The organism is Paenibacillus tarimensis, from assembly GCF_021532315.1.
Lineage (GTDB): Bacteria > Bacillota > Bacilli > Paenibacillales > Paenibacillaceae > Paenibacillus_I > Paenibacillus_I tarimensis.
Window position 1 is genome coordinate 115,344 of record NZ_JAKGAO010000005.1, and the last position, 43,917, is coordinate 159,260.

General features: G+C 52.7%; 45 protein-coding genes, 1 pseudogene and 1 riboswitch (1 of these 47 cut by a window edge). Of the genes and pseudogenes, 36 read left to right on the forward strand and 10 right to left on the reverse strand.

Translation table 11 applies throughout. The features are described 5' to 3' along the window. Positions 1–893 carry the 5' portion of a CotH kinase family protein gene (locus tag L1N82_RS04870; RefSeq protein ID WP_235286255.1) on the reverse strand. The gene continues 178 nt to the left of window position 1, outside the view, so only the first 893 of its 1,071 coding nucleotides appear in the window; its start codon is at positions 891–893; its stop codon lies off the left edge, out of view. 91 nt (positions 894–984) lie between these two features. Then, complete coding sequence (locus tag L1N82_RS04875) at positions 985–1,287, reverse strand: hypothetical protein (RefSeq protein ID WP_235286256.1); 303 nt, start codon at positions 1,285–1,287, stop codon at positions 985–987. A 167-nt stretch (positions 1,288–1,454) separates the two neighbouring features. On the opposite strand from L1N82_RS04875, the gene L1N82_RS04880 reads away from it, so the two are divergent. The 14 genes from L1N82_RS04880 to rpmG all read left to right on the forward strand — a co-directional run bounded on the left by L1N82_RS04880 (position 1,455) and on the right by rpmG (position 12,894). Continuing rightward, positions 1,455–2,162: a hypothetical protein gene (locus L1N82_RS04880; RefSeq protein WP_235286257.1), complete on the forward strand. Its 708-nt coding sequence runs from the start codon at positions 1,455–1,457 to the stop codon at positions 2,160–2,162. Positions 2,163–2,279: 117 nt separating this feature from the next. Then, positions 2,280–2,501, forward strand: a complete 222-nt coding sequence (locus tag L1N82_RS04885; RefSeq protein WP_235286258.1) for a hypothetical protein — start codon at positions 2,280–2,282, stop codon at positions 2,499–2,501. Positions 2,502–2,533: 32 nt separating this feature from the next. Then, positions 2,534–3,223: a spore coat protein gene (locus L1N82_RS23400; RefSeq protein WP_235286259.1), complete on the forward strand. Its 690-nt coding sequence runs from the start codon at positions 2,534–2,536 to the stop codon at positions 3,221–3,223. A 295-nt stretch (positions 3,224–3,518) separates the two neighbouring features. Next, positions 3,519–4,010, forward strand: a complete 492-nt coding sequence (locus tag L1N82_RS04895; RefSeq protein ID WP_235286260.1) for an Lrp/AsnC family transcriptional regulator — start codon at positions 3,519–3,521, stop codon at positions 4,008–4,010. A gap of 15 nt (positions 4,011–4,025) precedes the next feature. Further along, positions 4,026–5,234 (forward strand): aminotransferase class I/II-fold pyridoxal phosphate-dependent enzyme, encoded by a 1,209-nt coding sequence (locus L1N82_RS04900; protein ID WP_407946692.1) that lies wholly within the window; start codon positions 4,026–4,028, stop codon positions 5,232–5,234. Between the two features lie 100 nt (positions 5,235–5,334). Next, entirely contained in the window at positions 5,335–5,571 is a 237-nt protein-coding gene (locus tag L1N82_RS04905; RefSeq protein ID WP_235286261.1) for an aspartyl-phosphate phosphatase Spo0E family protein, read from the forward strand. 133 nt (positions 5,572–5,704) lie between these two features. Continuing rightward, positions 5,705–6,280, forward strand: a complete 576-nt coding sequence (locus tag L1N82_RS04910) for a cob(I)yrinic acid a,c-diamide adenosyltransferase (RefSeq protein WP_235286262.1) — start codon at positions 5,705–5,707, stop codon at positions 6,278–6,280. Then, positions 6,277–7,230, forward strand: a complete 954-nt coding sequence (locus L1N82_RS04915) for an RluA family pseudouridine synthase (RefSeq protein ID WP_235286263.1) — start codon at positions 6,277–6,279, stop codon at positions 7,228–7,230. The genes L1N82_RS04910 and L1N82_RS04915 overlap by 4 nt, the downstream gene beginning before the upstream one ends. 44 nt (positions 7,231–7,274) lie before the next feature. Continuing rightward, positions 7,275–7,640, forward strand: a complete 366-nt coding sequence (locus tag L1N82_RS04920) for a Spx/MgsR family RNA polymerase-binding regulatory protein (protein ID WP_235286264.1) — start codon at positions 7,275–7,277, stop codon at positions 7,638–7,640. A gap of 192 nt (positions 7,641–7,832) precedes the next feature. Further along, positions 7,833–8,582 carry a methylenetetrahydrofolate reductase gene (locus tag L1N82_RS04925; RefSeq protein WP_235286265.1) on the forward strand — a complete coding sequence of 250 codons (750 nt, stop codon included), beginning with the start codon at positions 7,833–7,835 and terminating at the stop codon, positions 8,580–8,582. A gap of 229 nt (positions 8,583–8,811) precedes the next feature. Next, on the forward strand, positions 8,812–10,290 hold the full coding sequence (locus L1N82_RS04930; protein WP_235286266.1) for a methyl-accepting chemotaxis protein: 1,479 nt from the start codon (positions 8,812–8,814) through the stop codon (positions 10,288–10,290). A 48-nt stretch (positions 10,291–10,338) separates the two neighbouring features. Then, positions 10,339–11,220 (forward strand): 5'-3' exonuclease, encoded by an 882-nt coding sequence (locus L1N82_RS04935; protein WP_235286267.1) that lies wholly within the window; start codon positions 10,339–10,341, stop codon positions 11,218–11,220. Positions 11,221–11,489: 269 nt separating this feature from the next. Then, entirely contained in the window at positions 11,490–12,725 is a 1,236-nt protein-coding gene (locus tag L1N82_RS04940) for a GTP-binding protein (RefSeq protein WP_235286268.1), read from the forward strand. Between the two features lie 19 nt (positions 12,726–12,744). Then, positions 12,745–12,894 carry a 50S ribosomal protein L33 gene (gene rpmG / locus L1N82_RS04945; protein WP_235286269.1) on the forward strand — a complete coding sequence of 50 codons (150 nt, stop codon included), beginning with the start codon at positions 12,745–12,747 and terminating at the stop codon, positions 12,892–12,894. 107 nt (positions 12,895–13,001) lie between these two features. On the opposite strand, the gene L1N82_RS04950 is transcribed toward rpmG, so the two are convergent. Then, positions 13,002–13,283 (reverse strand): hypothetical protein, encoded by a 282-nt coding sequence (locus tag L1N82_RS04950; protein ID WP_235286270.1) that lies wholly within the window; start codon positions 13,281–13,283, stop codon positions 13,002–13,004. A gap of 44 nt (positions 13,284–13,327) precedes the next feature. Beyond that, positions 13,328–13,621, reverse strand: a complete 294-nt coding sequence (locus tag L1N82_RS04955) for a DUF3055 domain-containing protein (protein ID WP_235286271.1) — start codon at positions 13,619–13,621, stop codon at positions 13,328–13,330. A 255-nt stretch (positions 13,622–13,876) separates the two neighbouring features. Here L1N82_RS04955 and L1N82_RS04960 point away from each other — a divergent pair, with 255 nt between their 5' ends. The 7 genes from L1N82_RS04960 to L1N82_RS04990 all read left to right on the forward strand — a co-directional run bounded on the left by L1N82_RS04960 (position 13,877) and on the right by L1N82_RS04990 (position 21,043). After that, positions 13,877–14,863 carry an HRDC domain-containing protein gene (locus L1N82_RS04960; protein ID WP_235286272.1) on the forward strand — a complete coding sequence of 329 codons (987 nt, stop codon included), beginning with the start codon at positions 13,877–13,879 and terminating at the stop codon, positions 14,861–14,863. Positions 14,864–14,996: 133 nt separating this feature from the next. Continuing rightward, a complete protein-coding gene (locus L1N82_RS04965; protein ID WP_235286273.1) occupies positions 14,997–15,455 on the forward strand; it encodes a chemotaxis protein CheX in 459 nt (152 codons plus the stop codon). A gap of 78 nt (positions 15,456–15,533) precedes the next feature. Beyond that, a complete protein-coding gene (locus L1N82_RS04970; protein WP_235286274.1) occupies positions 15,534–16,307 on the forward strand; it encodes an SDR family NAD(P)-dependent oxidoreductase in 774 nt (257 codons plus the stop codon). 34 nt (positions 16,308–16,341) lie between these two features. Then, positions 16,342–17,802: a DEAD/DEAH box helicase gene (locus tag L1N82_RS04975; protein WP_235286275.1), complete on the forward strand. Its 1,461-nt coding sequence runs from the start codon at positions 16,342–16,344 to the stop codon at positions 17,800–17,802. Positions 17,803–17,940: 138 nt separating this feature from the next. After that, positions 17,941–18,723, forward strand: a complete 783-nt coding sequence (locus L1N82_RS04980; protein ID WP_235286276.1) for an ABC transporter ATP-binding protein — start codon at positions 17,941–17,943, stop codon at positions 18,721–18,723. After that, positions 18,707–19,951, forward strand: coding sequence for an ABC transporter permease (locus L1N82_RS04985; RefSeq protein WP_235286277.1), 1,245 nt, complete (start codon positions 18,707–18,709; stop codon positions 19,949–19,951). Before L1N82_RS04980 ends, L1N82_RS04985 begins: the two co-directional genes overlap by 17 nt. 24 nt (positions 19,952–19,975) lie before the next feature. After that, positions 19,976–21,043 (forward strand): aminopeptidase, encoded by a 1,068-nt coding sequence (locus L1N82_RS04990; RefSeq protein ID WP_235286278.1) that lies wholly within the window; start codon positions 19,976–19,978, stop codon positions 21,041–21,043. Positions 21,044–21,067: 24 nt separating this feature from the next. Here the strand turns inward: L1N82_RS04990 and L1N82_RS04995 are convergent, their stop codons facing one another. From L1N82_RS04995 to L1N82_RS05005, 3 genes are all read right to left on the reverse strand, one after another. Then, entirely contained in the window at positions 21,068–21,520 is a 453-nt protein-coding gene (locus L1N82_RS04995; RefSeq protein ID WP_235286279.1) for a hypothetical protein, read from the reverse strand. 5 nt (positions 21,521–21,525) lie between these two features. Beyond that, on the reverse strand, positions 21,526–21,882 hold the full coding sequence (locus tag L1N82_RS05000) for a (2Fe-2S) ferredoxin domain-containing protein (protein ID WP_235286280.1): 357 nt from the start codon (positions 21,880–21,882) through the stop codon (positions 21,526–21,528). Positions 21,883–22,075: 193 nt separating this feature from the next. After that, entirely contained in the window at positions 22,076–23,386 is a 1,311-nt protein-coding gene (locus tag L1N82_RS05005; protein WP_235286281.1) for an aminotransferase class I/II-fold pyridoxal phosphate-dependent enzyme, read from the reverse strand. Positions 23,387–23,612: 226 nt separating this feature from the next. Between L1N82_RS05005 and L1N82_RS05010 the strand changes: the two genes are divergently transcribed. The 6 genes from L1N82_RS05010 to L1N82_RS05035 all read left to right on the forward strand — a co-directional run bounded on the left by L1N82_RS05010 (position 23,613) and on the right by L1N82_RS05035 (position 27,772). Further along, positions 23,613–24,272 carry a TetR/AcrR family transcriptional regulator gene (locus L1N82_RS05010; protein ID WP_235286282.1) on the forward strand — a complete coding sequence of 220 codons (660 nt, stop codon included), beginning with the start codon at positions 23,613–23,615 and terminating at the stop codon, positions 24,270–24,272. Then, complete coding sequence (locus L1N82_RS05015) at positions 24,265–24,999, forward strand: ABC transporter ATP-binding protein (protein WP_235286283.1); 735 nt, start codon at positions 24,265–24,267, stop codon at positions 24,997–24,999. Before L1N82_RS05010 ends, L1N82_RS05015 begins: the two co-directional genes overlap by 8 nt. Before the next feature lie 4 nt (positions 25,000–25,003). Next, positions 25,004–25,690, forward strand: a complete 687-nt coding sequence (locus tag L1N82_RS05020; protein WP_235286284.1) for an ABC transporter permease — start codon at positions 25,004–25,006, stop codon at positions 25,688–25,690. Between the two features lie 40 nt (positions 25,691–25,730). Continuing rightward, the gene (locus L1N82_RS05025) at positions 25,731–26,513 is read left to right on the forward strand and encodes a DUF4097 family beta strand repeat-containing protein (RefSeq protein ID WP_235286285.1); all 783 of its coding nucleotides are present in this window, start codon (positions 25,731–25,733) and stop codon (positions 26,511–26,513) included. An 84-nt stretch (positions 26,514–26,597) separates the two neighbouring features. Then, entirely contained in the window at positions 26,598–26,768 is a 171-nt protein-coding gene (locus L1N82_RS05030) for a DUF308 domain-containing protein (protein ID WP_235286286.1), read from the forward strand. Between the two features lie 218 nt (positions 26,769–26,986). After that, entirely contained in the window at positions 26,987–27,772 is a 786-nt protein-coding gene (locus L1N82_RS05035) for a helix-turn-helix domain-containing protein (RefSeq protein ID WP_235286287.1), read from the forward strand. A 196-nt stretch (positions 27,773–27,968) separates the two neighbouring features. Here L1N82_RS05035 and asd read toward each other — a convergent pair whose 3' ends face one another. Next, positions 27,969–28,757, reverse strand: coding sequence for an archaetidylserine decarboxylase (gene asd / locus L1N82_RS05040; protein WP_235286288.1), 789 nt, complete (start codon positions 28,755–28,757; stop codon positions 27,969–27,971). A 727-nt stretch (positions 28,758–29,484) separates the two neighbouring features. Here asd and L1N82_RS05045 point away from each other — a divergent pair. After that, entirely contained in the window at positions 29,485–30,612 is a 1,128-nt protein-coding gene (locus tag L1N82_RS05045; protein ID WP_235286304.1) for an MFS transporter, read from the forward strand. 111 nt (positions 30,613–30,723) lie between these two features. On the opposite strand, the gene L1N82_RS05050 is transcribed toward L1N82_RS05045, so the two are convergent. Next, the gene (locus L1N82_RS05050) at positions 30,724–31,167 is read right to left on the reverse strand and encodes an Lrp/AsnC family transcriptional regulator (RefSeq protein WP_235286289.1); all 444 of its coding nucleotides are present in this window, start codon (positions 31,165–31,167) and stop codon (positions 30,724–30,726) included. 467 nt (positions 31,168–31,634) lie between these two features. Between L1N82_RS05050 and L1N82_RS05055 the strand changes: the two genes are divergently transcribed. After that, on the forward strand, positions 31,635–32,831 hold the full coding sequence (locus L1N82_RS05055) for a glycosyltransferase family 4 protein (protein WP_235286290.1): 1,197 nt from the start codon (positions 31,635–31,637) through the stop codon (positions 32,829–32,831). A 43-nt stretch (positions 32,832–32,874) separates the two neighbouring features. Then, positions 32,875–32,980, forward strand: a riboswitch (TPP riboswitch). 88 nt (positions 32,981–33,068) lie between these two features. Here L1N82_RS05055 and L1N82_RS05060 read toward each other — a convergent pair. Then, positions 33,069–33,242 carry a hypothetical protein gene (locus L1N82_RS05060; RefSeq protein ID WP_235286291.1) on the reverse strand — a complete coding sequence of 58 codons (174 nt, stop codon included), beginning with the start codon at positions 33,240–33,242 and terminating at the stop codon, positions 33,069–33,071. A gap of 70 nt (positions 33,243–33,312) precedes the next feature. Between L1N82_RS05060 and thiC the strand changes: the two genes are divergently transcribed. From thiC to L1N82_RS05100, 7 genes and pseudogenes are all read left to right on the forward strand, one after another. Beyond that, positions 33,313–35,073: a phosphomethylpyrimidine synthase ThiC gene (gene thiC, locus L1N82_RS05065; RefSeq protein ID WP_235286292.1), complete on the forward strand. Its 1,761-nt coding sequence runs from the start codon at positions 33,313–33,315 to the stop codon at positions 35,071–35,073. Beyond that, entirely contained in the window at positions 35,066–36,205 is a 1,140-nt protein-coding gene (locus L1N82_RS05070; RefSeq protein ID WP_235286293.1) for a ThiF family adenylyltransferase, read from the forward strand. The genes thiC and L1N82_RS05070 overlap by 8 nt, the downstream gene beginning before the upstream one ends. Then, positions 36,198–37,034 carry a thiamine phosphate synthase gene (thiE, locus tag L1N82_RS05075; RefSeq protein ID WP_328284428.1) on the forward strand — a complete coding sequence of 279 codons (837 nt, stop codon included), beginning with the start codon at positions 36,198–36,200 and terminating at the stop codon, positions 37,032–37,034. The genes L1N82_RS05070 and thiE overlap by 8 nt, the downstream gene beginning before the upstream one ends. A 4-nt stretch (positions 37,035–37,038) precedes the next feature. Next, a complete protein-coding gene (locus L1N82_RS05085; RefSeq protein WP_328284429.1) occupies positions 37,039–37,956 on the forward strand; it encodes a thiazole synthase in 918 nt (305 codons plus the stop codon). A gap of 4 nt (positions 37,957–37,960) precedes the next feature. Continuing rightward, positions 37,961–39,100, forward strand: coding sequence for a glycine oxidase ThiO (gene thiO, locus L1N82_RS05090; protein WP_235286294.1), 1,140 nt, complete (start codon positions 37,961–37,963; stop codon positions 39,098–39,100). Beyond that, positions 39,100–39,948 carry a bifunctional hydroxymethylpyrimidine kinase/phosphomethylpyrimidine kinase gene (gene thiD, locus L1N82_RS05095; RefSeq protein WP_407946695.1) on the forward strand — a complete coding sequence of 283 codons (849 nt, stop codon included), beginning with the start codon at positions 39,100–39,102 and terminating at the stop codon, positions 39,946–39,948. The genes thiO and thiD overlap by 1 nt, the downstream gene beginning before the upstream one ends. Before the next feature lie 819 nt (positions 39,949–40,767). Next, a pseudogene (locus tag L1N82_RS05100) lies at positions 40,768–43,917 on the forward strand (hypothetical protein); the annotation flags it as partial.

The window sequence follows — 43,917 nt, forward strand, 5'->3', positions numbered from 1 at the left end:
TTGAAAGGATGCCGCAGCAGTCTCCGCAGCAGCTTGCGGTATGCGGCTCTGTAAGCCGGAATGGAGAGCACCTTCCTTGTCAGCTTGTTGTAGCCCCTAATGCTGACCAGACCGCTGCCGCAGGGCTTGCCAAAGCAATTGCGCCCCCAAGTCCCCTCGTAATCCCATGGCACTATCCGGTATTTGCCGGAGCGTGCTTCCTCGTATAGAGCATAATTCTGCTCGAAGCCGTCGTAGTTTCCAGTGAGAACCGCACCGGCCAGCCAAGTTAAATAATTCCCGATATCCAGTTTCTTCCGGAGCATATTGTGCAGCGTAGGTCCTTGAAGACGATTGATCGAGCGGATAAAATGATCTAATCTGCGAACTGCCGCAGGTCCGCCTGCCACAAGCTCGTAACCGGGAAGGTGAGAACGAGCGCGGCCGCGGCTTGCCCGATAGGAAAAATCAGCTTGGTCAGTGACCGCATACAATATGGCACGGCACGGTATGTGGCGCGAGGCGAAGAAAGTAGGTGAGACAGCTTCGATCTCAAGATAAACGCCAAGCGGCTGGCCATTGACGGCTAGCTGGCAGTGGCGCGTTTTGGGAGCAGGCACGCCAATCTGGTTAAAGAAGTGGAAGGAGAGGGCGTTACGGATCATGGAAGGATCTTCGTATTCCGCATTCCAATGGAAGGTATGGCCGTCCTTTATCCGCAGCTCATAGGATTTCTTGGGACAGCTCCTGGTATGCCCGCCCCGGATCATCAGGGAGGCGTGGTAGCTACGTCTTCCGCTCGTAATGATGACTGGTATCCGGATGGATTCCGAAGCGCTCCGGTGGATAAGCGCCCACTGAGACGGCGGGGCGGTAATGTGCCGGATGGGAAGCGGTAAACGGGTGGAAGTCATGAGGTCCCCTCCTGGGTTGGTCGAAATGTTTACATACAAAAGCCTATCGTCACCTGACGATAGGCTTATTTTAATAAACAGCATATTCTGGTTACTGCTCGCTTGTTCCGCTCTCATCGGTAATATACCAGTGCGAAGGCCAGTTGGAATTCTGATAGGGCCATGCCCCGCTCTGCCCGGCAGAACGTCCAGACGAGGGGCTGCCGGTGCCGGCAGGCATTTGCTGCACAGGGACGCCCCAGATGCTGTCAGCCGGCTGGTCAGCTCCTATAGAGGAGCTTGGAGCCTGTCCCTTGCTTGCTGAGCCCCTGCTCCTCTTAAGAACCGGTGGTCTAACCTTTTTCTTAACGGTACGTTTGCCAGCTGTTTTTTTTGGTTTTCTCTTCATAACCATTACAATGAGCCCTCCTTCCTTGTCCTCTATAAACTATGAACGGGCTGCGGGCGGGTAAACGGGCTGTTCGCATATTTTTTGAGAAACAGGCAGCTTCCCGGACCGATCAAGCTTGACCCTCATATCGTTGTAGTAGAAAAGGCGGAACGGAGGAGGGCTCGCAGGATATGGTTATCACCTGGAAGGGATGGCTTCAGTGTCAGATTGAAGTGCAGCTGGCAGGTACGGAAAGGACGCTTCGGGGAACACTGGCTGAGCTGGGCACTGATTTGGCGGTTGTGCAAAGCAGCGGAAAGCCTTATTATATTCCTCTTCATCAGATCTGCAGAATGCGGCTTAAGGAGCAGGCTGCGGATTACTGCTCTCCGGTTGAGGATACGGGTGCTGGGCCTCTGTTTCCGGATCTGCTCGGCAAAGCCCGGTCTGAAGCAAATGCGGTGTCGTACCGGAAAATGCTGCTTCATGCAAAAGGAATGTTCACAGAAGCTGTGCTGGACGGATCTGAGGAGATTTTGTGCGGCTATATGTCAAGCATCATGAATGACTACTTGGTCTTTTATTCACCGGTATGGCACACCGTTATGGTCCGGCTTGACCGGATCTGCTATATCTCTCCCTTTAGCGAGGGAGCGGCACCATTTGATCTGCCGCCGGAACAGCTGCCGCTTCGGCCATCCCCCTTGACACTTGCCCGTACTTTTGAGCAGCAGCTGCACAAGATGACGGGACGGCTGGTAGCCTTCAATCTGGATACAGGGCGGGGAGCAACGGGCATGCTTATTCGTGCTGAGGAAAAGATGATTTGCCTTTGCACGGTTACGGGACGGATGGAGTGGCTGCATGCCAGCAGTGTGAGCAGTGTGCACATGCCATAAACCAACGGCCGAACAGGCAATGGAGTTACTGCGTCTAAAGGGCGCATACATATTCCGGAAGCAGGCGGGAATCCTACTGGTGCAGGGTTATTTTGGATGCGGAAGGGGGAAGGAAGCATGATGCAGATGACGGTTAAAGAACTGGAGTATATCGCAGATTCGTTGTCGAATGAGGATTTGCTTATCAAGCAGTGTGCAGTTGCGGCAGCGGCAGCGGGTAACCCTGCGATCCGCCAGATCTGCTCGCAGATGATTGAGGTACACAGACAGCACTATGCATCGCTTCTGGGCATGCTGGAGCAGCATCAACAGACGGCGCCTGGCCATCACGCAGGATAAGACAAGCTCTGAATAACGGAAGGAAGATGAACGTGGAACATACAAGATCCCAGAACAATTTGCAGCAGTACCAGCAGAATATGATGCGCCAGCTTCATAACCAGACATTAGAGAATCCCGGGCAGGGCAGGCAGCAATCAGGAGATAACCAGCCGATACCTTATGCCTCGTCGGTCGTTCAGCATTATAATCAGGCGGATAGCGGTCGCGGCCAGCAACAGGGCATGCAGCATAATACGGGCCAGCATGCTGCGCAGCAAGGCATGCAGCATAACAGCAGCCAGCATTACACCAGCCATGTTCATCCAGCGGAAGGCCAGCATCGCCAGGCCTTGATGTCGGATGAGGACATGGCTGGAACGATTCTTGCAGATTTGAAGAGGGTATCCCGTGAATACGCGACAGCTGTCACGGAGGCCGCTTGCCCGGACATCAGAAGAGGATTTAATGACCTGTTGGCAAGCACGCTTCAGCTGCAGGGTAAGCTGTACGAATTGATGCGTGATCAGCATATGTACAGCACGCCTTCACCAGCGGTCAGACATGAAATTGCAAACAAGCTGCAGAATCATCGTAATAACGCGGGCCAAACGGAGCACTATCTCCGCCAGCTTGGGCTTCTGGGCGGTGTTTCGCACGCCATTCAGCCATTTGCGGTCACGGAAGCAAATGACGGACGGCGCCCGGGCGCAGAGGGAAGCTATCAGCCCGTTTACATGTAAGCAAGGAACGGCCGGCCGGCTGCTTCTCCAGAGAATGCGCCCGGCCGGTTTTACTCACATATAGCCTATAGTCATGGATTCTCTCCTCCTAAGAACTTGATGAAGGCAGAAGCGAAAAAGTTCGACATAATACGACCGGAATCATCTTTTATACCGTCTATAGTCTTTATTTACAAAATGCTTAAGCAGGCCGTTCGAAGCAACTTTCCCGGAGGGTTTTTTTATTTTGCAGAAAACGTGCTATCGTTGTAATATAGGAATAACAATTGCAGACGGTAGCAGGAGGGTGCAGAAAGTGGATGAATTGAAACGTAAGGTTCTTGAGCTGTTGAAGGAAGACGCCAGAAGAGATACGGCTCTAATCGCCACAATGCTGGGCGTGCCGGAGGATCAGGTAGCGAAGGCAGTTAAGGAAATGGAAGACGACCACGTCATCGTCAAGTATACTGCGGTTGTGAACGGCAGCAAGGTGGACAATGACAAGGTAACGGCATTGATTGAAGTTCAGATTACACCGGAACGCGGCCGCGGATTCGACTACCTTGCTGAACGCATCTACTTGTACCCGGAAGTGAAATCCGTTTATCTGATGTCGGGCGCCTATGATCTGCTCATCGAGGTAGAGGGAAAAAACCTGAAGGAAGTGGCTTCCTTCGTGTCGAACAAATTGTCTCCGCTGGAATCGATATTATCAACCAAGACTTTCTTCATTCTCAAAAAATACAAACAGGACGGCATAATTTTCGAAGAGACCGAAGGCGACCATCGTCTGGTCATATCGCCGTAAAGGGTGGTTCCCATGATGAACGAGACAGTACAGCAGCCCCTGCAGCAGCGGGGCTCCATGTCCGATTATTTAAATAAAGAGGCGCGTGCGATTAAGCCCTCGGGAATCCGTAAATTTTTTGACCTTGTCAGCGGACGCAAGGACATCATTACCCTCGGGGTTGGCGAGCCGGATTTTATTACTCCGTGGCATGTGCGTGAAGCCTGCGTATACTCGCTTGAGAGAGGCAAGACTCAATACACATCCAATGCCGGTATGCCCGAGCTTCGGGAAGCAATCGGCCAATATTTGAATGACCGTTTTGCGGTGACCTATGATCCGGCGAAGGAGATTCTCGTTACGGTTGGAGGCAGTGAGGCGATTGATCTTGCGCTGCGGGCGCTCGTGGCGCCAGGCGATGAAATACTTATTCCCGAGCCTTGTTACATTTCGTATTCGCCGATAACGGCGCTTGGCGGCGGCGTGCCGGTTGGAGTGGAAACCTTCGCCAAGGATAACTTTAAGCTGCGTGCTGACCAGCTGGAAGCGGCGATTACTCCGCGTTCGAAGGTTCTGATCTTGTGCTACCCAAGCAATCCGACCGGCGGAACAATGACACGCGAGGATTGGCTGCCGATCGCTGAGCTGGTAGAGAAGCATGATCTGATTGTTATCTCCGATGAAATCTATGCAGAGCTTACTTATGATGCCAACCATGTCAGCTTTTCCTCGCTGCCGGGTATGAAGGACCGCACCATACTGGTCAGCGGATTCTCAAAGGCGTTTGCGATGACAGGCTGGCGGATGGGATACGCATGCGGTCATCCGGATTTGATCGGTGCGATGCTGAAGATTCATCAGTACACGGTTATGTGTGCCCCTGTTATGGGCCAGGTTGCTGCACTTGAAGCGCTCACTAACGGGCTGGAAGAGAAGGACAGGATGGTGGAATCCTATAATCAGCGGCGGCGGCTCATCGTTAAAGGCTTCCGCGAGATTGGGCTGGAGTGCCATGAACCGCAAGGTGCCTTCTATGCGTTTCCTTCCGTGCAATCCACGGGTCTGGATTCGGAGACATTCGCAGAGCGGCTGCTGTTGGAAGCGAAGGTTGCTGCTGTTCCCGGCAATGTATTCGGGCTAGGGGGAGAAGGACATTTGCGCTGCTCCTATGCGACTTCCGTTGCTCAGCTGACAGAAGCACTAGAGAAAATCGGGGACTTTGTCGAAAAAGTCAAGAAATCTTGAAAATATTAATAGGCAATTCGGTCTCTAACCTGATATAATTTAACAAGTTATGAAGAAACATGATGTCGTTTGCGCAGCAGGAGCCAGGGAGGGAGAGACAATGCCACATACCGGGAAGAACCAGCCTTCGACAGGCCGGAACGGACGGACAGCCAGAACGTTGTCTTCACCCATTCATTCACTGGAGGATGAAATCTACGTGCTGCGAAGAAAGATGGAGATGACTTATCTGGAGGAGGCTTCCTTCAGCTCAGATAGGGTCATTGAGCTCAGCCGGAAACTGGATATTAAGATTAATGAATATATGCGGTACAAACAGCTGTGCTCAAGCGGTTAAACAGCTGAGCCGTCATTGGAAGCTCCCGCCGGGAGCTTCTTTTGTATGGGCAGGAGAATGAAGCGGGACGGTTATGCTATAGTGGTACGTATAGGCATCAGAAGCATACATACTGAGAGGAGAGGTAATACCTATGAAATTATATACACGGACAGGTGATAAGGGACAAACCTCGATCAAAGGGGGACGGGTCAGCAAGGATGACGTCCGGATTGAAGCGTACGGCACGATTGATGAGCTGAACGCTTTTGTTGGACAGACGGCGGCGGTATTGGGACGTTCCGGCAAGCTTGATGACCTGGCTTCCGAACTTGTGCAGATTCAGCAGGAGCTGTTTGATTGTGGTTCAGATTTAGCTTTTGCCAAGGAGCCTTCTGTTTATAAGGTTGGGCCGGAGCCGGTTGCCAGGCTGGAAGAGCGGATTGATGTTCTGATTACGGAGGCGCCGGAGATTACGAGGTTCATTCTGCCCGGGGGGTCAGAAGAGGCATCGCTGCTGCATGTTTGCCGTACCGTGTGCCGGCGGGCTGAACGAAGGGTGGTTACCCTTGCCGCAGAGCACGAAATTAATGGTGAGGCAGCTAAATATATTAACCGTCTGTCGGATTACTTCTTTGCAGCAGCCCGTGCTGCCAATGCCCGTTTAGACGTACCGGATGTCGAGTATGTCCGCAGTGCGGAAGTATTTCGCAAGCCGAGATCAAAATGACGGATAAGTATTACAGTCCGATAACCTGGACGGTAGGTCCCGAGGATTCAGGCAAGCAGGTGCGGACCGTGCTGGAGCGCAGGCTTGGCGTATCCCGCAAGCTGTTGTCCCGCCTGAAGCTTACGGAGGAAGGGCTTACGCTGAACGGCATTCGGGTATACACCACCGCAGTAGTGAAGGAAGGAGATGTGCTGGCGCTGCGAATGGAGCGTGAGCAGTCAGACGACATTTTACCGCAGGAAATGCCGCTTGATATCGTCTATGAGGATGAATACATTCTGCTGGTCAACAAGGAGGCAGGTATAATTGTTCATCCTACGCACGGCCATTATACAGGCACGCTGGCTAACGGTATAGTTCATTATTGGCAGCAGAAGGGGGAGACGGTCCGGTTCCGACCGATTCACCGGCTTGATCAAGAGACATCAGGACTGGTGGCGATCGCCAAGAACCCCTATATCCACCAGCAGCTGTCTGAGCAAATGCAGCGGGGGGAGATCGGCAAGTCGTACATTGCCTATGTGCTTGGCAAGCCCGAGCCTCCAACCGCAACTATTGATGCGCCAATTGACCGGGATCCGGATGACCCGCATTACCGTATCGTTACACCGTCAGGCTACCCGTCGGTCACTCATTATCAGACGCTTGCTGTGTATAGAAATCAGCAAGCCTCAAAAGTTGCGCTGCAGCTTGAAACCGGCCGCACCCATCAGATACGCGTCCATATGCAGCATATCGGCTGCGCTCTGCTTGGTGATAAGATGTATCACCCGGCAGATGAATGTCATGCTGAGCTAAGAGTAAGGGCAGAGCAGCTGATCTCGCGACATGCTCTCCATGCGGCAGAGCTGTCCTTCAAGCATCCGATGACAGGGCAGGAGATGGTCTTCCGGGCCCGGCTGCCTGAGGATCTTGAGCGCCTTGAGTTGGAGCTTGGCAAGCTGGAATAACCGTACCGTAAACAATAAATTTTGAAGGGAAGTCATCAGAGAATATGAGTAAACAGCTTAAAGTCTACTATTATCCCAAATGCGGCACCTGCCGCAATGCGTTGAAATGGCTGGAGGCCAGAGGTTATGAGCTGGAGCTGCAGAATCTGTTCGAGCAGGCGCCAACCGAAGGTGAAATTATGGAATGGATTGAGCTGAGCGGGCTGGATGTGAAGAAGTTCTTCAACACATCCGGTGAGGTTTACAAGGAACAGCAGCTCAAGGACAAGCTTCCGGGTATGACGCTGGAAGAGAAGGTTTCCGCTCTGGCAGCCAACGGAAGACTGGTTAAGCGCCCGGTTGTGACAGACGGCAGCCGGTTAACGGTTGGCTTCAAGGAAGCGGAGTTTGAGCAGCTGTGGGCGGAATAGTTTCTGCCCAGCTCTATTGGCCAGCTTGGGAGCTGCACACCGGACAGCTCATCGGGCAGCCTTTATACGGTCAATATTTCCGGGGAAATGATGATTGAAGCTAGTGCTGCAAGAAAACAGTACTATTTATGACTGTTCGCCGGCTTGGTTTCGGGGGGATAATAGATAGGGGGAACAGGTGGTTGGACTTTTATGCGTATATCGATTGAATTGATTCCCAGGGATCTGCCCAGACTCAGGCAGGAGCTGGATATGGTAGCTGCAAATTACCAACAGATCAATATGGTTAACATTCCGGACTTGATGCGCCTGCCAATCAGAAGCTGGGAGGGAGCGCTGGAAGCGGTTGGAAGTATGCCGAATGCAGTCCCCCACATAAGGGCAATTGATTTTGATCTGCGGCAGCCGTTCGCATTGGGTGAGGAATTGATTCGCAAGGGTATTCGTGAGGTATTGGTTGTTGCCGGAGATCCGCCTGCTGATATGAAGCGTAAGGTCTTTCCTACGACGTCTACAGAACTGATCCGCAAGCTGAGGCAGGAATACCCGGATATAAAGGTCTATGCGGCAATTGACCCGTATCGGGCTGGCCTTCGTGAAGAGCTCGAGTATGCACAGCGCAAGCTTGAAGCAGGGGCGGCGGGCTTTTTTACCCAGCCGTTCTTCGATCTGCGTCATATGGAGATATTTGCGGAGCAGCTGGAAGGTATTGAGCTCTACTGGGGTGTTTCGCCCGTCATGACTGACGGCTCACAAGGCTATTGGGAAACGAAGAATAGAGCGGTGTTTCCCAAGGATTTCAGGCCAACCTTAGAATGGAATGTTGAATTCGCCCGCCGGGCACTGCAATTTGCGAAGGAGTCGGGCGGCCATTTTTATTTTATGCCGATTAGAGTTGATCTGGAGACTTATCTGGATGGAGTTTTTGATGGAATGGAATAACATGGCGGGTCCGGCTGGGACCCGTTTTTTTATGTAAATAATCCCTAAGACCGAGATTTATCGAGTCGCTAGACCTAAAGATTCACCAAATAAACCAGAAGATTATTGACGATTTATGTCGTAACTTTATATAATTTAATTGCTTACTGTATTGGTATTATTATACATGCACCTACTGTCTCCATCAGGAATTGTCATTCGGAGCTGTACGGCATAGTGGGGGGACAGAATGGATAAGCTGGCTGTATTTAATGAACGTAATAGACTGCTTGTGAAATTATCGTGGTTGTCGGTTGTGCTTGGAGTTGCCGCTTCGATATTAGCGAAGAGCAATACGGAGACGGTTCTTGTTGTGGCTGGTGTGGGAGGAAGTATATCGGCTGTCTTTACACTGCTTACCTATAAACAATGGCTCGTTCCGTACATTCAATACATTGCTGCGGTGCTGTTAAGTATTCTCGTATATTCCTTCGCGGCTACTACGCCCAATGTCAACTCGCTGGTTCTTCTCTTTTATGCTTTTGCGATCATTACACTCTACCATAATTACATTTCCATTTTAATAAACGGATTCATTGGACTTATACTTATCAATATATTCTATCAGATTTACCGGACTGAAATATTCGGACAGCTTGGGATCGCAGGCTTTATCTCGCTTAATGTCGTCTTTAGCTTGGTTATGCTGATTACGGCTCTGCAGGCTAGAATCGGCGCCAAGCTTCAGCAGGAGACGGAGAAGAAATCGGCCGAAGCGCTTGCTTCCCGGCAGCATATTCAGGATATGCTGAAGGAGATCAAGCAGACTGTGGGTACCTTGTCATCGGTTCACAATTCTCTTGACAGCCATCTGACTGAATCCGGAGAGGTTACAGCAGAGCTTGCGGCAACGTTCCAGGAAGTATCGGCTGGTGTGGCTTCCCAGGCCTCCAGCGTCAATGGCATCAGGGACTCTATTCAGGGGATCGACGCAAAAGTAACAACTGCTAGTGACAGCTCCCGCATCTTGATTGAAATCTCGCATAAGACAACGGATTTGACCCGGACTGGCAATGAGGAGCTCGGATCGCTAAATGAACGGATGCGCCAGGTATCAGGTACAGTAGACCAGGTTTCTGTGCTGATGAAGGAGCTGCAGGAGCAAAGCCGCAGCATAGCAGAGCTGCTGCTGCAGATCGAGGAAATATCCAATCAGACGAATTTACTCGCGCTCAATGCATCCATTGAAGCAGCACGGGCGGGCGAGCATGGCCGGGGATTCGCCATTGTAGCCGGTGAGGTGAAGAAGCTGGCGGAGTCGACCGGCAGCGCCGCAGAAAAGGTGGAAGCGATGATACGGTCCATGCTGGATAAGACAGCACATGTGGCGGATTTTGTTGAGGAAAGCCGCGTTGAGATGAAGCAGAGCCTTGCAACCACGGAAAAGACCAATCAGGTATTTCATGAGATCCATCAGAACACGGTAAGTGTCCAAGAGCAAACGGATGGCTTGACGCAGCTTCTTGGCGCTCTTAAGAATGATTCGAACATCATTGTGAATGAAGCCGTCTCAATTGCCAATGTCACCGATCAATCCAGCGCTTCGGTCGAGCAGGTACTAGCATCTGTTGAGCAGCAGAACGGGCGTATGAGCACAGTTATGGATGATTTCCGGAAGCTGACGGATATTATTGAACAGCTGGAGAATCTGACCAAGCGGGCTATCTGATCCGAATCTATGATATAATGGCTGAAAAAACATTGGAGCGATAGATAGATGGAACAGGCACAAGAGCGTCAGCCGCGGGCGCTGTTAGTTGATGGAATGGCGCTGTTATTTCGTGGATTCTTCGCCAACTCGTACGGTGGTTACATCCGCAAGACCAACGCGGGGCTGCCTACGAATGCGGTTTATGGATTTGTGAAATACTTGCTGGATGCCTGTAAGGCATTTCAGCCTACCCACGTTGTGTGCTGCTGGGATATGGGCAGTACGACTTTCCGGACGGGGCAGTATGCCGGTTATAAAGCCAATCGTCCTGAAGCGCCGAATGAGCTGATTCCGCAGTTTGAACTGGTCAAGGACGTTGTGGAGAGCTTTGGCATACCGAATGTAGGTGTGGCCGGATTTGAGGCAGATGACTGTCTCGGTACTTTGGCCAAGGTGTACCGAGAGCATGCTGAGGTATTCATTCTTACAGGTGATCATGATATGCTGCAGCTGGTCGATGACCGAATAACCGTTGTGATCATGAAGAAGGGGCAGGGGAATTACGCGGTCTATACACCGCAGTTCCTTCTAGAAGAACGGCAGCTCAGCCCAGCTCAGATTGTTGATCTCAAGGGGCTCATGGGGGACACCAGTGATAATTACCCCGGGGTTCGCGGCATCGGTGAGAAGACAGCCTTAAAGCTGGTGCTAGAATATGGATCAATTGATGGAATTTTAGCCAACCTTGAAAATCTGTCGAAGTCGGTTCGTGCGAAGATTGAAGCAGATCTTGAAATGCTTCATATGTCCCGGGACCTGGCAACAATACGCTGCGATGTTCCTGTGGAGCTGGAGTGGGAACGCTGTTTATGGGTAATGGACAGGGCAAGCGTGGCAAACAAGTTTGAAGAACTGGAATTTGGCAGTCTGATGAAGCTGATCGGTTAAGCGATCAAGCCCTTATGCATGTGAAGACCCGGCTGGCAGCGTGCCACACGCTGCTGCCGGGTCTTTTTGCATGCTTATAATGAGGGCCGATTCATTCGTGAAGCATGGAGCCGCTTGACAAGGAAAGAAAGGTGCTCTACTATTGTATAGTAATAATTACGATTAAATAATATGCGGGTGTTTACAGAGTGAAGGACGACGAAACGTAAAGGTTGCTCTCAGGCTTCATTCCGTCATAAACCCGTAAATATTACGCTTGGGAGGCTTGTATGGCTATATTAGATACCACCAGCTGTGCTACTAAGCTGCCTGTTACCGTACTCAGCGGCTATCTTGGCTCCGGTAAAACGACGCTGCTGAATCATGTGCTGCATAACCGGCAGGGATTGCGGGTAGCTGTTATCGTCAATGATTTGAGCGAGGTGAATATTGACGCTGGTCTGATCAAGAATGGAGGCGGTCTGTTACGAACAGAAGAGAAGCTGGTGGAAATGTCCAATGGTTGTATCTGCTGTACGCTTCGTGAGGACCTTCTGCAGGAGGTTCAGAGACTGGCTGAAGATGGACGATACGATTATATACTCATTGAATCGACCGGAGTCGGCGAACCGGTTCCTGTGGCTCAGACGTTCTGCTACCGGGATGTAGAACAGGGGATAGACTTGACCGAATACTGCAGGCTTGACTGTATGGTAACGGTGGTGGATGCTTACCGGTTTTGGCACGATTTCTCTTCCGGTGAGACGTTACTGGATCGGGGACAGGAGGTTGGACAAGAGGACCACCGTGATGTAGTCGACCTGCTGATTGATCAGATCGAATTTTGCGATGTGCTGGTGCTGAATAAGTGTGACCTGGTGAGTGAAGAGGATCTGGCAGAGCTCGAAGGTATTCTGCACAAGCTTCAGCCAAGGGCGAAGTTGATCCGCGCCGAGCATGGGGTCATCGATCCGTCTGAAATCATGAATACCGGGTTGTTTAATTTTGAGGAAGCTAGTACCTCCGCTGGTTGGATCAAGGAGATGGAGCAGTCTTCGCATTCACCTGAAACGGAGGAGTACGGTATATCATCGTTTGTATACGAGCGGACGAGACCGTTTCATCCAGAGCGGCTTGCTGCTTGGATGGCGGATTGGCCGGAGGAAATTGTGCGTGCTAAAGGTATCGTCTGGCTGGCTACCAGAAACTTAACCGCGCAATCAATCAGCCAGGCGGGTCCTTCCATCCAATTCGGCCCAGCCGGCTACTGGGTGTCCGCATTGCCGGAAGAAGAGCGGCGCCAGCTTTTGCTCGACGAGCCAGAGATAGCTGATTCTTGGCATCCGGTATACGGAGACCGGGTCAACAGGATTGTATTCATTGGAATCCGTATCGACCGTAAGGCGCTGGAAGCTGGACTTGACTGCTGTTTGCTGACGGATGAGGAAATGGGCACAAGTTGGAAATCTTTTGCCGATGTGCTGCCTGGAGCAGCTATGGAGGCTGAGACGGCCTCCGTTAACTAACCGAGAGGGGCAAATAATCATGAGAGTAATCGTAACGTTGGCCTGCACGGAGACAGGCGACCGTAACTATACGACGACGAAGAATAAGCGCGCTCATCCGGGTCGTCTTGAAATGCGCAAATACTGTCCGCGGCTGAAGCGGCATACGCTTCACAGGGAAACCAGATAGCGGAGTGGTCTTTGACGGTCTGCAATAATCAAAATAATCAAGGCTGCCGGTTTGGACGGCAGCCTTGATATGTTGTAGAGATACGGGATTGCTAGCTGATCATGGTCCTAGGGTTCATCCATTACCTCAGGAGCGGCATTGCCCATGCCTTGATCTCCGGGAAAATCACGGTCCAATCCTTTGTGGAGGCTCCGATTCTCATAATCGAAGCGATTGATCGGACGCTGGTCGATTCTCCATGGTCGGCTCTTCCCAAGTGATTCGGTGAGCAGTGTTGCTCCATAAGGACCTTCCGGAAATTCCTCGGCGGTCAGATCATTGCGCTGTGATTCGACCGTACTGACATCACGGTACGTTCTCCGGTCTTCCTGCTTGAAGCCGTCAGCCACTAGAATCCCTCCCTTATTGGTGGTCTGTCTTTAAGATGCCCCAGTTAATCGGTAAAATTCACCGTACCAACAACAAAGTAGAGAAATTGCTCCAGCTCAGCAGCTTCCTCTTCAGTGAGCTTGAAGACATGGGCGAGATAGCCCTCTTCCTCCAGGTCATCGGCCCCCAGTATGGCTGTAATGCCATTCTGCAGATCCGTTACGAGCTTTTTTCCGTAGAAACGGCTTGTAGTTGTGATGGCAAGATCAAACCGCTTCATACCGGGAGTGATGAAGGTTACGAATCTCGTGGATGTATCTTCAGTCGTATCAGACATAAAATCGTATTCGGGCAGCATATCAGACCTCCGTGTGCAGATGTGTATTACCTTCATTATACATCTACTACGCAAAAATCAACACGTCAACACATCTTCTGTTCGTCTTGCCAAAAGGATACAGAGGTGGTATATTGAGTGCAGTCGAATATTTGATCGTGAGGAAGCACCTCTCCGCAACCAAGCCGGAGGGGTGTTTTTTGTGTTTACAGCTGTGCAGTGGAGTTGCGGAGAGAGGCACCCGGTCAGGGTTCGCAATTTCTGGAGGTGCAGAAGATGAGAGTTGTTTTCTTGAACACATTGGAGAAGCAGCAGGAAGACGGCCGGATTGTAACGGCTCAGGTAACCATCGGGGAGGAGCATGGACGCTGGAGTGTGGAGTGGCGGGATGAGGCAAGCGGCGAGACAAGCGTATGGTATGAAGGCACATCATGGGAAGAGATGCTGGCGGCCTTCCGGCACGGTGCTGCCGTAAAGATGGGGGATGGCTATGAGCCGATGCTGGATGGCATACTGGAAGACCGCAAAGCAGCTTCCGGTGGAATTGCCGGCATGCTTCAGTGCTACGCTGAGCAGCATGTAAGGGAAGAGGTATTCGAAGAGCTGCGTGAGTGGCGCCGGGGCCGTGCGGCAGAAGAGAAGAAGGCAGCTTATGTCGTTGCCAATAACCGGATGCTCCGAATGATTGCAGCATTTATCCCGCATACGGAGGAGGAACTTAAGAACATACCAGGCTGGGGAGAAGCGCGTAGTGCTACCTATGGTTCTGCCGTCCTGGACATTACAACCCGTTATGAGCGCTCCACGGTATTCCCGCTTGACTGGGTGGCGGGGCAATTGGACCCGGAGGCCTACACCAAGTGGCTCTACCGGCAGAAGGAAGATAAGTACCGGCTGGAAATGGAGCGACATCAGGTGAACCGGCTAATCTTAAGCGGAATTCAGGATGGAAGCAGCCTTGATGAGCTTCAGGAAGTATCTGGCATGCAGCGCCGAGATCTGATTATTCGGATCGAGGAGCTTGATGAGGCGGGCTATGATACGACCCCGCTGTTAAGGCAGGAGCTGGATCGATATCCGCAGGATGAACAGGAGAAGATTATTCAAGCTCTTAACCAGGTAGGGGATATGTATCTGAAGCCTGTTCTTCAACATGTCTATAAAGAGGATGAACTGCAGGGCAAACCGCTGGAGCCGCTGTATGAAAAGTTGCGGCTGATGAGGCTTTACTACCGTCATAGCACAGGAGCACAAGCGGGATAAATGAGCGGTACTGCCGATTTGACAGAAGGGCGGAACTGACAAAACAATAGTATACTTGACCCATGCGTTCAAGTATAATAGGGTCATAGACAATGATCGAATAATGTCGAACAGAAAGGGGAAATGACTTAATATGAAGGCAGAATATATCAATCCGTTTCTGGAATCGGCAAGAGTCGTCATTGAACAGATGGTCAGTATCCGCCCGGAAGCCGGGCAGTTGGGCATTAAGGAAGTTATTTTCGTCGAAAAATATATCTGGATACAAATTGGTATGACGGGTCAAATGAGCGGTGATATAGTGTTTGGTATCAGCGAGCCCGTTGCGTTGAGGCTGATTTCGGCGATGATGGGCGGGTTCGCCATATCCGAGATCGATGAGATTGGCAAAAGCGCGATATCGGAACTCGGTAATATGATCAGCGGCAATGCCAGCACAATGCTGTTTAACCAAGGCGTTAAGGTCGATATAACACCACCGAAGGTCCTGCATTCCGCTCAAGCAGCCGGTTTTACCCCTCATAAAGCACTTACCATTCCGCTTATTATAGAAGGAATCGGTGAACTGGATATCCAGGTGCTAATCGCTTAATTATATTCACTCCCCTGCAGGGGAGTTTTTTTGCTTATTGTGCCAGATTTTTAGTAAACTGATAAACAGGTGATGTGAATGTTGACAGGAAAGAGAGTACTGATAACCGGTGCTGGCAGCGGTATTGGCGCCATAACGGCGCAAATGCTTGCGGAGCGGGGGGCTGTCCCGATTCTGACAGGACGTAATGAAGCGAAGCTCAAGGAGGCCGCGTCGCTTATCAAGGGCAGCCACGGCGTTTATGTTCTTGATGTGAATGACAACCGCGAGGTGAAGCGGGTGACGGAACAAATCATAGCGGATTACAAGGGTCTGGACGTGCTTCTTAATAATGCTGGCTACGCCGTCTTTGACTATTTTGAAGAGGCAAAAGTTGAGGACTTTGAAGAAATGATGAATACCAATTACTTGGGGATCGTCCGGTGCACGAAGGCCGTCCTGCCTGTCTTCCTCCAACAGGGGCATGGGCAGATTGTGAATGTTGCCTCGATGGCAGGGAAGATTGGAACCGCGAAGTCCACAGCATATACGGCGACCAAGCATGCCGTACTGGGCTTTACGAATGCCCTTCGGGCGGAGATGAAGGACCGGGGGATAACAGTGTCAGCCGTCAACCCTGGGCCGATTGACACACCTTTCTTCACCAAGGCTGATCCTGAGGGAACTTACGTACGTAACGTGAAAGCCTTCATGATGAAGCCCGAACGGGTAGCTGCCGCCATTCTGAAGGTGATTGATAAAGGAATTGCGGAAGTGGACATTCCTTTGTCGGCCGCCGCTGGAATCAAGCTGTATCAGCTGTTCCCGAGACTGGCTGACAGACTGGTCGGCCCTATGCTTAATAAGAAATAGATTACAATCGAGAAGCGGCATGAGGAGGATCATCATGGTGACAAGCTGGGAGCAGCTGGAACTCCGTTCCGAGCTTATCGGACAGTTAAAGGACTTTGAAATAACCGAACCGACCACGGTTCAGCAAGAGGCGATTCCCGCAATCGCATCCGGAAGAGACTTATACGCGAGATCTCAGACAGGTACTGGTAAGACACTCGCCTATCTGCTGCCGCTGCTTAACCGCATGGATACGGCCGTCTCTGATATTCAGGCGGTAATACTGGCCCCAACACAGGAGCTCGCCATGCAGATTGTCCGCGTAGCGGAGCGTTATGCGGAGGCTTGCGGTTTGCGGGTGCAGCAGTTGATCGGCGGGGCGGCATTGAAGCGGCAGGTTGAGAAGCTGAAGCTTAAGCCGCATCTCATCGTGGGTACACCAGGCCGGATTCATGAGCTGGTTGCCCAGCGTAAGCTGAAGCTGCACAACGCCAGGACAATCGTTATTGACGAAGCGGACCAAATGTTCGAGCTAGGTTCGACCAAGGAGGTTGAAACGGTTATATCCGCTCTGGGACCAGACCGCCAAATCGCCTTCTTCTCGGCGACGCTTCCCGAGGAGATGGAACGGCTGGCCGGCAGATGGATGAAAGAGCCTGTGCGCATTGATGTCCAGCCGGAGCATCGTGTGGCCGAGACGATTAGTCATTATTATATTCTCAGCGAAGGCAGAGATAAGTTCGAGACCGCGAAGAAGCTGCTGCATGCCTTTGCGCCTTCTTCGGCACTTCTGTTCATGAATGACACGGACCAGATCGCCAACTGGGAAGCGAAGCTCGCTTTCGAAGGATTTACCGTCGAGTCGCTGTATGGGGACGCAGACAAGTTGAAGCGGTCTCAGACGCTTGAACGTTTCAGAAGCGGCAGATGCCAGCTGCTGCTGGCAACTGATGTGGCAGCAAGAGGCATTGATATTGAGCAACTGCCGCTTGTACTTAATATTGATGCACCGCAGGACCCCGACCGCTATGTGCATCGTGCGGGGCGGACAGGCCGTATGGGCCGGGAAGGTACCGTTTTTACGATTGTGACCTTCCGTGACAGCTACCTGGCCGAGAAGCTTTCCAAGCGGCTTGGTATTGAGATTAAAGAACGGGTTCTGTACGGCGGGAAAATTCTGGCGCGTGAAGAGCTGAAGCGAGGCTCTAGGAGTGGTTCGCCGCCAAGAGGAGCTGGTACCGGCAAAGCTTCTGCTGACAGAGGGGACAGGGATTTAAGGAATGGAAGAGGACGTTCCGGGGAAACGGGCAGGAGCGTTTCCGGCGAAATAAGCGCAGCCCCAGCGTCCTCAGCAGGACGTAAAGGGCTTCCTTCTGAGCGCGGCAAAGAGGGTGTAAGGAAGCTTTCACCGGCCAGGGCAAAGGCGGAGAAGGAGAAAGAGCGGAAGAACAAGGGAGCGCCCAAATGGCTCAAGGCCAAACGCGAGAATGGCAGCGGCGGAGAACAGCAGAAGTAGGGACGTATGCCCGCTGAAAAGGAATCTGCCTAATGCGGGAGACCAGCTGGCCGCCAGCCTGGATAAGAGCCGCAGTATTGCGCTGGCTGCACCAGTGTATGTCCTGCGGCTTGTTCTTAATAGAAGGCATAATTATGAATGAGAGGTGATACGGTGAGCGGGGAACCGATCTTGAAGGTAAGCGGGCTCACGGGAGGATACAGTCCACGGAAACCTGTTCTGCATGATATAAGCTTCGGTATCCAGCCGGGGGAGATGGTGGGCCTGATTGGACTTAATGGCGCCGGTAAAAGCACAACCATCAAGCATATTCTGGGGTTGATGCAGCCGCACAGCGGCGAAGTGCGCATTAAGGGAACGACACTGGATGATAATTCTGAGGTATACCGTTCGGCTTTCGCATATGTTCCGGAGACACCGGTGCTGTTCGACGAGCTTACAGTAGAGGACCATCTCCGTCTGACAGGGATGGCTTATGACGTGCCGGAGCCGTCCTATTCGCAGCGATGCGGCGATTTGCTCAAGGAATTCCACATGAATCCGAAGAGGAAAGCGTTCGCCGGCCACCTGTCCAAAGGCATGAAGCAGAAGGTTATGCTGATGAATGCGCTGCTTGCGGAGCCGCCTCTGTATATTATCGATGAGCCGTTTGTGGGTCTTGACCCGCTGGGCATACGCTCACTCCTTGAACGCCTTGTCGAGGTTAAGCGTCAGGGTGCGGCAATCCTGATGAGCTCGCATATTCTTGCAACTGTCGAGTCGTATTGCGATCGTTTCCTTGTGCTTCACGGAGGCAGGCTGGTGGCCAGCGGTACGCTGGAGGATGTCAGGGCGGCAGCGGGCGGTTGGGCCTCTTCCTTGGAGGAGGCATTCTACAGACTGGTTACAGACGAGGGAGATACCAATGGACCGGTCGCTTGAAGAGCTGTGGAGCAAACGGTCGTCCGACTTCTGGAGAGAAGCTGCCCCTTACATCCGTTATATGCTGCAGAGCGGTTTTCCTGCCTTCCTGTCTCTCGTCGGCATTGCCCTGCTCGTGAGCTATAGCAGCTTCCTGAGACAGGTGCCGGAGCATTATCCAATTGCTTTGACGGGAGCTGCTGCGCTCCTGCCGTTCGTCTGCTGGTCGCCGCTGCGAAGCTGGCTCGTATCAGCGGATATTGTCTTTCTAATGCCGCGGGAAAGTGGCATGAAGCCTTACATACTCCGCTCGGCAAGGCGAGGTCTAGCCGTTACATCCATCTGGACGGCGGTTGCCTTTATTGCCTTTCTTCCGCTTTACTACAAGGGAGCAGCGCTGGTGCATCCGCTGGCAGCAGCTGCTATGCTGGCCTTGCTGAAAGGCATGCATGCTTACGCTGCATGGATAGAGAGACGGATGACCTACACGGCTGCCCGCAGGATGTACCGCCTGCTGAGATGGGCGCTGACTGCCATAGTACTGGTCTCCTTATTTACCTTTCCATTGTGGAAAACATTGCTGTTCCTCCTGGGAGCCGCCGCTGCCGTCTATGCGGCGCTCAAGCTGCCGCGTAAGCACGGATTCCCGTGGGAGAGGCTGATTATCGAGGAAGCGCGGACGAGACGGGGATATTACCGTTTCTTTAGCATGTTCATTGATGTGCCTGCTGCGGGGACAGTTGTGGCTAAACGTGCTTATCTGGCCTGGCTATCCGCCCTGGTGCCTTATAGAAGACGCAGTACTTATACCTTTCTGTATACCCAGACGGTTATCAGAACGGAGACTGGCGGGATCCTGCTGCGGCTGACAGGTCTTGGGGCACTGTCGTCATACTTTGCCGCCCAGAGCGGATCACTGGACGGGTGGGCGGCTGTCGTGCTCTGCTGCCTATTTACAGCCGTCCTTGGCATGCAGCTCGGGACGGTCCGCCACGTACACAGGTATTCGGTATGGCAGCATGTATATCCGCTGCCCTCAGCGACACGCTTCCAGTCGCTGCTGAAGGTTGCGCGTGCAGCTCATCTGCTTTGTGCCGTGCTGATCGCATGCTTTACTGTGGTGCCGCTGACTCTACAGGGCTTGTGGCTGCCAGCGGCCGCTGCCGCGTTTATAGTTATCCTGTATGCGGCAGTAATTGCGCCTTACCGTCTCATGGCCAGAATGGCTAAGGAACGCGAGGATGACTAGTTGATATTAAGGGGGAAATAAGCAATGGGAGATCCGCGAGTGAAAGAGTTAGCCCGCATACTGGTGCATCACTCTATTAATGTGCAGCCGGGAGAGAAGATATTAATTATAGGAGACGCCGAGACGGCTCCGCTGATTAAGGAGGTTTACCGCACCGTATTGAAGGCTGGGGGGCATCCGATGCTGCAGGTCGGCCTTGCCGAGCTGAACAAGATTTTATACGATGAGGCGGGTGGTGAGCAGCTTGATGATGTAGATGTTCTGGAGTGGCTGTATCATCGTGCCGATGGCCTGATACGTATTCTGGGTTCAGCGAACAACAAGGAGCTTACGAATGTCGATCCGGAGAAGCTGAAGCGGCGCAGCCGTGCAACCTCTAAGCTTTCCCGTTATCTGATGCAGGGCGGTGCCAAGTGGGTGCTCACCATGTTCCCTACCCAGGCGCAGGCACAGGATGCGGACATGTCGCTGGAGGAGTATGAGCATTTTGTCTACAGTGCCACCAATGTGGATTATGCGGCGATGGAGCGTTCTATGCTCGGAGCTGTACAGAAATTTAACGAGGCCAGCAAGGTGCGGATAGTCGGCAAAGAGACCGATCTGACCGTTGATATCGCAGGCCGTTCAGCAGTTATTTGCGCAGGCAACCGGAACGTCCCGGACGGAGAGTTCTATTTTTCCCCCAATCATCTGCTGACAGAAGGCCATATCTATTATGAGTGGCCGACCGTCTACAACGGCAGGGAAATCTCGGGCATCCGTCTGCGTTTTGAGAAGGGCAGGGTTGTGGAGTATTCCGCGGAAAAGGGCGAAGAAGCGCTTGCCGCTGCGCTGGATACGGACGAGGGGGCAAGATTTCTCGGCGAGCTCGGGATTGGCGTTAACTACGGCATAACAAGGCCAACCAAAGATATCTTGTTCGATGAGAAAATTGGAGGTTCAGTCCATCTGGCTCTTGGGCGGGCCTATGAAATGGGCGGAGCCGGTAATGAGTCCGTCATTCACTGGGATATGGTGAAGAACCTGAAGGATGGCGGAGAGATTTACCTGGATGGTATCCTGGTGCAGAAGAATGGACAGTGGGTATTCTGATCCTAAGAAAGGATATATCCTTCCCTAGAACAGCCGGGCTGTCCGTTCCATCTGCAGACAGAATGAACGGTTATGCATGATGAAGAATGAGGACAGATCATAGCGGTTGTCAGCCGGCTCATAGATAACGAGCAGCCGGTGACGCATCTGGTTCATGGCATGCTGTACGAACTGCTCGGCCCTTGTGGTGCGCTTGCAGGTAATGTAAGCGTATAGGGAATGATCATGAGGGTCATCCAGCAGACTGACGCCGGCACAGGAAAATTCCGTTTGAATGCCGGCCTCCCTCAGCGCTTTAAGAGCTGGAAACAGCTCAGCATCAACTACGGTGTAATCCCAGCCGACCGTCTGCTTGGGCCTGGTGACAACCTTGTCCCGTTCCACCCAAGCAGCCAGCTCCTGTTTCCGGCGAATCCACCTTTCCCGGGAATGGGAGCTTATTGTATGTTCTGCGTGATCATGGTGTGTGCTGGTCATCCTCATTACCCCTTTACAGTTCCTTCTGCTGAGCTTCCCGCCGCTATGAATGTCCGGTCAAACGAATAGGTGATATGAGATTCCAGGCGCTCGCCTGCCAGGTGCCGCCTTACTAATTCTCTTCCGGTTTCGGGCGTAATATCTTTATACCATACCCCTTCGGGATAGGCGATTACAACACAGGCGTCCGCGCAGCGCCCATTGCAGCGGGTACGGGTGGTATGAATTTGCCGGTCGGCATGCTGGGCGGAGATTTCCTCTCTGATCGCCTGAGTGACCTCTTCTCCCATCCGCTTCATGCAGCTGCCGCCATTACAGATAAGCAGGTGACAGCTTGTGTCTTGTAAATTCCAAGTAGCCATGACAGGCTCCTCTCTGTTTCAGATAAGAATGTGAATATCCCTGATCCGTTGTTGCAGTCAGTGAGTTAATAGTAATAATTACTATCATAGTAACAACTAAATATCCTATCGTCAATTTTCCCCTTACATAATAAAGGCTGCCACGGTCGTAGCGGCCGTGACAGCCTTATTGCTAGGGCTTCGTACAGACTAATTATATGCTGGCCTTAGCAGACATAACGTCCTGCACAGCCTGATAAATCGTATCATACAGCTCTTCCAGATGAGTCTCCTCAATACAGGAGAAGGCTACCCGCAGGTCGGTCTCCCCCAGGGCGATGGTGCCGATGCCGTATTCGTCCAGCAGGCGCTGACGCACCGATTCGGCGTCGGCATTCTTGAGCTTCAGGCACATGAAGTACCCGGAGTTAAACGGATAGTAGGTCCAGACATCTCCGTAACGGCCGCTGTCGAGAAGCTCCTTGACACGGTTGGCACGGCCCTTCATAATAGCAAACTTCTCTTCCTTCTGAGCTTCGAAATCCGGTGAGTTTAGCGCATGAAGAACGAACGTCTGGGTCGGATGCGGGCCGCTTGAAATGGTGGCTCGGATAATTCCCAGCGTTTTCTGCTCCAGGGCATTCAGCAGGTCAGCTGACTCAGAGGCGTAGGTGATGAAGCCGACACGGAAACCCCATACATACTCCTCCTTCGTAGCCCCGTCCACTTTTACCGCAAGGACACGCGGATGCAAGCCGGCCAGCTTGCCAAAGAGTGATTCTTGTGCGGAGTCCTCGAAAAACAGACCAAAGTATGCGTCATCGGTTACGGCTACGACGTTGACGCCGGCTTCCGCAGCATCATGAATGGCGGCTGTAATTTCCTCGTATTCCTGAACGCCCGGTGTGTATCCGGTCGGATTGTTCGGGAAGTTCAGGAGAACGATGGCTTTGCCTTTGTCTTTCTGTGCTAACAGGGCTTCCCGCAGAGCGGCGCTGTTAAATTTGTATTGTTCATCATAGAGCGGATACTCAACGATTTCGGCGCCGCGGCGGACTCCGAAGGTCAGCTCATAGTTTTCCCAGTTCTTGTTGGGTATTACGACCGCATCACCCGGGCCTGCGAACAAGTCAGCCACAATACTGAGCCCGTGCGTGAGCGCATTGGTTACGATCGGATTGCCGAATGACTTACCTTCGAGAGAAGGTGTTTCCTTCAGCATCTTGGTCCGCCATGCTGTGCGGAGCTCCGGTTTGCCGGCAGGAGGGGCATATTCATACAGATCTTTCGGATTATAAGCGGAGAGTGTCTCCTGAATCACTTTGAGATGCATCGGCTGGCCCCCTTCGGTGGCGATGCCGATCGTTGCGTTGAACTTATTCGCCTTGGCTTTGGCCTCCGCTGACTGGCTAAGGATGCCTACCTTTGGGAAGTAAATCGCTTTGCCAAGGTCGGACAATACAGCGTGGACGTGCGGATTTTCCCGCTCAATCGTTTCATTCAACTGCTGGGCAAGTGGGTTCATGAATTCTTCTCTCATCCTTCCGAATAAGTCGTATCATTGGTCAGTTTACCAAATGTTAGCCTGATGGCGATTATTATATCACTTTTCGGATTCTCGTTACTATGCAAACATGCAATTTTCTGTGAAAGTCAGCATGCAAGTAAATCAACAAATCCTTAAATTGACAATTCAGGATCTGAATATTAAGATAGATACCGACGGTCGGTATTGAAAGAAAGGGGTACATATGGCTAGAAATAAATATCCAGAGCAAACATTGGAGCAGATTTTAAACGTTTCGGCAAAGCTCTTTACAGAAAAGGGTTTTGAAAAGACCAGTATACAGGACATTATTGATGAATTAGGCATGTCCAAGGGAGCGATTTATCACCATTTCAAATCCAAAGAAGATATTCTGGATGCTGTGATGGAGAAGCAATTCAATTATGCAGCTCAGATGATGGATGATCTAATTCAACATATACAGGCACCGAATGTACGGGAAAAGTTGATCAGTATTTTGGAGAATGTTGTAGCGGACGAAGATGTGCATTCGATTGATGGTCTCTTAAGCACGCAGATGAAGAATCCCCAGTTTGTTGTCAGAGGGATTAAGGCGGGCGTGAAACATGACGCTCCAATCCTTGCACAGATCATGGCGGATGGCAAACAGGACGGCTCTATAATAACCGATTATCCGATTGAATGTGCGGAGGTGTTCCTGCTGCTGGTCAATATATGGATCAATCCCACTCTCTTCGATCGGCAAACTAATGAAACATTAAACCGTTTGAAGTTTTTACAGCAAATGATGCGTCTGTTGGGGGCTGATATTGTAAGCGATAACCTTATCCAAAAAATTGTGGAGCATCATAACAAATTAGGAGGCTATCAACCGAATGAGTAATAGCTTTGCTGTAAGAACGGAACGTCTAGTGAAAACATTCGAGGGCGTCGAAATCATCAAAGGCTGTACCATGAGCATACCACATGGAACCATTTACGGCTTTTTGGGACCCAATGGGGCCGGAAAAACAACCGTGATGAAAATGCTGACGGGTTTGCTGCGGCCGACAGCCGGCAGAGCCGAGGTGCTTGGTATGGATGTTGTGACCCACCGGGACCAAATCCTTAGAAACATTGGTGCGATTATAGAGGTTCCCATCTTTTACGAGCACTTGTCGGCCAGTGAAAACTTAAGCATGCATCTTGCTTATATGGGAGCTGAAGGAATCGATATCACGAAAGCATTAAGTAGCGTTGGTCTTGAACATACAGGTGAACTGCCGGTTTCCAAATTTTCTATGGGAATGCGTCAGCGGCTGGGTATAGCCAGGGCGCTGATCCACAGGCCTAAGCTGTTGATTCTGGATGAACCTATTAATGGACTTGATCTCATGGCTATTCGTGACATAAGGACATTGTTTACGGATCTGGTTCAGAATCACGGAATGACCATTCTTCTCTCCAGTCATATTGTTTCCGAAATTGAGCTTATCGCGGACATTGTGGGAATTATTGCGGATGGTACAGTGAAGCTTGAAGTCCGGCTTTCTGAAATGAAGACGCAATATCCCGGCGGGCTTGAGGATTACTTCATTGACGTCATGAGCGGAGGTCATGAAATTGCTTAGGTTGATGAAACTTGAAATCAAAAAAAATAAAATGAACAACTATACGGTTGCGAGTCTCGTTGCGACCTTGGGTTTGGTTGCTTTCATCTATTTTATTGCTTACGTCGCCCAAGTGGAGAATGAGCCGGACTTTCAGAATTACGCTAACATTTTTTTGTTTGTAGGTATCGTCAGTATGATTGTTTTCAGTATTCTATCGGCGGTTATGTACTCACGTTTCGTGATTGAAGAATATACGGGAAAAAGAATGCTTCTTCTGTTCTCCTACCCTGTCAACCGTCAAAAAGTGCTGCTTGCAAAAATGGCGCTGGTCATCGGGTTTACCACTTTTGCGATGGCCCTGAGCAATATTCCTCCTCTTGTTATATTTAGCATCACAGAATCCATCTCTCCTATTGTAAATGACACACTCTCCTCAGAACTGCTGCTATCCATAGTAAAAACCATCTTTGTACTCTCCATCACGGTTAATGGAATCAGTCTGATTGCAATGAGAATCGGCTTTATGAAACGATCGGTCCCCGCTACTATAGTGACAGCTTTCCTCCTCTGTGCTGTTGTCGGGAATATCGTGATCAGCAGCTTTGGAAATGATGTTCTGCTGTTGATTCTATTAGGCGTCGTAGCCTTAGCAGGGGCCATCGTAATTATTGAGTTAATGAAGAAGGTCAACAGCATGGAAATTGATTAGGGATATGGCTGTGAAGAAACAAAGGTTAGGAGTGGATTAGGTGTTAGCCAATAACGGAACGATGCCGGTTCTTAAAGAGGAATGTATCCATGAGGCGGTGACCGATTTATCATTGGATTGGCTTACGGGCGATGTGCAAATTATGCAAGGGGAAGGCGATGTGATTAAGCTGGTTCAGTACGGGGGCGCAAGGTTTCCACAAGAGAAACGATTTCAGCACGAGCTGCGCTCCGGGGGATTAACGATTATTGACGGTCGCAAGCGCAGGCAGATCATCGGGTTTAATATTCACAAAACGACGCTGGCTGTCTACCTTCCTCGTAAACGACTGAACTCTTTAACGGTCTACAGCACAGGCGGCAGCATAGCGCTTCAAGGGATAGATGCAAGCAAATGCACATGTAAAGTTACTTCGGGCGGGTTAAAAGTATCGGGTATGGTTGATGAGCTGAACCTTCATGGCACAGGTGCGCCGATAAAGGGCGAGGATCTTACAGTTGGCAGATTGGACTTGCACGCTACTTCATCTAAAGTTGAGCTTGAAGGCAAGTTTTCTGAGATTGGATTACGGTCAACGGGTAGAGGAGTAACAATCCGTTCGTCCTGTTTGCCTCAAAAGGTCCAATCCGTTTCAACGGCCTGCCAGGTTACATTAGCCATTCTGGATCATGACGGGTTCACTTTTATATTCAAAAAAACATCAGGCAGCTTTAAGAGCGACTTTCCTCTAAGCCATGTTGGTGAAACGTACAGCTACAAGAACGGCGCGAGTATAATCCGTGCAGAAGTCAGAGGCGGACAATTTATACTGCGGAAGCGGTAAAAGCTGTCGTGACAGTTTTCAGGTGGCTATCGTGGCGAATCATAAATAACTATTGATGTGAATGGATCAAAGGAGGAAAAGACAGTGGAACCAGGTTGGATTGTAGGAACGAGTCTTGCGGTGCTTATTTTATTGGCGGGTGTCATTGGGCTGGCAGTGAGCAAACAGAATCGCAGAAAAAATCGGTGGGGATGGTGGTTCGTCATATTTGGTGTCTGCGCGATCATCAGTGCTTTTGTTAACTTGAGCATTTAACGCTATTACCTCGGAGGTGCAGAGAGATTTACGCGTTTAACAGAAATTTCAACTTGCTGATTATCGGACAGATTATCACCTTGTTTGGAAGTTCGATTCTTCGTTGGCAGTTTCGGCCGATAAGTCTATCATGACATAGTTGCGCGTTCTTTCACCCCTGTTGTATCATGACATCATCAAGCCAGACAGGTTGAAGCTTAGGATTAAGGAGTGCCGATATGCTGCATGTTTCGCCCTCATCGCTCGTTCTGCTGCCGGCTTTCGCCAAAATCGTGTGTGAGCCCGGCTGGAAATGGCAGAAGCGGGAAAAACCGATGGCTAACTATGATTTGTTCTATGTATGGAGCGGTGAAGGGGAGGTCGTCCTGAACGGGCGTCCTTACAAGGTGGGCAAGGGAAGCTGTTTTTTGTTCCGGCCGGGCGACCACACCAGCGCAACTCATGATCCGCAGAAGCCGCTTGTGCTGACATACATTCACTTTGATGTAAATGAGCAGGTGGATGTTATACCGGAGGCGTATCGCCGTTTGCATGAAGTGGTTGATTTTGAATATCTTCTCTCACGTTATGTCAGGCTCTTCCTTATCCAGACCTACGCAGCGGAGGAGGAAGCGAGACTGGTGCTCAAGATGCTGCTGATCCACCTGCTGCGCGAGGACAATGAAGGGCCGGTTGAGCGAAAGGCCAGCAACCAGCTGACCGAATCCATTCATGAGGTAGCCAATTATATACGTCAAAATCCGGGCATTGCGCATCGTGTTGAGGACTTGGCGAAGCGGGCGCAGCTGTCACCACGATACTTCTCGATTAAATTCAAGGAAATGACGGGCATGTCAGTTCAGACCTATATGATTCGGACCCGGATTGAGAGGGCCCAGCATCTGCTGATGCACGCAGGCATGAATGTCACAGAAGTGGCGGATGCGCTCGGCTACCGGGATATCTTCTTCTTCAGCCGGCAGTTTAAGCAGTACACGGGGAAGAGCCCTTCGGAAATCCGGTAAGCGGCTCACAAGGCTGCAAGCGTCATACCCGATCTTATCTACAAGCTGCTGCGGGGGGCAAAGCATGATCCGCCTGCACTGCAAGGCCGAATTACCGCGTTCAAAATGGACAAAGAGGAGCTGACAAGCAGATGAATCTGCCTGCAGCTCCTCTTTGCTGTGGTTGGACAGAAGCGGCCGTGAGAAGCAGCTCCGGTTAAGGCTGCTTCAAAGTACCGAGGGCTTCGCCCATCCGCACCTTCTTGCCGGGCATCAGGTCCTCGCGGAGTAGGAAGGTGTCATCTTCCATAAGCAGTACGACCGTGGAACCGAACTCGAAATAGGCGAGCTCGCCGCCGCGTTCCGTGCTTTCAGCCGCCGGATCAATGTACTTGATGCTGCTCACATTCATCGCACCGACCTTAACGACCGCGATTTCCCCGGTCAGGTGCCGGATGTAGGTGACAAGCCGTTCATTACGGCTCAGCACCCGGCGCATCTGTCTGAGACCAAATTCGTTGACCGGGTAAACCTTGCCCTTGATATGCTCGCGCTCGACGATGCGGCCTTCGACCGGGGCATGGATGCGATGATAGTCAGTGGGACTCAGGTAGAGCACCAGGCAGAAGCCATGCTTGTAATTCTCCATTCGCGGCGAATAGGCAAGCAGTTCCTCAATGGTGTAATCCTGGCCTTTAATATTAAAAATAGAGCCGGCATCAACGGGACCGGCGCCGGTTATTAGCGCATCTACAGGGCTGACAACCAAATCGGGAGCTTCGTCAATAATTCTCATCCCCGGCTTCAGCCTGCGGGTGAAAAATTCGTTAAGCGTCTTATATTCACCGATCTGCTTCTCCGCTTCGTCCACCGATATGCCGTAAATTTTGGCAAAACGGGGGATCAGCCTGCGGCTGGCAGTGGATTGGGCAAATCGACCGGTAAGCTGCGAAATCCACTTTCTGGAGGTAAGCTCGGTCATTGACCTCAGCAGCCATCTCATCATGCGGGTAAATTCACGTCCTCTCTGGCAAGCAAACCGCTTGCCTCGCCCCTAAGTGTGCCATATCCACATGTACAAATCAATAGACTCATGGGTTCTGATTGTGTCTGAGTGCCGTACCGGCAGGAACAGGAATAAACCGGCCGGGCAGTCCTCCGCATGAGACTTACCGCACGCGGGGGATGTTTGGATGAAGAAAAGCAGGCCTCTCCGCGTGTAAAGTGCGCGGCTGCAGCATGATTCGTGTTCACACCTCTGTCACATTTGGTCGAAATGTTGTGATTGTAATCACGGCCTGCTGTCGGGGGTGTCTATACAATCTGCGATGGTGATCGGTGGCACTATTGTATTCCTCGGCATTGGGTTTGTCCTGAATCTCGTTGCTGTGTCGAGAAAATAAAGTTGTAGACAAACAGCATGTATTAAGCTATTTGGGCAGGTTAGCGCAGTCATAGCGGCTAAAATATGATGACCATTTAAATTAACAGTAAGCATTTCAAAATAAATGGATTTCCTTTGTAATAAAGCTTTACTGCCTTTAATGCTGTATGCACAATGAGAGCTGATTTCTGTAAGCTTATCAAAGATAGCAAGTGAGCATTTGAGCTATCTAAAAATACAGAATAAAGGAGCATTCTTTGTGATCTCGAACGAAATATATTCTACCACTACAGAGGACACCGATGTCAAAAAAGAAAGCCTTCCATGGTCAGGTCTGCTGGCGTTAGCTATGGCAGGATTTATCTGCATACTGACGGAAAGTCTGCCTGCTGGTCTATTGCCTCAGATTGCGGGTGGTCTTGGCGTAACGCAGGCGATGGCCGGACAACTGGTTACGTTATATGCAGTGGGCTCCTTGCTGGCTGCCATTCCGCTGACCACAGCGACACGAGGATGGAGACGAAAACCGCTTCTGCTGCTCTGTATCATAGGTTTTCTGGTATTTAACACGGTGACTGCCTTATCTTCGATGTATGCAATTACGCTAATCGCACGTTTCTGTGCAGGAGTAGCAGCGGGAGTGTTGTGGGGAATGACTGCAGGTTATGCACGTCGCATGGTGCCGGAGTCGTTAAAAGGAAAGGCCATAGCCGTCGCTATGGCAGGAACACCTTTAGCATTGGCACTCGGGGTTCCGATAGGAACATTTTTCGGAACGTATGCAGGTTGGCACCTGATCTTTGGAACGGTATCCATATTAACGCTAGCCCTCATCGCATGGGTGCTCTGGAAAGTGCCGGATTATGAAGGAGAGCCCGCTCAGAATCAACTCCCATTGCATAAAATCTTGTTCATAGCTGGAATTCGGCCCATTTTGTTTGTGGTTCTCGTCTGGGTGCTGGCTCACAATATTTTGTACACCTACATCTCTCCATTTCTGGACGATACGGCACTAGCCCATAGAGTCGATCTGATTCTGCTAATATTCGGCGTGACTTCCGTGATCGGCATTTGGATTATTGGGTTACTGATTGATCGTTATATGAGGATATTGGTTTTATCAAGTATTGCGATATTTGCTATTGCCTCAGCGGCAATGGGCATCTGGATAAATCAGCCGGTCGTCATCATCTTCGGTGTCATCGCATGGGGATTGACCTTTGGGGGAGCAGCCACATTACTACAGACAGCTATTGCACATGCAGGAGGACAAAGTGCGGATATCGCCCAATCCATGCTAGTAACGGCGTGGAATCTCGGAATCGGTGCGGGAGGAATGGTTGGTGCTATCCTGCTTAATTGGTTTGGGGCCAGATTCCTACCAGGTTCATTGGTTCTCTTATTGCTAATTACCCTTCTTATAGCTTGGTCCGCCCAAAAACACGGATTTCCTGGGCTCGCTAAAGCAGATTGCTAGATCAAAATAACTTGTTAGGTATCCCTTCTGAACGGATTCCTGCTTTATATGAGAGAGACCGCCCGAATCTAAGTAACCAATAGATGGGCGGTCCAAAATAAATGCGTAATACTAGACGAGAAGATTGGTTCCTTCAATCAGGTTTTTATGGTCAATAGGCGAAGACATCGCGATAAGTGTAGTGTAGGTCCCGTATTTGTCACACTGAACTCCAAACAATTCTAGGCTCGCGATGGAGTCTGTCATAACTTTTATCAAATAGTTATGTTCCCCGCTTACACGATAACATTCAACAACTTCGGGCGAAGAACGGCAGAAATCAAGGAAAGCACTGCATTCTCTGGTTCGAAAAAGTAGATAGGATATACTGTGTTTTCCTATTTTTTGGGGATTAATAACGGTGCGATACTCTTCAATCACCCCGCGTTCTTCCAGTCGTTTCACACGTTCCGTGACGGCTGGTTGTGATAGTCCCACCAGCTTTCCCAATTCGGTCATGGACATTCTGGCTTGGTTTTCCATATGAAACAGGATATTTTTATCGATCTGATCCACATTATCACTTCCTTTTATTATATAGGTTTTTGAGATAATTACCGTCAAATTAATGGTGATTGTAGATCAATCTCTTAAAATATTATGTGATAAAGAAGAAATTACCTTTATAATAAACTCATTAACTTTAAATAATCAAGTGGGTATACCTTGGAGAGAGCGGACGAAGAGAGCCCGCATAGTGAAGCTGATTCCATAAATATTAGCTGGTTACACCGATGTCATAATATTCTTAAATAATTTGTCTAACACTTTGCTTTCGCCGGACAGTTGCCTATACGATCCCGGTTATGGATATGCTGCAGTCCGATTCGCCGGGCGCGAAGGGCTATGTGACCTGGTAATATCGCCGCTGGGACAGTGCCGTTCCGGGATGTCTCTTCTGCGTGTATGCTGAATTAAACCATGCGTTGACATGCAGGCTGCAAGGCCTGCCAGCATGATGTCCGAGGAGGGATGCACCCGTTATGGCACCGTCCAAAGCTGCTTTTATTACACCCGGCTCCTTCGTTATCCCGTCACCGAGCGGCAGCTCGGTCGAACGGGTCGTCGAACATATCGTACCGCTGCTTGACCGAAGCAGGGTTGAACCGCGGATTTACGGCAGGTCCAGCCGCAGGCTGAAACGGATCGGCAGCGTAAGAGGCGTCCGTTGTGAACGGTTTCCCGCGGTGGATAAGGCGTTGTACGTCCGTAAGGTAGGGCGCGCGGCTGCACGCTTCGGACCCCGGCTTATCCAGGTGGAGAACCGGCCGGCATACGCGCTCAGGCTCAAACGTCTGCTGCCGCGCTGTGCAGTGTGGCTGAACCTTCATTCCTCCACGTTTATCGGCAGCCGCTATGTCAGCAGAGAGAAGCTGAACCGCTGCCTTGCAGCCGTTGACCGGATTATTGTGAACAGTCACTATCTGCTTGGCCAGGTTGCCGCCATGGCGCCGGGGCATGCCCACAAGATAAGGGTTATCCATCTGGGAGTAGATACGGACCGGTTCATCTCGCGCTTTACGCCGGAGGGCATGGAGCGAAGAGCGGCGCTGAGGGCGGCAAGAGGCTGGAACGGCCGCAAGGTCGTGCTGTTTGTCGGCAGACTGATCCCAAAGAAGGGCGTTCACCACCTGCTTCATATTGTTCCCCGGCTCGCGGCGGCCCACCCTGATGTGCTTGTTGTCATTGTCGGAAGTCCTTACTACGGCTCTCACCGGATGACTGCCTATGCGCGCCGCCTGCGGCAGCTGGCAGAAGCGGCTAAGGGGCATGTCCGGTTTGTTCCGTATGTATCCTATGCCGAAGTGCCGGACTGGTTCATCGCTGCTGACGCGGCATGTGTACCCTCCGGTGCCCATGAGGCATTCGGGCTTGTCAATGTGGAGGCTATGGCAGCCGGACTGCCTGTTGTGGCGTCACGCGCAGGAGGCATGCCCGAGATCGTTGAGGATGGGGTAACCGGGTATCTGGCGGAACCTGAACAGCTGGCTGAAGGCCTTTACGAACGGTTGTCTCTGCTTCTGTCAGACAGCGGGCTTCGCACTGCAATGGGCATGATGAGCAGGCTGCGCGTAGAGCAGTACTTCAATTGGCAGCGGGCCGCGAACCAGTGGGTAGAGCTTCTGAAGGAATTTGAAGAGCAGCAGGAACACTATCGCCAGAGGCTGCTTACACGATAAAACGGGTTGACAAAAGGTACCAACCGCATTTATGCTCAAGACATGAATCCACTAGGGGCGCCCTCGCGGGCTGAGATTAGGCATCTTGCCTTTGTCCCTTCGAACCTGATCTGGGTTATACCAGCGTAGGAAAGTGGGAATGTACGGACAGTTGCCGACATCATTTAAGGTCAGGGCTGCGCAGGTGTATCACCGCGTGCATGCCACAAGCCTGCCGGATGAAGGCCCTAGTCTCTATCATTCTGCCGCTTCCACGCCGGAAGCGGCTTTGCTGTGTTTACGGACAGATTTCCAACGCGGGAATGATGCAGACAGCACGCTGACGGCATGTAAGCGGAAGACGGGGAACAGGCGCGAAGAGCCGCAGCGAGCCGCATTGGCGCGTATGCAGCCAGCCTGCCCGGACCACATTTTCCATGCGCCTCCTACTGGATTCCAATGTACGCAATTGTACGTATACCATGGGGAGGTTTTTTGTGTTATGGCGATTTTGACAAATGCACTGCCGGGAAGCCGGAAAGTATATGTGACTGGCTCAAGAGAAGATATCAAGGTGCCTATGCGGGAAATCGGGCTGTCCGCGAGCGATGTGCGGGGCGTGGAGGTGCCGAATGAGCCGCTGCAGGTCTATGATGCAAGCGGTCCTTATACCGACCCGTCCTATGTAACCGATGTGCGCAAGGGCCTGCCGGCGCTGCGGGCTGCATGGATCAGCGAGCGCGGGGATACCGAGCACTACGAGGGGCGTGACGTCAGACCGGAAGACAACGGCTTCCGTTCTGAAGCCAAGGTGGCAGAGCAGGGTGCGGAGCAGTTCCCGAGCCTGAACCGCAAGCCGCTGCGCGCCAAAGCAGGCCGCAATGTGTCTCAGATGCACTACGCCAAGCAGGGCATTGTGACACCGGAGATGGAATTCATCGCGATTCGCGAGGGCATGGACCCTGAGTTCGTCAGAGCGGAAGTGGCGGCAGGCCGTGCAGTTATCCCGGCTAATATCAATCACCCGGAGAGCGAGCCGATGATTATCGGCAGACATTTCCATGTGAAGATCAACGCAAATATCGGCAACTCGGCCGTAGCGTCTTCTATTGAGGAAGAAGTGGAGAAGATGACATGGGCAACCCGCTGGGGCGCAGACACGATCATGGATCTGTCTACCGGACGCAACATACATACGACACGGGAGTGGATCGTCCGCAATTCACCGGTACCGGTAGGCACCGTGCCAATCTACCAGGCGCTGGAGAAGGTTAACGGCGTTGCCGAAGATCTCAGCTGGGAAGTGTTCCGCGATACGCTGATTGAGCAGGCCGAGCAGGGCGTGGACTATTTTACAATTCATGCGGGTGTGCTGCTGCGCTACGTGCCGCTAACAGCCAAGCGGGTGACCGGTATCGTATCACGGGGCGGCTCCATCATGGCGGCCTGGTGCCTGGCCCATCACAAGGAGAACTTCCTTTATACACATTTCGAAGAAATCTGTGAAATTATGAAAGCTTATGATATTACGTTCTCGCTCGGTGACGGCCTGCGTCCCGGCTCGATTGCCGATGCTAATGACGATGCCCAGTTTGCGGAGCTGGAGACGCTTGGCGAGCTGACCAAGATCGCTTGGAAGCATGATGTCCAGGTGATGATCGAAGGGCCGGGCCATGTGCCGCTGCACATGATCAAGGAAAATGTTGACCGCCAGATGGAGGTCTGCCAGGAGGCGCCGTTTTACACATTGGGACCGCTGACTACAGACATCGCTCCGGGCTATGACCATATTACGTCAGCGATTGGCGCGGCCATGATCGGCTGGTTCGGTACCGCAATGCTGTGCTATGTTACGCCGAAGGAGCATCTTGGACTGCCGAATAAGGAAGATGTGAAGGAAGGCGTTATCGCCTATAAAATAGCGGCCCATGCCGCTGATCTTGCCAAGGGCCACCCGCGGGCGCGGCTGCGTGACGATGCGCTGTCCAAGGCACGATTCGAGTTCCGCTGGCGCGACCAGTTCCACCTGTCTCTTGATCCGGAACGGGCAATGTCCTATCACGATGAGACACTGCCGGCAGAAGCGGCTAAGAATGCCCACTTCTGCTCGATGTGCGGCCCCAAGTTCTGCAGCATGCGGATTACACAGGATATCCGGGACTATGCGGCGGAGAACGGGCTGGAGACCCGCGAAGCGATTGAAGCGGGCATGAAGGAGCAGTCGGAGGCGTTCAAGGCGTCCGGCGGGAAGATCTATGTCTAAACAAGAGCCGGATCAGCTATTGGGCGGGAATGAGCGCTATTCCCGCCAGATCCGGTTTGGCCCGATCGGCCGCGGAGGTCAGCGCCGGCTGAGCGAAGCCGCCGTGCTGATTGTGGGTGTAGGAGCGCTCGGCGCTTCTATCGCCCAGCATATGGTGCGGGCAGGCGTCGGCAGCGTCCGCATTGTTGACCGCGACTATGTTGAGATCAGCAATCTGCAGCGCCAAGTGCTGTTCGATGAGGACGATGCCCGGGAGGCGCTCCCGAAGGCGGTCGCGGCGGCCGCCAAGCTGAAGCGGATTAATAGCGAGGTGAGGGTTGAAGCCTACGCCGCTGATGTGACTGCCGCAAGCGCTCCGGGGTTTGCCGCAGGCGTTGATCTGGTGCTGGATGGCACCGACAATGCGCCGACAAGGCTGCTGCTCAGCGACTTGTGCTACCGGCTTGGTATCCCATTCCTATATGGGGGAGCAACGGCCGCCAGCGGAATGAGCGGCATATTCATTCCAGGCGAAACGGCCTGCCTGCGCTGTCTGATCGGCGGCGAGGATGGCGGATCAACCGAAACATGCGATACAGCGGGAGTGATCTCGCCTACCGTTGATTTTGTCGCATCCCTGCAGGCTGCGGAGGCGCTGAAATGGCTCACTGGAAACCAGGAGGCAGTGCGGCGGACCTGGCTTACGGCCGAGCTGTGGCCTTTCCGTATCCGTGAGCTGCGGATGCCGCCGCCGGACGCTGATTGTCCGGTATGCGGGAAGCATCAGTTCCGTCAGACTGCGGGTGAGAATGCAGAGAAAGATGTTGATTCTGGCAGTAGTGAGCCTGATGCTGGTTCGGCGGCTGTTGTGCTGTGCGGACGAGATACCGTACAGGTTACCATGGCAGGCAAGCCTGACATGCTGAAGCTTGAGGCAAGGCTGAGCCAAATGAGCTGCAGAGTTGAGCGGAATCCGTATCTGCTGCGCGCGGAGCTGCCGGATTCAGGCATTCGGCTTGTCATTTTCCCGGATGGAAGAGTGCTGGTACAGGGAACATCTGATTTGGAAGAGGCGGTGAGGCTGTGCAATGCTTATATGCCAGTCGCACCATCAGGCTGTTGTAAAGAGGAGGAAGTGGACAGCGATGGGTAAGATGCGGGAATTTTCCCTTTACGTCATAACAGGCGAGCAGTACCATCCCGGCCGCTCAATGCTGGAGGTTATGGAGGCGGCGCTGGCCGGAGGTGCGGATATTGTACAGCTGCGTGAGAAAAACATGCCGGCTTCCGAGCTGCTGGAGAAGGCGCGGGCGCTCAGGGAGCTGACCCGCCGCTATAATGTACCGTTTATCGTGAACGATCATCCTGACATTGCACTGGCCGCTGAAGCGGACGGTGTGCATCTTGGCCAGGAGGATATGCCGATTGCGGAAGCCCGTGAACGGATGGGGGCTGACCGGATTATCGGGATCTCGACACATGCGATAGAGGAGGCTCGCGCAGCTGAACGCGACGGCGCTGATTATATCGGAGTCGGTCCGGTCTTTCCTACTGGAACGAAGCCCGGACGGCAGGCAGTGACGACCTCGTATGTCCGGCAGGTTGCGGATGAAATCCGTATACCTTGGGTGGCGATCGGCGGCATTACGCCGGATAACGCAGATCAGGTGCTGGCTGCAGGAGCGTCCAGGCTCTGCGCGGTGTCGGCTATCGTGGGCAGCAGCGATCCGGCGTCCGTATGCAGGCGGCTGAAGGAACAGATCGCGGCAGCCCGGGGAGAACGGGTGACCATTAAGCTGAACGGCAGAGAAGAGCTGGTTAGAGCGGGGACACTGGAGGAGCTGATACAATCCTACGGGCTGGCCGACAAGCGCATTGTGGCTGAGCTTGACGGCGTCATTGTGCAGCGTAACCGGTGGGAGAGCACGCAGGTAAGGGCAGGTATGACGCTCGAGCTTGTGCATTTTGTAGGAGGGGGCTGAACATATGTCATTCGACCAGCATCAGAAGGACGGGTTAACCATTGGCGGCAGAACGGTCAGCTCGAGGCTCTTCCTCGGTACGGGACGATTCCCGAGCCCTGCTGTCATGCAGCAGGCACTGGAGCAGTGCGGAGCCGATGTCATTACATTTGCCGTGCGCCGCGTGAATCTGGACTGGGTTCAGGACGATGCGATTCTGCAGCATCTGGAGGACCGGGGCCTGACTTACCTGCCGAATACATCCGGAGCCACGAATGCGGCGGAAGCGGTAAGGATCGCCAATCTGGCCAGGGCAGCCGGGCTTGGCAGCTGGATTAAGGTAGAGATCAGCGCCAATCCGCGGACGCTGCTGCCCGACCCGATCGAAACACTGAAGGCGACAGAGCTGCTAACGCTGGCAGGATTCACAGTTCTGCCTTACACCTCTGATGACCCTGTGCTGTGCAAGCGGCTGGAGGAAGTCGGAGCTGCCGCTGTTATGCCGGGCGGTTCGCCGATTGGAACAGGGCTTGGCATCCTGAATCCTTATAATATTGGTTTAATTGTTGAGGAAGCGAACGTGCCGATCATAGTGGATGCGGGGCTTGGCAGCGCAGTGGATGCCGCGCAGGCGGCAGAGCTTGGGGCGGACGGCATCCTGGTCAACACGCCGATCGCGAAGGCGAAGGACCCGGTTGCCATGGCCAAGGCGATGGCAATGGCCTTCGAAGCGGGCAGACTGTCCCGTGCTGCCGGCCGGATTCCGAGGAAACGCTATGCATCCGCAAGCAGTACGCCGGAAGGTGTATCGGAAGCATACTGGGCAGGAGGAGACCCGGGGAGCGGGAGCGTCTCTCAGGAGCGGAGCGCTGCAGGTCGAGCGGACACGGGTCTTCAAGCGGGCAGGGGTGCAGATCTCCCGGTGAAGGTGAAGGGCGGTTAACGGTATGGCAGAGCACATTCTGATTCTTGGCGGAGGGATTATCGGATTGTCCTGCGCCTTCACGGCAGCTGAACGCGGCTTCCGCATTACCGTGATTGAGCCGAATATGCCCGGCGGCCAGGCCTCCGGAGCGGCGGCAGGCATGCTGGCGCCGTTCTCGGAGAATACGGAGCAGCCGGATGATTTTTTTCACTTGTGCAGGGAAAGCCTGAAGCTCTACCCAAGCTGGATTGCCCGCATCGAAGATGCTTCCGGTGAGAAGATCGAGTGGCATGAGACGGGGAGTCTTAACGTGGTGTATCACGAAGCGGATATTAACCCGCTGTACAGCCGTATTCTGTGGCAGAACCGCTACGGGGCCGATGCCCGGCTGGTTATGCCGGAAGAGCTGCGTGAGATGGAGCCTGCGCTGACTCATGATGTGAAGGCTGCCGTATACTATCCGAATGAAAGCCATGTGTATGCCCCGGGGCTTGTGACTGCACTGGAGAAGGCATGCATGGCGCGGGGCGTAACCATCATCAGCCAGACCGGGGACATCGAAGAGGTGCGTCTGTCCGGTTCGGATATAGCTGTTGCTACAGCGAATGCGGGAGACCTGTCGGCCGACCGGCTGGTCGTCTGTGCTGGGGCATGGTCAGGCTTGTATGAACGCTGGTTCGGCATCACGGTTCCCGTTCATCCGATCCGCGGGCAGATATGTGCTTATGAGGTTCCCTTCGGCGAGGTCCGCCACATGATCTTCTCTCCGCAGGCATACTGGACGTCCAAGGCTAACGGAACGCTGGTTTGCGGAGCATCGGAGGATGTTGCCGGATTTGACACCTCTGTAACCGACAAGGGGATCGGCCGGCTTGTCCGCTATGGGCCGAAGACACTGCCGATGCTGGAACAGCTGCCTGTGGTGCACCGCTGGGCGGGCCTGCGTCCCGCTACACGCGATGGCCGGCCGCTGCTAGGCTTTGTCAGCGGAATGCCGCAGGTGATCATGGCAGCAGGCCACTACCGCAATGGCATTCTGCTTAGTCCAGTTACAGCGGAAGCGGTCGTCAGCCTGCTGGAAGGCAGGCCGGCACCTGTACCGCTGGCAGCATTCTCGCCGGACAGGTTCACAGCGGTTGCAGGAGGGGGAAGATTTAGATGATGAAGAGGCAGAGTCAGCGCGGGTATCCGCTGGCATTAACGGTTGCCGGCTCTGATTCAGGCGGCGGCGCAGGAATTCAGGCGGACCTGAAGACCATGCAGGAGCTCGGAGTGTTCGGGACGAGTGCTCTAACAGCTGTTACTGCCCAGAACAGTATGGGTGTGCACGGTGTGTTCCCGCTGGCCGTGGAAGCAGTAGCCGCGCAGATGGATTCGGTATTGGCGGATATGGGTGCGGATGCGGTTAAGACAGGCATGCTCTTTGCGCCCGATATTATCCGTGTGGTATCCGAGAAGCTAGGGCAGTACGGAAGTAAACCGGTCACCGTCGATCCGGTTATGATTGCCAAGGGCGGGGCTCCGCTGCTTCAGGAGGAGGCGGTGGAGACGATGAAGGTCTATCTGTTCCCGCTGGCCGAGGTTGTGACGCCGAACATACCGGAAGCCTGCGCTTTGCTCGGACTGCAGGAGGAAGATATCCGGAGCGAGGCGGATATGGTGGAGGCCGGACGGGCGCTTCTTCGTTACGGCTCCAGAGCCGTATTGATTAAAGGCGGCCATCTGCCGGCAGGGGCTGCTGCAGGGGAATGCGTCGATGTGCTGGTTACGGGCGGAGAGGAGCCTCTCATGTTCCGCACGCCCAGACTGCCTACCAAGCATACGCATGGTACCGGATGCACGCTGTCCTCAGCTATAGCGGCCATGCGGGCGCGAGGTGAAAGTCTGCCTGATGCGGTTAGAGGAGCCAAGCATTTTGTCACCGCTGCTATAGCAGCGGCTGTGCCAACTGGGCAGGGAATCGGTTCCTTGTGGCATGCGGCCCACAGGGAGGTTCCCGCAGGACGTTAGTGTGCCGGTGCTCCCATCTGGGGTTAAACTCGGAACGCTGCGATGCCGTCGAAAGACCCTAGAAAATTATCATTGAGAGTGAAGGAGACCACCCAATTGCGGGGAGGTCTCCTTTTTTTGCTAACTGGTGATAAGTATTTTTATATGTCCCAATTGTCGCAATCAGCTTATAATGGTAGGTGTACGTTATTCTACAGCTCGAGGAGACGAAGTCTTGATAGCTACAACATTAAAGTCAGTAAGAGCCTTGTACAAGCCCCAGAATCGGAAAATTAACTTTCTGCTGCTGAATGGTTTGGCGGTGCTGGTCTCACTCGTTCTCTGGATTAGAGAATACATATTTAACGGTTTCGATATTGCCTTCCCGATTGTGCCTTATATATTCTTAAGTTTATTTTGTGCGGTTGTTTCGCTTTGCGGCATTAATGGATATTATGCATGCTATTACTATGGTTTCTTTTGTTTCATCATGTACACCTATTATCTGTGGGAAACAATCGATACAAGAATGATGGGCATGGATACTTTTATTTTGACCTTATTGTTGTACCCGTTTACACTCCCGCCTTTCCCGGCTTTAACTCCGCTCATCACATTCGCAATTGACGTAATATGGAGGGGTAGAAGGAAACATAGGACTTAAAGCGGGTCTTTCGCCAGATTAATTTCCTCTTGATATAAACTCCAATTAATCAGCCTCTGGACAGAGCCTGCCAGTTCAATCTGCCCTTTTCCGCCTCTAGACGCTTATCCCCAGTGACCTGCCTATAGACTCATGCATAAGATGCCCTATATTACCAAGTACGAAGGAGAGGGCACATGGCTAAGAACAGGAAGGGAAGGCCGGTAAAAGGAACCCGAAAGCGCAGGCCGCTTTATTATGTGGATAATCCCAGAACCTCGGAGCTGAGCATGCTGGACGAATGGAATGCGAGCACGGAGGCGAAATTGTCTGCGGGCAGCAGCAGCGGGCCCAAACCGAAGGATACGGCTAAGGTACATGCTGCGGGAAGCCGAATATTTGCACCAGAGCCGGTACTCGAACCCATCGATTATTCACCTTCTTATTGGGATGAGCTGAACGAACTGGATGATTTGGGCGATCTGGACGATCTGGAGAGGCTGAGCGAACCCGAAGAATCGGGGGAAGCAGAAGAATTCGGGGAACCTGGCGAACTAGATAAACAGGAGAACGCCATGCAGGATGCCATGCAGCATGAGCAGGAGCGTTCATACAGGCTGGGCAGGCTTGAGGAGAAGAAGCTTCCCGACAAACCGGCTCCGATAATCTATACGGATGACTTGGCGGATGAATCCGTGACCGGAGCGAAGATTTCGCGCGGGGCAATTGATTCGGAGCGTCTGAAGCCGGGCAGTATTACAGCCAATTCACTCGCAGATTATGCTGTGGAGAGCATCAAGCTGGCGGACCGCTCGGTTACGAGCACGAAGCTGGCTCATGAGTCGGTAGAGGAAGCACATTTGACAGCCAACTCCATTACCGGAAGGAAAATCGCCGACCGCTCCATTACAGGTGACAAACTCGCAGAAGGCAGCATTACATCGGAGAAGCTGGCGGACCGGACGATAAGCTCCGACAAAATCGCTGAGCGCTCAATTGGTCCGAGGCATCTCCAGGAAGCGTTTGTCACAACAGAGCTGCTGGCAGACCGTTCGGTTACAGGTGACAAGATTATCAGCGGGGCGGTGGCAAGCGAGCATTTGGCCAACGAAGCCATAGATACGTCTAAGCTTGCTGACAATGCGGTTACAACGTCTAAACTGCGTAACGACAGCATCACCGGGAGCAAAATTAAGGATGGCGCTATTACAAGCAGTCATCTGCAGGAAGGCTTGCTGCTGGCACAGCATGTAGCACTAGGTGCAATTGAGGGAAAGCATCTGGCCCCGGAGTCGGTATCCGCAGATCACCTGGCGGCTTCATCTGTAGGCAGCCGGGCACTGCAGAACGGCAGCGTCGGAGCCGAACAGATGGCAGCCGGGGCAGTTGGTGAACAGCAGCTGTCAGTTGAAGCGGTTAGGGCAAGGCATATTAAAGCAGGCGAAATCTCTGTCGGTCATTTGGCTGACGGGAGCATTACTTCGGCAAAGCTTGCAGAGCAATCCATTACGACGATAAAGCTGGGGAACCATGCTGTAACGACTACCAAGCTTGCGGATCAAAGCATCATTGCCAGTAAAATTGCGGCCGATGCCGTGACAGGGAGTCATCTGGTGAAAGGAACCATTACATCCGATAAATTGGCCGACAGCTCTATTAATGAGCAGCATCTGAGCCAATCTGCAGTTCGAGCAAAGCATATACTACCGGGATCCATTCAGAAGCAGCATATAGAAGACGGGGCGGTAACAAGCGTTCATCTGGCGGCCGGCACTGTAGGCGACAAGCATATTCAGGCGGGAGCTGTGAAGAATACACATCTGGCAGACGGATCAGTGGACCAGAGCAAGCTCGCTGAGAACAGTGTAAACGGCTACGCGATAGGTAACAGTATCGTACAGAGCAGACATCTGGCTGAAGGGTCCGTTACATTTGATAAGCTGGCGAAAGGTGCGGTTAGAGCCGTACATCTGGCTCCCGGCGCTGTTAACTCAGCTTCTATCCGGGATGGCTCGGTCCAAGCGGATCATCTGGGCAAAGGTGCAGTCGCACCGGTTCATCTGTCAGCTGCGGCTGTTAGCGAAGGCGCAATTCAGGATGGTGCGGTATCGGCGGATAAGCTGCAGAACGGTATCATCAGCAGCCAGCATCTAACAGCAGGTGCCGTGCTTTCCCAGCATATTGGTGATTATGAGGTAAATTCGTTGAAGCTTTCACCTGAAAGCGTGTCGACGGATAAATTGACGGAGCTTGCGGTAACGAGGTCGAAGCTGGCCGACGGCGCTGTAACGTCCGGAAAGCTGGCGGATGAGGCGGTAACCGGCGGCAAAATTGCAGCAGGAGCAGTGGAGACAACTGCGCTGGCGGACGGAGCGGTAACGGCGGAGAAGCTGGCAGCTGGCGCAGTAGGTGCCGAGCACATACTGGCAGGTTCGGTGGACGGAAGCCGGTTGGCGGCAGGAGCCATTGAAGCGGAGCATATCGCCAGTCAGGCAGTAGGCAGCGGACAGCTAGCGGACGGTGCGATTGCAACGAAGAAGCTGGCGGACGCGTCGGTCACGTCCTGGAAATTGGCGGATGGAGCGGTAACCGGCAGGAAAATCACGGCAGGAGCCATAGAGACAGCTGCGCTGGCAGATGGAGCGGTAACGGCGGAGAAGCTGGCAGCTGGCGTTATAGGCGCCGGGCATCTGCAGGCGGGCATAGTGGACGGAAGTCGATTGGCGTTAGGAGCTGTTGCAGCAGAGCATATCGCTGCCCAGTCGGTAGGCAGCAGTCAGCTGGTGGATGACGCAGTCACTACAGAGAAGTTGGCCGACGGCGCTGTAACGTCCGGAAAGCTGGCGGATGAGGCGGTAACCGGCGGCAAAATTGCAGCAGGAGCAGTGGAGACAACTGCGCTGGCGGACGGAGCGGTAACGGCGGAGAAGCTGGCAGCTGGCGCAGTAGGTGCCGAGCACATACTGGCAGGTTCGGTGGACGGAAGCCGGTTGGCGGCAGGAGCCATTGAAGCGGAGCATATCGCCAGTCAGGCAGTAGGCAGCGGTCAGTTAGGGGATGAAGCAGTTACAGCGAAGAAGCTGGCCGACGGAGCTGTAACGTCCGGGAAGCTGGCAGATGAGGCGGTAACCGGCGGCAAAATCGCAGCAGGAGCGGTGGAGACAGCTGCGCTGGCAGACGGAGCGGTAACAGCGGAGAAGCTGGCGGCTGGCGCAGTAGGTGCCGAGCACTTAATGGCAGGCTCGGTGGACGGAAGCCGGTTAGCGGCAGGAGTTGTTGCAGCGGAGCATATCGCCAGTCAGGCGGTAGGCAGCAGTCAGCTGGTGGATGACGCAGTCACTACAGAG

Excerpts from the sequence above, each read along its gene's own strand:
- L1N82_RS04930 (WP_235286266.1), top strand. The coding sequence starts at position 8,812 with ATGGATAAGCTGGCTGTATTTAATGAACGTAATAGACTGCTTGTGAAA.
- L1N82_RS05035 (WP_235286287.1), top strand. The coding sequence starts at position 26,987 with ATGCTGCATGTTTCGCCCTCATCGCTCGTTCTGCTGCCGGCTTTCGCC.
- L1N82_RS05015 (WP_235286283.1), top strand. The coding sequence starts at position 24,265 with ATGAGTAATAGCTTTGCTGTAAGAACGGAACGTCTAGTGAAAACATTC.
- L1N82_RS04965 (WP_235286273.1), top strand. The coding sequence starts at position 14,997 with ATGAAGGCAGAATATATCAATCCGTTTCTGGAATCGGCAAGAGTCGTC.
- thiD (WP_407946695.1), top strand. The coding sequence starts at position 39,100 with ATGAAGAGGCAGAGTCAGCGCGGGTATCCGCTGGCATTAACGGTTGCC.
- L1N82_RS05000 (WP_235286280.1), bottom strand. The coding sequence starts at position 21,882 with ATGGCTACTTGGAATTTACAAGACACAAGCTGTCACCTGCTTATCTGT.
- L1N82_RS04900 (WP_407946692.1), top strand. The coding sequence starts at position 4,026 with ATGAACGAGACAGTACAGCAGCCCCTGCAGCAGCGGGGCTCCATGTCC.
- thiO (WP_235286294.1), top strand. The coding sequence starts at position 37,961 with ATGGCAGAGCACATTCTGATTCTTGGCGGAGGGATTATCGGATTGTCC.
- L1N82_RS04970 (WP_235286274.1), top strand. The coding sequence starts at position 15,534 with ATGTTGACAGGAAAGAGAGTACTGATAACCGGTGCTGGCAGCGGTATT.
- L1N82_RS04925 (WP_235286265.1), top strand. The coding sequence starts at position 7,833 with ATGCGTATATCGATTGAATTGATTCCCAGGGATCTGCCCAGACTCAGG.
- L1N82_RS04960 (WP_235286272.1), top strand. The coding sequence starts at position 13,877 with ATGAGAGTTGTTTTCTTGAACACATTGGAGAAGCAGCAGGAAGACGGC.
- rpmG (WP_235286269.1), top strand. The coding sequence starts at position 12,745 with ATGAGAGTAATCGTAACGTTGGCCTGCACGGAGACAGGCGACCGTAAC.
- L1N82_RS04910 (WP_235286262.1), top strand. The coding sequence starts at position 5,705 with ATGAAATTATATACACGGACAGGTGATAAGGGACAAACCTCGATCAAA.
- L1N82_RS05085 (WP_328284429.1), top strand. The coding sequence starts at position 37,039 with ATGTCATTCGACCAGCATCAGAAGGACGGGTTAACCATTGGCGGCAGA.
- asd (WP_235286288.1), bottom strand. The coding sequence starts at position 28,757 with ATGATGAGATGGCTGCTGAGGTCAATGACCGAGCTTACCTCCAGAAAG.
- L1N82_RS04875 (WP_235286256.1), bottom strand. The coding sequence starts at position 1,287 with ATGGTTATGAAGAGAAAACCAAAAAAAACAGCTGGCAAACGTACCGTT.
- L1N82_RS04975 (WP_235286275.1), top strand. The coding sequence starts at position 16,342 with ATGGTGACAAGCTGGGAGCAGCTGGAACTCCGTTCCGAGCTTATCGGA.
- thiE (WP_328284428.1), top strand. The coding sequence starts at position 36,198 with ATGGGTAAGATGCGGGAATTTTCCCTTTACGTCATAACAGGCGAGCAG.
- L1N82_RS05070 (WP_235286293.1), top strand. The coding sequence starts at position 35,066 with ATGTCTAAACAAGAGCCGGATCAGCTATTGGGCGGGAATGAGCGCTAT.
- L1N82_RS04885 (WP_235286258.1), top strand. The coding sequence starts at position 2,280 with ATGATGCAGATGACGGTTAAAGAACTGGAGTATATCGCAGATTCGTTG.
- L1N82_RS04980 (WP_235286276.1), top strand. The coding sequence starts at position 17,941 with ATGAGAGGTGATACGGTGAGCGGGGAACCGATCTTGAAGGTAAGCGGG.
- L1N82_RS05005 (WP_235286281.1), bottom strand. The coding sequence starts at position 23,386 with ATGAACCCACTTGCCCAGCAGTTGAATGAAACGATTGAGCGGGAAAAT.
- L1N82_RS05010 (WP_235286282.1), top strand. The coding sequence starts at position 23,613 with ATGGCTAGAAATAAATATCCAGAGCAAACATTGGAGCAGATTTTAAAC.
- L1N82_RS05045 (WP_235286304.1), top strand. The coding sequence starts at position 29,485 with ATGGCAGGATTTATCTGCATACTGACGGAAAGTCTGCCTGCTGGTCTA.
- L1N82_RS04920 (WP_235286264.1), top strand. The coding sequence starts at position 7,275 with ATGAGTAAACAGCTTAAAGTCTACTATTATCCCAAATGCGGCACCTGC.
- L1N82_RS04955 (WP_235286271.1), bottom strand. The coding sequence starts at position 13,621 with ATGCTGCCCGAATACGATTTTATGTCTGATACGACTGAAGATACATCC.
- L1N82_RS04935 (WP_235286267.1), top strand. The coding sequence starts at position 10,339 with ATGGAACAGGCACAAGAGCGTCAGCCGCGGGCGCTGTTAGTTGATGGA.
- L1N82_RS04990 (WP_235286278.1), top strand. The coding sequence starts at position 19,976 with ATGGGAGATCCGCGAGTGAAAGAGTTAGCCCGCATACTGGTGCATCAC.
- L1N82_RS05060 (WP_235286291.1), bottom strand. The coding sequence starts at position 33,242 with ATGTGGTCCGGGCAGGCTGGCTGCATACGCGCCAATGCGGCTCGCTGC.
- thiC (WP_235286292.1), top strand. The coding sequence starts at position 33,313 with ATGGCGATTTTGACAAATGCACTGCCGGGAAGCCGGAAAGTATATGTG.
- L1N82_RS04985 (WP_235286277.1), top strand. The coding sequence starts at position 18,707 with ATGGACCGGTCGCTTGAAGAGCTGTGGAGCAAACGGTCGTCCGACTTC.
- L1N82_RS04915 (WP_235286263.1), top strand. The coding sequence starts at position 6,277 with ATGACGGATAAGTATTACAGTCCGATAACCTGGACGGTAGGTCCCGAG.
- L1N82_RS04995 (WP_235286279.1), bottom strand. The coding sequence starts at position 21,520 with ATGACCAGCACACACCATGATCACGCAGAACATACAATAAGCTCCCAT.
- L1N82_RS05020 (WP_235286284.1), top strand. The coding sequence starts at position 25,004 with ATGAAACTTGAAATCAAAAAAAATAAAATGAACAACTATACGGTTGCG.
- L1N82_RS04905 (WP_235286261.1), top strand. The coding sequence starts at position 5,335 with ATGCCACATACCGGGAAGAACCAGCCTTCGACAGGCCGGAACGGACGG.
- L1N82_RS04940 (WP_235286268.1), top strand. The coding sequence starts at position 11,490 with ATGGCTATATTAGATACCACCAGCTGTGCTACTAAGCTGCCTGTTACC.
- L1N82_RS04880 (WP_235286257.1), top strand. The coding sequence starts at position 1,455 with ATGGTTATCACCTGGAAGGGATGGCTTCAGTGTCAGATTGAAGTGCAG.
- L1N82_RS05055 (WP_235286290.1), top strand. The coding sequence starts at position 31,635 with ATGGCACCGTCCAAAGCTGCTTTTATTACACCCGGCTCCTTCGTTATC.